The following is a 56,826-nucleotide window of genomic DNA, read 5'->3' as shown; positions in this document are numbered from 1 at the left end:
TCGATTTGCGCAGTGGTTTTTCTTCCATGAGCTCATCTGAAGCGGAGGAAAAAATCAACGGGATTCTCTCCGATGAGTTGGAGAAAGAGAAGGATGAAGACTCCTCGGATCCCTCCAAAGGAAAAGAAGAAGAGGATCCGGAGGCGGGAGAGGATGGGAAGAAAGGGGAAGACGAAAGCCCGACGGATTCTCCCGAAGTGGGTGACCCCCCAGCTGATCGACCCTCCCCCGGTCCGGGAACTTCTCCAGATGACGGAGGGCAGGAAGGTGTAAATCATGAGAAAACGGTGAAGCTACATCGTTACTTCACTGCCCTGGAGATTGTGAACCAGGCGAAGAAGTATTCATCTAAGCTTACCCTTCGGCGGGGGGACAAAGAGTACAATGGAAAGGATTGGGGCCGGATGGTCCTCATCCGTCGTTTACCTGGAACAGAAATCACAGTGACAGCTGAGGGACCGGATGCGGGGGAAGCCGTCCAGGGAATGGCCCGATTTTTGGGAGGAAATTAAAGGCAGGGTGAGAAAAAGCTTTTCCTGGCTGCGGCGGGGGAAACACCTGAAGATAAAAACGCGTTTTAATGATGGTGACGTGAAGACAGGCGGATCTGAGCCTGTCTTTTTTGATGGTCCAGCGCAGTGAAGAGAGCCGTTGATTTTTCCGATAGGTGACTGTGTTATAATAAGGAGCAATTCCTATGAAGACGGACGGTAAACGTAGGTGATTCCAGCCCAAACACCGGTCATCGGTCCGGGGCGGGGAAAGGTGGAACGGGTATGATCGACCGAAGGACCTGGGCTGGTCCCACTCTTTTTCAGAGTGAAAAAGAGGTGTGGCCCGACGGAAAAAAAGTCCTGATCGTATCGGAGAATTTTGGTTCAGGACATACGAAAGCCGCAGAAGCCTTGGCCAAAGGGATTCGGCGGTCAACCCCGGGAGTGGAGGTCAGGGTGGTGGAACTGGGATGTGAGTTGCGCCCTCGAATCAGCAAGGTAATGCTCTATTCCTATCTGTCCATGCTAAAGCAAGCACCATCCCTTTGGAAAATCATTTATGGACGCCACCATTCCCGTGCTTTCCCGAAATGGACGCAGTGGCTCCTGTATCAGACCCTGTATCCCCGCTTGTCCGATTATATTCGAAAAGAGCGGCCGGATTTAGTGATCTCGACACACCCCTTTTCCACTTCGGGAATCGCCCGGCTGAAAAGGAAAGGCGATCCGGTCACCCTTTGCACCCTGATCACGGATTTTTCCGCACACGGTTCGTGGGTTCAAGGGGAAGTGGACCGTTACCTGGTGCCGCATGTCGGGGTGAAGGAGCAACTGGCTCAGATGGGGGTGGAACCGGGAAAGATTTTTGCAACGGGGATTCCGACGGATTCCCGGTTTTGGGTGGAGCAGACCCAGGAAGCAACCCGAGACCAGCTGGGGCTCAGCCAGTTGCCCACCCTTCTGATTCTAGGAGGCGGTATGGGGATCGGGCAGACCGATCGACTGGTTAAGGTGGCGGCGAAGTGGAAAGACTTCATGCAGATTCTGGTTTGTACCGGTCACAATCGCCGGTTGAAAGAAAGTCTGGAGAGGGACCCCGAACTTCAACATCCCCAAATCCGGATCGAGGGGTTTACCGATCAGATGCCCGAATTGATGGAGGCTGCCGATCTGATCGTGTCCAAGCCGGGAGGCATGACTTGCTCGGAAACCATCGCCAAGGGAAAGCCGTTGCTCATCTATGGCTCCATTCCGGGACATGAAGAAAGAAATGCCCGGTTTATGGAAGAGCAGGGATTGGCGGAAGTGGTGGCGAATGATGAGGAACTAAACATCTGGTTCGAAAAGTTGTTGTCGGGTGACCCTTGTTTTGATCAACTCCGGGAGCGAATGTTGGAATGGAGGCAAAACATCGATCCCTCCCACAGTATTGAAGCCGTGCTCAATCTTATGGCTCCCTAATGTCATACCCCCGAGTTTCTTATTTTTTCTATATCTTGTTCTTTTCCCAGTGGATGGATATAATGCTGAGGGTAATGCAATTTTGGGATAAAGGGAGTCTTTTTGTGGATATGGGCTCGCATAAAGAGAGAAATTTAAATGAACGCTGGATGCAACTGCTACTGATCACTATTATTATATCACCGGTTTTTCCAGCTGTCGTGTTGTTGTTGCTGGGGGTTGTCATCCTTTTCACATACAAAGGGAATTGGAATGTCTTCGGATGGCCGGAGCGGATTTTTCTCGGATTTATGGTTTGGTCTACGATCAGTTGGTTTTTCAATCCGTATCTCCTGTTGGGCTGGCTCCCCGCCGGATTGATTCCGGTTTTGTTGTTCGGTCTGTATTATCTTCTTTCCCTTTGGATCAAAGAAGGTCTGAATTGGGACTGGCGCCAATTTCAGAAGCATTATCTCCAGTTTTGGCTTTTTGGGTTGTATGCGGTGGTTGTGACTATTCTCCAACGTGTGGATTGGATCCCAACTGAAAAATCCACCCTGTTTTATCTATTGGGTTTTTATCCGATGCAACAAGCCGAATCGGTCCGCAGCATTGGCACCGCATCCAATTCCAACTTGGCTGCGGCCATGCTGATCTGCCTGGCTTTGCTCAGCATCTATGCTTCTTCGGTGCTGGTGGGGCGCTGGCGAAAGATCGGTGCCTTTGCAACCTTTGTGGTGATTTGTTTGGCTATTTGGTGTACGGGTTCCCGGGGAGCCTGGGTGGGCCTGGTAATCGGGCTTCTGATCCAGGTATGGATGACTGGTCACCGGAAACGTACCGTCCTCCTGTTCCTTGGATTGATGACCATCGGGTTGGTGATCTATACCAATCAAACGCTGATTCCGAGGGAGGAGACTCTGTTTGCAACAGCAGAGGTCCGTTTTTTTGTCTGGCAGAACTCCTTTCGCTTATTTGCGGAAAATTGGTTGACAGGGGTTCTCCCGTTACACTTCAGTTATCTGTTTGACCAGCTGACGGGTCGGTATTTGTTCCATGCTCACAATGTTTTTCTGGGAATGGCCACGGATTTTGGAGTGGTCGGACTGTTGTTATTCCTCAGCTTAATCGTGGTCACCACCAGTCGGGCACGCCGCTGGCGAAAATCCGCCAAAACCAAAGAGGAGAAACGGTTGGCAGGGGTGTTGATCTCGATCATTTTTGCTCTGCTGGGTCATGGGATGTACGATTATCCGATCTTGGTTCCTCAGATTGGTTTGATCTTCATGATCGCCGTGATTGTGATTCACGATCAATATGAAAAATGTTGTCTTGGAAGACCTGCCGCTCAGGTGGGAAGGGACGGAGGACCTCGATGGCGAAAGGGAAACCTGGATAATATAGATTCTTGAGACCGAGGTGGAAGCTTTGAATCCCTTTTTCGCTCAATTGTTTCGTCTCCGTCTGATCCAACGCTGGAATCTGATGCGCACTGTGATGCCAGAAAATGTGGCGGAACACAGTTATCATGTGGCGGTATTGACCCATGCCTTATGCACGATCGCCACAGAAATCCACGGAAAAAAAGTCCCGGTGGAACGGGCGGTCACCCTCGCTCTCTTTCACGATGTTACCGAGGTGATCACCGGGGACATTCCCGGTCCCGTAAAACATCACAATCCCCGGATTCTCAAAGGATTTCGGGAGTTGGAATCCTTGGCGGCGGATCGTCTCTTCGATATGGTGCCAGCGGAGCTGAAGGATCATTACCGACCCTTGATCCACGGTGAGGAACCTGAATTAATCCGCTGGGTGAAAGGGGCCGATCTCCTGGATGGCTATCTGAAGTGCCTGACAGAGATTTCCGCTGGAAACCGGGAGTTCGTCGTGGCCCGGGATGAGCTGAAGGAGCGGATGGACAAGCTGCAAATGCCGGAAATCGACTACTTCCTGGAACACTTCGCCCCCGGATTCACTAAAACCCTGGATGAGTTATCGGAAGAGTAGATGGGAAAACGGACCTGCGGGGTCCGTTTTTTAAAAGAGTAGCGAAAGGAGGTGTCGCCTCGCAGGGAACGGGGTTGAGTGGTAAGGTCGGGCGGGTCGGGCGGCTGAGGCCTTTACGGTCTGGGTAAGATTGTAGCTGTCTCTCTCACGTTCCAAAAGTAGCACCCCATTGTTCAGAATGTTGATATATTTTATAGTGGTCGATGGGGCAGGTCAAGGGGAGGATCCACCGAATCCTTAAATCGTGTCAGGCGTGTTGATTCGGCCTATTTTAGGCAGGAAATCAGGTCGGGATGGTGGGAGGGTGAAAAGCCTTTGCACCCATAGGGCACAAGTCTCGCCAGGGTCGCTTTCCGCTCCCGGGTCTCGCTATGCGCTCTTTACAAGAGATCCTAGCCGTCCCATCCTCCCCGCCCCCTTTGCGATGGGGGCAATAGAGGGAAAGGATTGTTTTGTTCCCATCTTCCACTTTAGGGTTCATCAACAGCCCTGAAATCGTGTTGTATAGGGAGATTTAATATGGAGGCTGTTTTATTTGGATGAAAGGGCGTGGATCGATTGAATCCGATGATCTGGTTTGGAAATGTGAGTAAAACCTATGGAAAGTCAGGGAGAGCGGCGGTGGAGAACTTGCAATTGACGGTGGAGCGGGGAGAGATTTTCGGTTTTCTCGGTCCCAATGGGGCGGGGAAAACTACCACGATCAAGATGGTTACCGGGATTCTGGAGCCGGATGCAGGAGAAATCGAGGTAGACGGGATCTCCATCATCGACCACCCGGTGCAAGCGAAAAAAAGAATCGGATATGTTCCAGATAGTGCCGATCCTTATCCGAGGCTGACCGGTTTGGAATACTTAACCTTCATGGCGGACATCCACCAAGTGGGGGCAGACATCCGCAAAAATCGGATTCCGGAGTGGGTGGAACGGTTAGGTATGGAATCGGCGATCGGAAATCTGATCGATAGCTATTCGCGGGGGATGAAGCAGAAGATCAGTCTGATCGCCTCCATGATTCATCAACCACCGGTTTGGATTCTGGATGAACCGATGGTCGGTTTGGACCCTCGGTCATCTGCGATTTTAAAAGAAGAGATGCGCAGGCACAGCGACAGGGGCAACACCGTCTTTTTCTCCACTCATGTGTTGGAAGTGGCGGAGCGTTTATGCGATCGACTGGCCATACTCCAAGAGGGTCGGCTGGTAGCCACGGGAGAACTGGAACAATTGCGCCAGGGAACCGGTGGCAATGTGACAGATGAGCAAACCTTAGAAAACCTGTTTCTGGAGCTGACAGCAGAATGAGAGTATGGCGTGCGCTGATTCGGGTCTCTTTGAGAAGCCATTTTGGAATCTCTGTGATCAAAGATCGGTATCTGGTACGGAGGGAACGGTTGTGGGAACTTCTGCTAGTGCTATTTTTTCTTTTGTGTCTCCTCCCTTTGGGGTCATTGCTTTTCTTTTTTTACACGGGACTCTATGGGGGATTGAAATGGGTGGGGCAGACGAATGCATTTCCGATTTTACTAGCGGCGGCGGGTCTGGTGGGGGTTTTCATTTTGGGCTTCTTCCAGATTATCGGTACACTCTACTTCGCCAAGGATCGAGAGGACCCGTTCTCGCTCCCGGTCACCCCTGCCCAAGTGTTCAGTGCGCGGATGGTTAGTATCTGGATCGAAATGGTACTCCTCCTGATGCTGATTTTCCTTCCGGGATTTCTTATCTACGGAGGGGTGGAAGGGCTGGGTTTTCCCTATTATGCCTCACTGGTTTTGATGATGGTGCTCCTGCCCTTGTTGCCTTTAAGTCTGGCGGCCATGCTTGTGATGGGATGGATGCGGGTGATCCATCTTCACCGTTCCCGTAGCTATCTGCGTGAGATCAGCGCAGTTTTGGTGATTTTGATCTTACTGGGATTTCAGGTATGGATTCGGGGCGGCTGGATGGAACGGGTCGGGGATGCTAAGGCGCTGGGCTCTTGGTTGACTGACAGTCAGTTGATAGAGACCACCAGCTATTGGATCCCTCCGGCGGTTTGGGTGGCTGATCTTCTCCGTTTTCCCATCATCGGAGGTGGGGGAGTTGCGTGGGTGCTATTCTTGGGAGTCAGCTTGCTAGCAACAGTCGGTACGGTAAAATTAGCCGATGCGCTCTATTACAAAGGATTGGTCGGTGATACGGGAGGAAGGGGAGGGAAGACTCCTGTGGACTGGAGGGAGACTCTCAGGAAAGAGAATTCCCCGCTGGGAGCGATGTTTCGAAAAGAGTGGCGGATTCTGGTCCGGACCCCTGCTTTCTTGTTGCAGGCGATCCTAGGGGTTTTGATCTTCCCCTTGATGGTATTTGTTCCGATGTGGGTGGGAGGAGATGGGCAAGACGTAGCGGATCTTCAATCCTTGCCTTTCCTGGAGGAACTTCTAATCTGGGGCGGTGTAGGGACGATCGCTTTTCTCACTGGTGTGAATGGGGTGGCCGTCTCCGGCATCTCCCGGGAGGGGAAACAATTCGCCTACTCCAAAAGCCTTCCCATTTTCCCAGGTCGGCAGGTATGGGCCAAGTGGCTGTTGGCGATGGTCTTCACTCTGTTTGTGACCGGAGGGGTGGTGGCGATACAGATGCTGATGGGAGGAGGGGCATGGGTTCTTTTATGGACTCTTCTCCTCGGCCTCGCAGCAGGGGCCGGAATGGCTGGAGTGGGCATCGCCATCAATCTGATGCTTCCCCGATTGGATTGGAATACCCCTCAAGAAGCCGTTCGTGGCGGCTCCAATGGGCTGTTGTTGATGTTGATCCAAATCGTCGCGTCAGGTCTGGTAGCTCTGATCGTGTTTTTGATGAAATGGATTCATATACCTGGTGGGTTGATTTACGGGACGATACTTCTTTTGTTCCTGGCTGGGTATTATGTTTTGTATCGAGGGATTAACCAGCTGGCGGAGGAGCGATACCGGAGAATCGAATTGTAAAAAAAGGGCCTGCAGGTCCTTTTTTTTATTGCGAGGGGAGTATAACCCATTGCCGGATCGGTGAAGATGGATATTGACTCTAGTAAAGGAAATCTATCATTTATATGAGGTGATGATCGATGAATGTAAACCGGTGGATCGTAGCCGCTCTCAGTCTGGCAGGAGTGGGAGTGTTGGCGGCGGGAGGCAACCATGGGGGAGCCTGGTCGGATCGAGCGGAGGCAGAGGCGAGTTACACTACGGTGTCCGTGGCCCAAGGAGACACCGTGTACAGGATCGCCCGGCAACATGGGTCTGACGTTTCAACCATCGCCAAGCTGAACGAACTGAAAGACCCTTCCCTGATCCGTGTGGGACAAAAATTGAAGATCCCCCGTCAAGGGGAAGCGGTGCAAGAACAGAAGAAAGATGAAGCGGTTCCGGCCATGGCCAGAGGAAAATCCCTCGGTGAATTCACATTGACCGCCTATACTTCTGGTCCGGAATCGACGGGGAAGTCCCCGGATCATCCCGCCTTTGGTGTCACGTCCAGTGGAGCCCGCGTGGCGGAGGGGGTTACCGTCGCTGTGGATCCCCAGGTGATCCCGATCGGTTCCAAAGTATATATCGAAGGGATCGGCTATCGTGTCGCCCAGGATACAGGGGGCGCCATCAAAGGGAAGCGGATCGATGTATATATGAATCAAGTGAACCAAGCCCGTCAGTTCGGTGTGAAAAAAGGAGTTCAGGTGGAGCTGGTGGAATGATCGGGTCCACGCAAAAGGCCATGGGGGTGCCGTGGTCTTTTGCGTGTAAGCATGGAAAACCCTATTATGACTTACTCAATTCCATCCTTAGATGGATTAGATACGCCTTTGGTATCGTTATGCACTTTTTTAAAAAAATGGGGTCTGTTTTGGACAGGATTTCCGGAGAAAATGATATAATCGAAAGAAGTGAGATGAGAGGGCTGTTTGGACACACAATCCTCTCCTTTTCTTCTTCACATCGTAACTGAATGACCAGACAAGACATGTCCAAGTCCGAAAAGGGGGTCCGTCCATGCTTGTCTTACAACTGGAGCCTGTGCATCCTTATTCCTTTTCAGCGACCACCCGCCGCTTGGACCATTTTGAAAAGACAGCCTACCTGTTCCGGGAGGGGTTCTACTACCGCACTCTTCATCTGAAAGAGCGACCGGTGGTGGTGGGAATCGGGTGGGATGGTGGACAGATACTCGTTGAGGTGGAGGAGGAGCTCTCTGAGGGGGAAATCCAATGTCTGAAGGGGATGATCCGGCGGATGTTTTCCCTGGATGTGGACTTGGCTCCCTTTTATGAACAGATGAAGAAGGAACCCCGCCTGGCTCCCATCGTGGAATCACGAAGAGGTCTTCATTTTGTTCTGGATCCCACCTTGTATGAATGTCTGATCAAAACGATCATCAGTCAACAACTGAATCTCTCCTTTGCGGCTACACTGATTCAGCGATTGATCGAAGGGACAGGAGACAAAGTTCCCTTTCGAGGGGAAACTTTGCCTGTCTTCCCCACCCCTCCCCAAGTGGCCCGCCTGGAATACGAGGACCTGCAGCGTCTGCAATTTAATCGCCGGAAGGCGGAGTATGTCATCGATATTTCAAGGAAAATTGTTGATGGTACCCTGGATTTAGAAGGGATGAGAACGCTCCCCGATCAGCTTGTGACCGATCAACTGGTCTCTTTGCGGGGGGTGGGGCGCTGGACGGCTGAATGCCTCTTGCTGTTTGGTTTGGGTCGTCCCGATTTGTTGCCGGCTGCGGATATCGGGCTTCGAAATGCTCTGAGAAAAGCTTATGGGCTACAGTGGCAGCCGACAGAGGCCGATGTCCGGCAATGGGGGGAGAATTGGACACCTTGGCGGAGTTATGCCACATTTTATCTGTGGGATACTTTGATCTAGAATATGTGATGAAAGAAAACCATGTTCCATAGGGGCAAGACCAGGCGTGTTGATTAGCCATATCTTAGGTAGGGAATAAGGTCAAGATGGTGGGACGGTGAAGAGCCTTTGTGCTCTTTGCAAGAGATCGTAGCTGTCCCACCATCCCCGTCCCCTCAAGCCATATTTTACGATGAGGGCGAAAGGGTCGTTTCCTTCCCATCATCCATTTTAGGGTTCATCAACAGCCCTGGGGCAAGGCATTATAATTGGATTACAATCACATGTTATTCCTGTAAAATAGATTAAAAATGACAGCCAAACGGATCCCGAAGGATGAAAAGAAAAATCCCTGGGGATGGCTCTATATACAAAGGAGTGTGGATTCTCATATGGCCAAAAAGAGAAAACAAAAAGTGGTCCGTCAAGTGGACCACATGGCAACCATGGGCAGGGATTTGAAACGAGTGGTTTTGTGGGTGGGAATTTCCGTGGGAGTGACCGCTGTGATTGTAGCGGTCGTCAGAATGACCAGCTGATAAGGAATGGATTCCGCCTTCACGTTTCCCGGTTCCCTTTGTCAGGGAAAATCGTTGAGGTCTCCGAGGAGATTTTCATAATTTGGTGCGGGTAGGCGAACTCGATGGACTTGAGGTTGAAGGCCCGAATGATCGATTTCCGCATTTCCCGTTCCGTCGACCAGTACTCTTCCGGTGTCACTACGGCGGTGATGGTGTACTCGACTCCATCATTTTCGATGTTGGTGATGCCAAAGATGCTAAAAGGTTCGATTACATAGGGAGCTAACCGACGACCCAGGTCTTCGTTCACTTCATCCAGAGTCTTTTGAACCAACTCCTGATCGGCTTCGTAGGGGACGGTTACAGCTACCAGGGGACGCATCTGATCGCGATTGTAATTGGTCACCCGGTTGATCTCCCCGTTGGAGAAAAAGTGCAAACGCTGATTGAACTCCCGGATCTTGGTGACCCGCAGGCCGATCTCCTCAACGGTGCCCATGACATCTCCATTGATCTGGACATAATCGCCGACCTCCATCTGCCCTTCAAAAATAATAAAGAAGCCGCTGATCACGTCTTTCACCAGGTTTTGCGCACCAAACCCCACCGCCAATCCGACGATTCCTGCTCCGGCCAGAACCGAAGTTACAGGAATATCCAATTTTTCGAGGATGGCGATGATGGCGATAAAATAGATGACATAGCGGGCAGTGGATTTAATCAGGCGTCCGAGCGTGGCTCCGCGTTTTTCCTGAAACCGGCTCAGATTGAGAAGACGATCAATCACCTGTGCGAGATAGCGGAGAGCGAGCCAGGTGAGAAAGAGGATCAATGCGATCTGTGCCGCCGGGATTAGGACGTGTTCCACCAGGGGAGTCCACAGTTCGCGGGCGGGATCCTCGGCAATATTGTTGAATTTATCTTGGATTCCTTCCATCTTGATACCTGATAAGGGATTCATGGCTTCACCTTCATTGTGCAGCGATCCGGAATCAGTGGGGGGATCGCCAAGGATTCATTTCTGCACTATTATAGCACTGGAAGGGATAGACTGAAATCCTGTTGGAACCATCCATTTCCCGGGAAACTGGGTGTGAGCTTTCCTATCTGTGCAAAATATATTTCTTAATTCGCTCCGCTTTTTTTGATACACTAATCAAAGGAGTATTTTGCCATGGTAGGGAAAGACGGGTTATTCATCCAGTTGCGGCGGACCCGCTCTAAACCATCGATGGTCATGGTCTGATTTAAAGGGAAAGTTTTTCACTGACGCGGAGGGGCGTAGATGGAAAACCATGGACAAAAATGGGATGAAGAGGTCCCGACTTGGAAGTGGATGCCTGGCTTCAGGCGGAGTCGATGGAAGTGGTGGGGTCTGTCTGCCCTGTTATTGTTGTTCCTCTGTGGGGGGGTGATCTGGTTTATCTGGGTCACAGGGCAGGACGCGAGCTCGCCTGGCGTATTATATGAGGCGGATTTTCTGGAGATCACTCCTTATCTGTTTCAAAATGACCGTTTTTATTTTTGGGGAAAGACAAAAAATTCAAGCGGATATTATATTTTTAATGCGAAGAAAAACCAGCTAAAAAAGGTGAATTGGACCGACCGCTACGGAGATAGCAAGGCGGTTCATCACTTGGGTGACGGAAGCAAGATTCAGATCCTAGATAACAAAAAAGACCGGCAGCTGTTTTTGGAACGAGGCGACCAGATGGTGAAAGTGTCCGATTCTCTGCCTCTCGTAAAAGAACCGGTCTTCATCTCCCCGAAGGGCAATGCCTTTGTCTATTGTGAAAAATCCGGGTCCAAGTGGGTCCTCCGGTTGTACAGCTTGCAATCGGGGGAGGATGAAGTCCTGGTGAAAGGGGTAAAAGAGACGACGGTTTCCGGGGAGGATTGGGGTAGCTGGTCTGCAGATGGTCGCTATCTGCTCGTGGGAAATGAAGTCTATCGGGGCAGCGACGGGAAGCGGGTCTATACTTTGGCCGGTGGTTATACGGGAGTTTGGTCCCCCAAGGGAGCCCGGCTCGTCTATGTGGTCCCTCCCCAAAATAGAAAAAACAGCGAGAACAAATCTGAAGAACGCCCGTCTCTCCTGGGAAAAAGAGTAGCCGTGCTCCACCCGGATCGTGGGAAGACAGAGACTCTCCACCGGACTGTGAAAGGAAGTTGGATCGTCGGACATCCTGTCTGGGATCCTACAGGCCGATATCTAGCTTTTCCCACAGGAAAATCCCAAGATGGGGAGACCTTCTTTGAAGCGGTTCATGTAATCGATGGGAAAATGTTTCATTATGTTGAAAGCGAAGAAAATCTCCTGTCCACCCGATTGAAGCATCTGACTTTGAGTCCGGGTGGTGACTATCTGTGCTATGCAGTCAACGGAATTTTAAAATTGGTTGACTTGAGGACCCTGGAATCCAAGGTATATGATGTGTATAACCAAGTACAGAACGACCCGGACTATGTCCGTTTCGATCCTGGGGGCGTCTGGCTGGCTCAAAACCATAAAATCCTGTTTGTAAAGGATAACATGGAGGAACGAGCAGTGTATCAAACCCACCAGAAAGTGCTTGGTTTTTATCTGTCCGAGAAAAGGGATAAACTGCTGGTCCGTGAAGAGTCGGAGAAAGGGCAAGTCCTGAAGTTGATCGATCTTCACAATCTGCCGGATTCCCAGGATCAAGACAGCTGAGAATGAAACAGGGAGGGCATTCCATGGGTGGAAAGGATCACCAGCCAATCCAAGCCCCTGAAGAGGAGTGGATCCAGGCGGTCCGAAAAAAACTGTTGGATTGGTATGATCGAAACCAAAGGGATCTTCCCTGGAGAGAGAGTAAGGACCCGTACCGGGTCTGGGTATCGGAGATCATGTTGCAGCAAACCCGGGTGGATACTGTCATCCCGTACTATGAACGCTTCATGTCCTTATTTCCCACACCGGGAGCGTTGGCTGCAGCAAAAGAGGACGATGTGATCAAGGCCTGGGAGGGATTGGGCTATTACTCCCGGGCACGCAACCTTCACACTGCCGTCAAAGAGGTGGTGGAGACATATGATGGAGTCGTGCCTGATGATCCCGCAACTGTCTCTCGATTAAAGGGAGTGGGTCCCTACACCACAGGGGCGATTTTGAGTATTGCCTATAACCGTCCGATTCCGGCGGTGGACGGGAATGTCTTCCGGGTGCTCTCCCGTTGGTTCGCCTTGTGGGATGATGTGACCCGGACTTCTGCGCGCCGTAAGTTTGAAGAGCTGGACCGATTGTTGATTCCGCAAGACCGTCCGGGGGATTTCAATCAAGCGCTGATGGAATTGGGGGCTCTCATCTGCACACCAGTTTCCCCGGCTTGTGCGGATTGCCCTGTGCAAGAGGAGTGTCAGGCCTATCGCGATGGAATCCAGGCGGAATTGCCAGTGAAAACCAAAAGCAAGCCACCTGTTCCTGTGCGAATGACCTTTGGTTGGATTAGGAAGGGCCCCCAGGTTTTACTCCAACGGCGGCCGTCAGAGGGGTTGCTAGGGAGGATGTGGGGGCTTCCCACTGTGGAAACACTGCCGGAAGAGCTGGTTCCAGGTGGAACCCTGCGGGACCACTGGGCCGGCCATGGGCTGAAATTAGAGCTGGGGCCGGTGGTGGGGGAATTGGATCACGTGTTCAGTCATCGGCGCTGGTTAATCACGCTGGTGCAGGGGCTGTGTCTGGCGGAAGAGAACCTGCCTGCAGATTGTGCTTGGGTGGAAGAAAAAGAACTTGAACACTATGCTTTGCCTAATGTATATCGGAAGGCGGTTCGAATGGCGTTGGACCCACCTCAGAGCAGTCATGGGTTTCAGCAAGGTCGTCTTTTTTAACCGTTCTCTTTTTTAGGGGCACAATTCACAAGAATACGGAATATGTAAATCATTGACACAGTCTGTTTCCAATATCAAAAAATAGGAACTACCGGACAGGATGGGAACATCCGGTCTGAAGGAGAGGGAAGCAGTTGGAAGAGAATAATAAGCTTTCGCAGGGGAATGAGCAGGGGAACAAAGAACAGCCGCAATTCGAGGTTAATGAAGCAGGGAAAGAAACAGATCACGAGCAGCAGTCCTTTACCGGACCGGAACCCGCTGCAGCAGCAGAGACGGCCCCAGTGGAGAAAAACTCTGCAGAGACGTCGAGTGCTGGCTGGCTGAGTAAACTGGGAGAAAAAGTGATCGGTTCAGTCTCCAAAATACCGGGGTTGCAGCGCCCACTGAAGAAGCTGGGGCCGGCGGGAACGGCTCTGGGAACGATTACGACAGGGGTTTTGGTGGTGGGGTTGGGTACCCTGCTGTTGACAGGGGGAGTCACTGAGCATACCAGCGCAAAAGTAAAACCAGCCCCACTCAAATGGATCCTCACTTATGAGGACCAAAGCTGGGAAGCCGATCTGAGGAAAATGGGTTTTGACGGTAAGGATCCCAAGACATTGGACCCTGAGAAATGGGAAAAATGGTTTGCCCAAGTGGAAAAAGATGTGGAAAAACCAGCCGTCGATGCCCAGATGGAACGGTTGAATTCACCGATTGAACCGGAGAAAGAGGGAAGGGAGATCCAAAAAGAGAAAGTGGAGGAGTGGATCGCCAACCTTCCCGAAGGGATCAATAAGCCTCGGAAACTGCCGGTAGAGACTCTAGAACCAAAGGTGACTGCCGCGCAGCTGGAGCAGGTGGACCAAAAGCGGATCGGGAGGTACACCACGCGTTATAACCCTGGTGAGATCAACCGGACCACCAATGTTCGTCTGTCTAGCCAAGCGATCAACAACCTGGTGTTAAATCCCGGGGAGGAGTTCTCTTTTAACGAAACCGTGGGACAACGGACGGCACAGCGGGGCTACAAAAATGCCACGGTTATCGTCAACGGTGAATTTACTGACGGGATGGGGGGAGGGATTTGTCAAACCTCTTCCACCCTGTACAACAGTGTGGATCATGCCGGATTGAAAGTGACCGCCCGCTTTTCTCACAGTAAGGAAGTCACCTATGTTCCCCAAGGGCGAGATGCCACAGTGGCCTGGTACGGCCCGGATTTCAAGTTCCAGAACAGCCTGTCCAAACCGATCATGATCAAGTCCACTGCCAATGGAGGTTACCTGACAGTGGAAATCTTCACATCTCCGTAAAACATAAAATATGACAGGGCTGTTGATGAACCAGAAAATGGGCAGCGGAAGGGAGTCGTGTGCTGTCAAAGCGACCTTTGCACCATAGGTACTACAATTTGAAGTTAAGGATGCGTCACAGGCACTACAATCTCGATGGGCTGAAGCCCTGGAATAAAGGTAGCCATCCTACCCAGTGGAGAATCTGGAGGGAGGGCGTTTAGGGGCAACCTCTTCCCTGTGTTGCTTCCGTAAGGCTTTGCCCCTGCCCGATGGTCAGATTTGGAGCGGCCAGATTTCACTTCCTTGCCGGATGGCAACGGTCGCGTGGTAGAACATGATCTCCCCACCCAAAATATGGCTAATCAACACGCCTGAAAATTTGAATCGTTTTTCACCCCCTCTTCCGCCCTCGGCTGGAAGAGGGGCTTTTTCAGAGGCGACTTTCATACATTTGGAGTCAGGCATGTTGATTCTCCATATTCTAGGGAGGAAAACAGGTCGGGATGGTGGGACGGTGAAGAGCCTTTGCGCTTTTTGCAAGAGATCGTAGCCCTCCCACCATCCACTTTATGGTTCATCAACAGCCCTGATTTGGAGTAAATGATCTTCGTTGGCGTTCCCCGGTGACGGTGGTGGCTCCATGTCAAATGGTTTAGGAACCGAAGTTCGCGGAAAAACTAGTTACCAAGAGAAGCATAGTGAAAGAGTCATCCTACCTACAGGACACAAATTTTGTCTAGGGTGGTGCAGGGAGAGTGGGAGTTCACATGAAGTGATTTTGACTCGTAGAACAATGGAACGTCATGTGAAAACCCATCCTGACCGCCCAAGATCGATGTAAATCACAACACTCTAATCAGCGCCCGTTAGAATTGGATTGATAGATGTGGGCATAAAGATGGAGATGAGAAATCCCAGAGGAGAGGGTGGGAATAGATGAAGAGGCCGGGGTGGACAATCAAAGGAGGGATTGCTTGGTCCCTTTGGCTGACGCGGGGAGCAGCGGTGGTTATTTTGTCTTCAGTGATATTGACCCTTCTTTACCTTGTGCAATTGGATCCGGATTCACTGGGTAAACGAATGCTGTATATCAGCGACAATGAGACAGCGATCCTTTGGTCTTGGGGGATGAATCTGTTGACGGCAGTGGTCTTGATTGGGGTGTTTGTCATCTTGACCCGGGTTTTGGCTACGGAATACCGTCCCATTCTGCAGATGGCTCTGATGATTTGGGTGATTGGTGCCGCTTCGTGGATGCTACATGACTTCATTCAAATCACCTTTATGCCCGAACTTTCTCGCATGTTTCTGGCGCTTCCTACGGAATCCTTGGCGAGATATATCATGGACTGGGAACATCTCTTGACTCAGCTGTTCGGCATATTTAGTTGTTCTTGTTTTGCAGTGAGTGGATATATGTATACAGCGGTCATGTATCGCACAGAGCAATTCACCAGCCGATTTGCAGGGTATTCCTTCAGTGTCTGGAGTTTCCTGCTGATTTCTGCAATCGTTCTCCGCTGGGAAGAACGATTGGCACTCTGGTTGATCGCAGGTGCCTTGTTTATGATGGTGATCTGGACTTGGTTATTGGCAGGGGAAATCTCTCGGATTAAGCGGCAGGATGCAGATCAGATCGCTATTTCCAAAGCTTGAACTCATGATTTTAAGGAATAGCGAATGAAGCAAAAAACGGGAGAAACGGGATTTAACGAAGGAGAGTAAGCGTTTTCTTCACAGAAAGATCACAATTGCACTGGTGGTCTGCTGTTTAGTACACTTATCTAACCATCATCACAGGAGGATTTATCTATGAACCTACGTTCTTTTCAACTTTCCGATATCCATGCGGTAACTTCCATCTGGCAGTTGACGGCTTCTCGTCAACGGGAACAAGAGACATTGAAAGTCTTGTCCAGACAGTTGGCCTGTGACCGGGATCTGGTGGTGGTGGCTGAATCAGGGGGACGGGTGGTCGGTGCGATCGTGGGGACAATGGAAAAAGACACCGGCTTTTTCTACTGTCTGGCTGTCCATCCCGAGTACCAAGGGTACGGAGTGGGACGTCAGCTGGCAGAGCTCTTGGAGAAACGATTTTACAGCAAAGGGGTTCGTCAGATCCAGGTGATGGTAGATGAAGGAACAGAAAAGTTGTTCCCTTTTTACCGTCATCTCGGCTACCAGGGAACCCGTCAGTCTTCAATTTTGGAGAAGAAATGGCTGTATAACCTGCAGAATGTGTTGAATTCTGCAAACTGAATCGGCACAGGTTGCGACAAGGACCCAACGACGGTTGATTTGCTGACGCCCAGTTGATTGACTGGTGCAATTTTTTAAAAATTAATCTAAATATTTATACCATTCCATATCACTTCAGGGGCGGGGGCATGGGAGACAATAGCTTGAGATTGAAAGAATTTAGTGGTACGGCGCCATCGGGGAAAAATCCCTCTCCGGCTGGAGGGGGATTTTACTGATCAGCTGAAAAACGTCCTAATTCCTGGGATCTTTTGCAGGCTTGTTGCACAGCCAGAATCAACGCATCCTGAAACTGATGGTGAGCGAGTGTCTCCAGTCCGGCCATTGTGGTGCCGCCGGGTGAAGTCACCTTTTTGCGAAGCTCAGCGGGTTCTTCTCCGGTTTCTTGTAGCATTTTGGCGGCCCCCAGCAGGGTTTGCAGGGTGAGGCGGCGAGAGACGGTGGGGGTGAGACCCATGGTAACCCCAGCTTTCTCCAGTGCCTCTACCAGATAGTAGATATAGGCGGGGCCACTTCCGGAAAGGCCGGTGACAGCATCCATATCTTCCTCTTTCACCACGACGGTGATTCCGATGGAGGAAAAAAAGCGGGCGGCTTGTGCTAGGTCGTCTTCGTCGGCGTGAAGTCCAGGGCAGAGAGCTGTGGCGGACAAGCCCACAGTTCCTGAAGTATTGGGCATCGCGCGAATGACAGCTGTTCCTGGGGCGAGACGCTTTTCGATAAATGATGTGGAGAGACCGGCGACTACGGAGATCACTCGCTGCCCTGGGTGGATATATGGGCCCCATTGCTCCAGCGCTGCGGCGGCATCTTTCGGCTTGATTGCCAGAATGATGAGATCTGCTTTGGACACAGCGGTGTTACGGTTAGGGGGAAGACTGATCCCGTACCGTTGGTTGAGTTGTTGGATCCGTTCATGGTTGCCACGGTTGATGGTGGTGATGCTCTCCCCTGTCGTTCCTTGGCTTAACAGGCCGGACAGGAGTGCTTCCGTCATGGAGCCAGCACCGATGAAACAATAGGTTGGCTGATCGGTCATTCTCAATCCTCCTTTGGCTTTCGATGAAAATAAAAACAACCCTCCCCGTCCCAAGGACGAAAGAGGGTTTCTTCCGCGGTACCACCTTTGTTGACACGATTGTGCCCGACTTATGGAAGACATTAGAGGGTCTTCCTCATCGATAACGGAGAGGTCCGTCGCGGCTCATCGCCGCCCGCTTCCGGGGTGGGCTGGGAGTGGATGTTGCCGGCAATCCTTTCAGCCGATGGGGATTGCTCTCTGAACGGACATCCGGTCTCCCTGGTCCCTTCATCGCGTTTTTCTTCAGCTGGTGATTTTTACTCATTATGACGGGGTTGTGAGGAGATGTCAAGATTTCCAGCTTAGGAAAAAAGATTTGCATTTGCGGTTCATCAGATCAATTCTGATTTTTATGTTTTATAATCCGTTATTTTTGGAAATACAAGAAGATGGGAAGGAGATTTAAGTGATGCAAACCATTCGGGCTGGGGATATCCTCCGGATTGAAAGCAGAAAGCACGGGGGTCTGTTCCATCGTTCCTGGAAACGATCGGTGGTGTTGGACCCGGGAGAGCCCCTCTTGCTGGCCAATCGCAATGTGGAGGTGACCGAGTCCGATGGGCGTAAGTGGCTTTCAAAAGAATTGGCACTCTGCCAGTTTCATAGAAACCACTGGTTCAATACGATAATAAGGATTGATCCCACCGGCTCCCACCATTTCTATTGCAATATCGCTTCACCTTACAGCCTGGAAAGACAAGGGTTGGTCTACACAGACTATGATTTGGATCTATGGGTGGAGCCGGATCGGACCACTCGTTGGTTAGATCGTGACGAATATGAAATCAATCGGCGACGCCTCGGCTATTCCCGTGAGGTGACCCATCATGTGGAAGCCGCAGTTGCTGAACTGGAACATCTCGTCGCAACAGGCAGTGAACCTTTTACGTCCGGGTTTGTGCAAAAAGGTGTTCATCTATTTCTTTCCTATGAAAAACAACTGATGGGGTGAAGTGATGCAAGATGAAGGGTGGTAGGCCCCGGTTTGGTTCTTGGTTGCGAACGGTCCTGTTGGCCGTCTCAGCAGCGTTGGTGATCAACCAGTTTGGGCTGGCACTGTCCGTGGTCAACGGAACCTCCATGATGCCCACTTTGGAAGATGGGGATCGGCTCTTGATCAACAAACTTCACTTTATGTTCTCCCAACCGCAACGTAATGACGTGGTGACTTTCAAGGATCCTTCCCGGAAGGGAAAATATCTGGTCAAGCGTGTGGTGGGAGTCCCTGGAGATCGGATTGAGATCAAGGGAGGGGATCTGTATCGCAATGGAAAAAAGGTGCATGAACCCTATATCGACACAGACATCGAAGATGGGGACTTTGGGCCAGTGACAGTCAAAAAAGGAAGTCTCTTTGTCATGGGAGACAACCGTCATCGCTATGCGAGCAGAGACAGTCGCTATCCCGGAGTGGGACAGGTTTCAGAGGAACTCCTGGAAGGAAAGGTGGAATGGATTCTCTGGCGACCATCATTGGAAAAATTTCTTTGATGGAAAGAGTGGTAGTAATTTCAAATCATAACAAGAGTCAAAAACTGTTCACAAAACACGGATGTCAATTGCCAGGGAACATTGCATAATAGGAGAAGTGCCGAGATTTGTCCACCTTCTCACATAATTTACAATTCAGTGTGGCTCGGTATATCCCCGTTCACCATTCTTAACCTTGAAAATTCCGGTACAATTTGTGAATAAAAACACACAGAAAAAACAAATGACCCATGGGGGGAACAGGAAATGGATTTGTTGAACAAAACGCGTCGGATCTCGAAAATTCTTCAAAAAAATGTAGGCCATCACTTGGTGGACTTTGATCAGGTGGCAGAAGCGCTCTGCGATGTGATCGGTGCCAACCTGTATGTGGTCAGCCCCGAGGGGGAAATCCTCGGTCTGGCAGTCAATCATGAGATCGAGAACGAGCGGATGCAGAAGTATCTCAAAGATCGTCAATTTCCGGATGAATATGCCAACATGTTGATGGATGTAGACAAAACCTCTCCCAATGTGAGCGTAGAAGACCCGTTGACGGCTTATCCAGTAGAAATGAAGGACATGTTTAAACACGGGTATACCACCTTGGTGCCTGTCGTGGGCGGTGGAGACCATCTGGGAACACTAGTACTGTCTCGGATCAATGAAAAGTTTGTAGACGATGATCTGGTGCTCGCCGAGTACGGTGCAACGGTGGTTGGGATGGAGATTCTCCGTGAACGGGCTGGCAAAATCGAAGATGAAGCACGCAGCCGGGCAGTGGTTCAGTTGGCGATCAACTCCCTTTCTTTTAGCGAGTTAGAAGCTGCAGAACATATTTTCAATGAGCTGGAGGGTTCGGAAGGCTTGCTGGTGGCCAGTAAAATTGCGGATCGCGTGGGGATTACTCGGTCGGTGATCGTCAACGCCCTTCGCAAATTGGAAAGCGCCGGTGTGGTCGAATCCCGTTCCTTGGGGATGAAAGGAACCTATATCAAGATTTTGAACAATAAATTACTCCCAGCTCTTGAAAAAGCACGGGGCTGAATGAGCAAAAAAGCCGCCGATCCAGGCGGCTTTTTGTTGTTGTCGAGAAAAAACCTGAACAGATGGAAGAAGCATCTTTCGACACTCGCCAGAGTTGGGTTTGGATCCGAATTCGACAGCACCATGAAAGGGGAAATCTCAGCATATTCACCATACTTTTTGGAGTTGCACTCTCTGTTATAATGAGATGAATCGATCTGAGAGTGGGAGTTGAGTTTTCATTGGGGAGTGTTCGGAGATACATTCAATTTGTTCGCCCTTACCGTAAGCAGATTGTGGCAACCATGGTGGTGGGCGTGCTGAAATTCGGCATTCCTCTGTTGTTGCCTCTAATTCTGAAATACGTGGTAGATGACATTTTAATGACAAATGCACCTGTGGAAGAAAAACTGAACCATCTTCTGTGGATTCTCGGGGGTGCTTTGTTTGTTTTTACGGTGCTGAGGTGGCCGATAGAGTATTACCGTCAGTATTTTGCCCAGTGGTCGGCAAGCCGGGTCCTGTTCGATATCCGCAACCGGCTGTTTGAACATATCCAGAAATTGTCGCTTCGCTACTATAACAACCGGAAAGTGGGGCAAATCATCTCCCGAGTGATCAACGATGTGGAGCAGACGAAGGAATTCGTCGTCACGGGGATGATGAACATTTGGCTCGATTTGATCACCTTGCTGATCGCAGTGGGGATTATGTTGTGGATGGATCCCTGGATGACTCTGGTCTCTTTGTCCGTCTTCCCTCTCTATGGTGTGGCGGTCAAATACTTTTACCAGGGGTTGAGAAGCCTCACGCGGGAACGTTCCCAAGCCTTGGCGGAGATGCAGGGCCATCTTCACGAACGAATTCAGGGGATTTCCGTAATTCGAGCCTTCAATCTGGAAAAACACGAGCAAGGACAGTTTGATCAACAAAACCAGCACTATCTAGGCAAAGCGCTAGCCCATTCCCGTTGGAACGCCCATACTTTTGCCGTTGTCAATACGATCACGGACGTTGCCCCGATTCTGGTCATCGGCTTTGCAGCTTATCAGGTTTTGCAGGGGAACTTGACCATCGGAGCTATGACCGCCTTCTATGGTTATTTACAACTGGTTTATGCGCCGATCCGGCGTCTGGTCAATGCCTCCACGATTTTAACCCAATCTCTTGCCTCTATGGACCGGGTCTTTGAGTTCCTGGATGAACCCTATGACATCCAGGACTCGCCTCATGCCCGTTCCGTCCCTCAGGCACGGGGGGAGATCACCTTCCGGGATGTTCATTTTTCCTATCAGGATAGTGGGGAGGAAGTGTTGAAAGGCATCGATTTGAAGATTGCTCCGGGACAGACGATCGCCCTGGTCGGCATGAGTGGGGGCGGAAAATCTTCTATGGTCTCGCTGATTCCTCGCTTTTATGACATTCAGCAGGGAAGCGTGTCAGTGGACGGACTAGACGTACGTGACTGGCAGCTCTCCGATTTGCGGAGAAGAATCGGGATGGTGCTTCAGGATAATATCCTGTTCAGCGGCAGTGTGCTGGAGAATATCCGGATGGGAAAGACAGATGCCTCTTTTGAGGAAGTGGTAGCAGCGGCCAAAGCGGCCAACGCCCATGAGTTCATCACAAATCTTGTTAAGGGATATGACACAGAGATCGGGGAACGAGGAGTCAAGCTCTCCGGGGGTCAAAAACAGCGTTTGGCCATTGCAAGGGTGTTTTTGAAGGATCCAGCCATCTTGATTTTGGATGAAGCAACCTCTGCTCTCGACCTGGAGTCAGAGCGTTTGATTCAGGAGTCCTTGGGGAGACTGGCGAAGAATCGTACGACCTTGATCGTAGCTCACCGTTTGTCTACGATCACTCATGCCGACAAGATTTGCTTGATGGAAGAGGGGCAGATTGCAGAGTCGGGAACCCACCGGGAATTGATGGAGAAAGGTGGGAAATATGCTCATCTGTTTAATGTTCAATATCTGGATCGATCAGATGTGCCAGTCAGCGGGGGCACATCCTGAAACCTGGGGAGGGGAGAGAGTTGAGTACCTTGATCTCGATCAAAACGGAATCGGATGTGATTCCCATCCGTAGCAAGGTTCGAGAATTTGCCGGAGGGTTGGGGTTTGATGAGCTGGACCAGAGTCGTATCGTTCAGTCGGTATCGGAACTGGCGCTTAATGTGTTGCATCATGCGGGGGAAGGTACGGTTTTGATCGAGTCCCTGGACGGAGGAGGGCAGCAGGGTATTCGCATGGTGGTCCAGGATTTTGGGCCTGGGATGGAAGAAACGGAATCCATCCTCAGAATGACGGAAACCCCGTCGATGATGGAGGGACATGGACTTCGCCAAGTGAAAGAATTGATGGATGAATTTGTGCTTCGGGCAGTAGATGGAAAAGGAACCTGCGTTCAGGTGAGCAAGTGGCTCACCGATGCCGCAAGACAGACAGAGGGATAGTTCGAAAGTAGGAGTGTCAAGAGAGAGGCCGAGCCTGTTGGATCCAATGGCGGTTCTGGCCTCCAGCTTGACAATCTTGTACTTAATGTATACATATTTTGAACCTTTGCTGGTCTTACTTGACGTTGTTCTTTTGGCTCATCTACAATGAACATGATCATACTGCCGCCCATTGTATGCTGTGCTTCATTATGGGACTTTTTGGTCGCTTGAGGACATTAGAAGAATAATAGGAAAAGCCTTCATCGGGAAAGGGCTTTCAGACACCTTCTCGGGCGGAAGGATCCACGCTGGTTTCCCTTTGTGAGACAATGTGACCTGAGGTGAGGGGGGTTCCAGCGCAGTTTTTTGTCACCCTTCTCTTGTCCTGCGTCGTTCCAGGAGCAAGAGAGCGGTACGGCAGTAGTAGCAAAATACAGTGGGCCCGATCCATAGAAAGGAGGGGTACCGTGGAACGACCCATGATTCAACAGACCTCAAGTGGCCTGTTGGCTGATACGGAGATGGCCAAAGTCACTTGGAGAGATTATTGGGAATTGACCAAGCCAGGGATCAATGCTTCCAATCTGATGGCTGTGTTCGCAGGGTTTTGGCTGGCCGGTTATGGTTCTTTAAATTTCGGTCTTCTGTTGGCTACTTTGTTGGGAGCAGCCCTTGTGACTGCAGGAAGTTGTGCGATCAATAATTACATTGACCGGGATATCGATCCACTGATGGCCCGGACGCGCAATCGTGCTGTGGCTGCCGGAAGAATCCAGCCGCAGTCTGCACTCTGGATCGGAATCCTGTTGACGTTGGCGGGTGTTGCTCTTCTAGGCTCTCTGGTTAACCCGCTTTCGGCGATCCTGGCTGCGATAGGCTTTTTGGCCTACGTTTTTATATATTCCATCTGGACAAAGCGGACAACGATTTGGAACACCGTGATCGGGAGTATTGCTGGGGCTGTCCCGCCCATGATTGGGTGGGCGGCGGTGCAAGGAACATTGGATCTCACTGCCTGGGTGCTGTTTTTGTTCATGTTTATCTGGCAACCACCCCATTTCTACGCCTTGGCGCTAATGAAAACCGAAGATTATCGAGGGGCAGGGATTCCGATGTGGCCGGTGGTGAAAGGTCCAGCCGATACTCGACGGCAAACGGTGTTGTTTGTGATTTTGATGCTTCCTGCATCACTCTTGCTGTTCGGGACGGGAGTGGTGAGCTGGCTGTATCTTGGTGTGGCCATCCTTCTCGGCGGGGCATGGATCTACCAGGCAATGATCGGCTGGTCTTCCCTCGACGACGAAGATTGGGCCCGAAAGATGTTCTTCTTCTCGATTCTTTACCTGACGGTGATGCAAGTAGTGATGGTGATCGACCCGATCTTGTTCAGGTGAGGCGACATTGCGGGGATCGTTTGTCCAACAGTCGCCGAGCTCTTGTTAGAACGGCGGCGCTGTTTTGATATAAAGAGTGAGCGGTCTGATCGATTTGATGAGAGAAAGCGGGGTTAAACGGATATGAGTCAGGGGAAACGTTTGGTGCTTCTTTTGTCCTTGTTAGCAATCTTCGCCTTGGTGATGACCGGGTGCGAAGAGCCGTCGAAATCCGTCTTCAATCCCAAGGGCAGTGCTGGTGAGCAGAACCTTGACCTGATCATGGTGAGTGTGTACATCATGGCCTTTGTCTGTGTGGTTGTCATGGCCATCTATTTTTATGTGTTGATCAGGTATCGACAGAAGCCGGGTGACAACAGCATCCCCAAGCAAGTGGAAGGTAGCATGAAACTGGAGATGTTGTGGATTATCGTTCCGATCATCTTGCTGGTGATCTTGGCGGTCCCCACGTTGACCAGTACCTTCACACTGGCGGAGAAACCTACCAAGGACGAAGATGCTGTGCGGGTGAAGGTAACAGCACATCAATATTGGTGGGAGTTCGACTATCCGGAATTGGGAATCAAGACATCACAGGAGATGCATATCCCGGTGGGCAAACGAGTTTACCTGGAACTGACCTCCGATGATGTGGTTCACTCCTTCTGGGTACCGGAACTGGGAGGAAAGCAGGATACGGTTCCCGGTCGTACCAACCATATGTGGATGGACGCCAAAGAGCCGGGTACCTATGCAGGACGCTGTGCTGAGCTTTGCGGCGCCAGCCATGCTCTGATGAACTTTGAGGTGGTCGCCGATCAGCCAGATGACTTTGACAAGTGGGTGGCCAAGCGGCAAAAACCCTCCTCCGAACCGAAAACAGCTGAGCAAAAAGCGGGTAAAAAGGTATTCAGCCAAAACTGTATGAGTTGCCATGCTATTGAGGGCACTGAGCTGAAAACCAGTGGAGGCAAAGGCCCCGACCTGACAGGATTGGGTGAAAGGCAGAAAATCGCGGGACTGTTGGATAACAACGATAAAAATCTGGATAAATGGTTGAAACATCCCGACGAGATCAAACCAGGCACCTATATGCCGTCCTTTGACTTCCTGAGCAAAAAAGACATGAAAAACCTAAAGGTCTATTTGGAGAGCCTGGAGTGATCAGGCGCAACGTGCAATAGGTGGAGGTTTTTTGCACGGTAGTATTGACTGGAGGAGGGAATTCCTTTGGCTACGATTGTTGTCTTAGTCGTGTTGGCCCTTTTATTGGGCGCCATTTTGACCGGTGGATACAACAAAGAGTTGAACAACCGTCTTCGTTCTCACTGGCTTTGGGATTGGATCACGACAACAGACCATAAGAAAATAGCCGTCCTGTACATGTTGGGTGGTACTTTCTTTTTTGTCATCGCAGGGGTCCAAGCGTTGCTGATGAGAACCCAGTTGTTGTTTCCCAACAACGATTTTATGGTAGGGCGGGAATTTAACGAACATCTGAGCATGCACGGTACGAATATGATTTTCTTCGTTGCCATGCCACTCCTGTTCGCGCTGATGAATGCGATCATTCCATTGCAGATTGGGGCGCGGGACGTCGCTTTCCCCTTTCTCAACGCATTAGGTTTTTGGCTCTTTTTCGCCGGTGCGTTGCTGATGAACTTGAGCATGTTGTTTGGTAATTCCCCTGATTCGGGATGGACCAACTACGTTCCCATCGCTTCCAATACCTATAGTGCGGGAACGGGTATTGATTACTATGCGCTGGGGATCCAGATCTCCGGTTTTGGGACCTTGATGGGTGGTCTTAACTTTATTGCTACGATCATCAATATGAGAGCTCCAGGGATGTCCCTTTTGCGGATGCCACTTTTCACCTGGACCTCCTTTGTCTCTTCCGCTTTGATTCTGTTTGGGTTTCCGCCGCTGACTGCAGGACTGTTTCTGATAATATTTGAACGTCTGTTTGGTGCCGGGTTCTTTGATGTAGCCGTCGGTGGAAATCCTGTCATCTGGCAACACTTGTTCTGGATTTTCGGTCACCCGGAAGTTTACATCGTGGTTCTGCCAGCGTTTGGTATTATGTCCGAAGTGATCTCCACCTTCGCTAAGAAGCGTCTCTTCGGTTACAACTCGATGGTGTTTGCCTCGTTGCTGATCGGTTTCCTCGGCTTCATGGTGTGGGCTCACCATATGTTCACCGTTGGCATGGGGCCTGTTGCCAACTCCATCTTTGCGATTGCGACGATGGCGATTGCCGTTCCAACTGGGATTAAAGTTTTCAACTGGCTGTTTACCATGTGGGGAGGAAAAATACGCTTTACCACGGCGATGCTGTTTGCCGTCGGTTTTATCCCCACTTTCGTCATAGGTGGTGTCACCGGGGTGATGCTTGCCTCACCGCCGGGAGACTATCAATACCATGACAGCTATTTTGTGGTGGCCCACTTCCACTACACTCTGATCGGTGGTGTGGTGTTGGGGCTTTTCGCAGGAGCTTATTACTGGTGGCCCAAGATGTTCGGCTATAAGCTGAATGAAACGATAGGTAAGTGGTCCTTCTGGGTGTTCTTTATCGGGTTCCACTTAACCTTCTTTATCCAGCACTTCCTCGGGTTCTTCGGAATGCCGCGTCGGGTGTTCACTTATCAAGCCGAAGACGGTGTGGCCCTGATCAACCAGATCAGTACCGTGGGCGCCTACATGCAGGCACTGGGTGTAGCGATCATCGTCTTCAATGTGATCTATAGCTACATGCACCGGACACCTGCCGGGAATGATCCTTGGGATGGCCGTACTCTGGAATGGACGATCCCCTCTCCGGCTCCGGTATACAACTTTGCCCAGTTGCCGAAAGTTCGTTCCGTGGATGCCTTCTGGCACGAGAAAATGCTGGGGAACAAACAAATGGAGCCGGCGGAACCGCTGGGTCCGATCCACATGCCGAACAACAACCATCTGCCATTCCTGATGTCTCTCGGCATGTTTGTATCCGGTTTGGGCTTTATCTTCCGCTCTTGGGAAGTGGGAGCCTTGGGTCTGGCCTTTTTCTTCCTGGTCATGTTCCTCCGCTCCTTCGAAAAGGATCATGGCTATCACATTGAACCAGACGAGATTCAACGAGTTGAGAAAGGGGCGAATGCGTGATGAGTACAGCCCAGGTTGAGCAAACAAACGCTACGACGGGTCTGTCCCCCCATCCGGAGCGGGAGACCATGGAAGGGCGGAACAAAATCACCGGTTTCTGGCTCTTCCTCGGTGCCGAGACTGTCATGTTCGCCTGTTTCTTCGGAGTCTATCTCGCGCTGCGGAATTCCTCCATGGATGGTCCGACCACCCAGGAACTCTATCATATCCCGATGGTGGCCGTGTCGACGCTGATTCTGTTGTTCAGCAGTCTGACCAGTGTCCTCGGTGTGGTGGGGATGCAACAGCATAATTACAAAAAGACTATGCTCTGGTTCGGGATCACCGTCCTGCTGGGAGCGTCTTTCCTCGGATTCGAGATCTATGAGTTTGTCGTGTATGTGGGTGAAGGGCACACCTTTACCAGTAGTGCCTTCGGGTCGGCCTTCTACACCTTGCTGGGAACCCATGGAGCCCACGTGTTGTTTGGGGTCTGTTGGATCACGGGTCTCTTGGCTCAAGCTCGGAAACAGGGTTTAACCCAAGTAATGGCCCCCAAATTCTTTGTGGCCAGTCTCTACTGGCACTTTATCGACGTGGTGTGGGTGTTTATCTTCACCGTTGTCTACCTCATGGGGAAGGTGGGTTAAATCATGGAAGCCAAGGCACAACAAAGCCAACCTCAGGCTGAGAAGCAGGTTGGTGGGATGAAATATGTTGTCTCTTTCGGGTTGATGCTTGTATTGACAGGTCTTGCCTTCGCCGCTGTGATTATGAACATCGTACCCCAGCAATGGATCATCCCGATAATTCTGGGTTTGGCGACAGTCCAGGTGTTTATGCAACTCTTTTCCTTTATGCATCTGGACTTTAAAAAGGAAGCGACGATTGTCACATTCATGTTCTCCGGGATCTTTTTTGGTCTGGTTTGTGCAGTGGGAGTGGCCTTCCTCTCCTGAAAAAGAAACATCCCCCGTCATTAGACGGGGGATGTTTTCATAGAAGGGACTGTCCTGTTTTGTGGATTCGTCTCAGAAAATTTGGGTGAGTCGGATCGACTCAGCACGCCTGAGATCAGGCGTGCTGTTTTTTTATTTCCAGGGAAATGGAAAGTGTGATTCAGGCGGGAACCCACTTCCTTTCCTAAGCATATGATGCGTTATCCTGCGAAGCTGATCCATCGGCGGGGGTTCATCCAACTGAGATGAATCCCCCACTTTATCGCATCGGGGAGGGAACCAAGATTTATGCAAAGGCTGATCGTCCTTGCTTTAATCGGATTTGTTGCCCAATTGATTGATGGTGCGCTCGGCATGGCGTACGGTGTTTCTTCTACGTCACTTTTGTTGGCTTATGGGATTGCACCGGCAATTGCCTCCGCTTCCGTTCATATGGCGGAGCTGGTGACCACTGCCGCCTCCGGACTCTCCCATTGGAAGTTTGGCAATATCGATAAGTCGGTTGTGAAAAAATTGATCATCCCCGGTTCCATCGGTGCCTTTTTGGGTGCTTGTTTTCTCAGCTATTTGCCGGGGGAATCGGTCAAACCATTTATTGCTGCATTTTTGTTTTTGTTAGGTTTTTTTGTTATATTTCGCTTTTTGTTTGGAAACCAACGTCCTCGGCGGGTGGTTAGAAACAAAAAGGCGAAATGGATGGCCCCCCTGGGTTTGATTGCGGGGTTTGCTGATTCCACTGGTGGAGGTGGTTGGGGTCCTTTGACCACCCCCGTCCTGATATCCCGAAATGAGATCGAGCCGCGAAAGGTGATCGGGTCGGTGGATGCCAGTGAATTTGCGGTCGCCCTTTTTGCCTCTTTAGGGTTTCTCATCTCTCTCGGTTGGAATGAAGTGAACTGGCTATGGGTGGGAATGCTGATGGCGGGAGGAGTTGTGGCGGCACCGATCGCCGCTTGGTTTGTCCGGGTGGTTCCCTCTTATCTGTTGGGAGTGCTGGTGGGAGGTCTGATCATCACGACTAACGCTCATACCCTGATGAACTCCTCTACATTTTTTGCGAAGTGGAATCAGACGGCGGTCTACATCTGTTTAGTCGTGTTCTGGGTGATTTGTCTAGGCATGGCCTTACGGAAGGGAAGGAAAAATCAATAATTTGAAGAGAGAACCTTTCATCTCCTAACCCCCATCCGGGGTTTTTTTCTTTTTGCTCCACTTTTTACATATTCAATCCACATTATTGGAAGGTTAAGCGTGAGTGGAATATCACCCGATGTTCTATCAGGGATGTTATTGGGAAAGGATGGAGATCATGGATCAACCCTTCGCAACCACTCCACGCAAGTCCAGTCCGGCAAACCGGCTTCCCTTCTCTGAAAGGGTCCTTTCTTCTGGAAAGGATATTCTATCTCTGACCAAACCGGGAATCAATCTTTCCAACCTGTTTGCCTGTCTGGCAGGGTATTGGCTTGCTTCCGGTGGGGTTCCGGAATGGAGGAGTTTGAGTTGGGCACTGCTGGGGACTGCCTTGGTGGTGGGAGGCAGTTGTGCCTTAAATAACGGAATAGACCGGGATTTCGATCGCAAAATGGAACGAACCAAGCACCGGCCGGTACCTTCTGGAAGGATCGACTGGAGAGCGGCGGTTCTATTGGGGTTGATCCTGACCGGGGCGGGGGTGTGGTTGTTGTTCTTGGGAGTGAATCCCCTGGCAGCCGGGTTGGCGGCGGCGGGATCTTTTCTGTATGTGGTTATATACACCCTGTGGTTGAAACGATCCTCCGCCTCCAACACCGTGATTGGCGGTCTGTCCGGGGCGATTCCTCCCTTAATCGGGTGGGCGGCCGCAGGCCAAGGGCTGACTTGGACGGCATGGATTCTGTTTTTCATTCTGTTTCTATGGCAACCCCCCCATTTTTTTGCTTTAGCCCTGTTGAAAACAGATGATTACCGAAGAGCGGGGATCCCCATGCTTCCGGTGGTGAAGGGGGAACGGAGCACCCGCAGACAGATGTTGTTCTTTGTCTGTCTTCTGCTCCCGGTATCCCTTTTACTGGTGGGGACAGGGGCTGTAAGTTGGGGTTATTCAGTGGCTGCCTGGGTTTTGGGAGTTAGCTACTTGATTTTGGCCTTGCTGAGGTTCAAGGAAGACGGAGAGAAACGTTGGGCTCGATGGATGTTTCGCTACTCGTTGATCTACCTTACCTTGATTCTGACGGCAATTGCGATTTTTGCCGATCCTTTCCCCCAATGATCGACGGGTTTTTCGATTTTTTACTACGTGGTGATGAATGGGGAGTGAATCCGAATGAAACGACGTTTACCGGTCTGGTGGCTGTTGATGATTCCTGGTCTGTTAGCCGGATGTGTCAGCCGCAATAATATGTCGGCACTCGATCCCCAAGGTCCGGTTGGGAAAACACAGCTGAATTTGGTTTATCTTAGCACCGGGATTATGACTTTTGTCGTGATTGTGGTGGCTGTAATTTTCATTTACGTGGTGATCCGGTATCGGGAGCGACCGGGAGATGAGAAAAAGGGAATCCCAGAACAGGTGTCGGGCAGCAAAAAGTTGGAGATCTTGTGGACGGCGATTCCAGTGTTGCTGTTGATCATTCTGGCGGTCCCCACGATTTCCACCACCTTTACTCTCAACAGGAAGCCAGCTCCAGAGGAGTCCATCCGAGTGAATGTGACTGGCTATCAGTATTGGTGGGGATTTGAGTATCCGGATCACAAGGTTTCCACAGCGAATGAGGTACATATCCCTGCTGGCAAAAAAGTGGAGTTTGTGATGAAGTCTCATGATGTGGTCCATGCCTTCTGGGTTCCCAGCTTGGGGGGGAAGCAGGATTTGAATCCAGGCAGACAGGACCGGATTGTCCTTCAGGCAGACAAACCGGGAGTTTATGAAGGCAAGTGCGCTGAGTTGTGTGGATCGTCACACGCCTTGATGAACTTTAGAGTGATCGCACACAAGCCGGATGATTTTGATCGGTGGATCGCTTCGCAGAGGAAACCCGACTCCACACCCAAAACGGTTCAAGCCAGAGAAGGGAGACGCCTGTTCAATCAGAATTGCATCGGTTGTCATGCTGTGCGGGGAGGCGGATTCAAGGTGGAGGGAAGGACGGGTCCCGAACTGACCGCTTTCAGCGAGCGGACCCGGATTGCCGGTATTCTGCCGAACAATGAGAAGAACCTGAAGGACTGGTTGAGAAATCCCCAAGGGTTCAAACCGGGGAACCGGATGCCGGCCTTTGACCATCTGACGGAAAAGCAATTGGATGCACTATCCGTTTATCTGGAAAGCCTGAAATAAACCAATACAGTAGATCGAAGGAGGGAGTTCCTTGGCCACCCTGATCATCATACTCATTTTGGTTTTGTTCCTCGGGGCTATTCTGACCGGAGGGTACAACAAAAGATTTCTGGAACGGATGCAACAAAGCGATCTGTGGAGTTGGATCACCACAGTGGACCACAAGCGGATCGGGATTCTCTATCTGATTTCTGGCGGCTTCTTTTTCGCCGTGGCGGGGCTGGAGGCGCTTCTGATCCGGATTCAGTTGATGGTCCCCAACAATGCGTTCATTGTGGGGGACACATATAACCAATTGACGACCATGCATGGTACAACCATGCTCTTTCTGGTGGCTCTGCCCATTCTGTTTGCGTTGATGAACTTTATTGTTCCACTGCAGATCGGGGCCCGGGATGTTGCTTTCCCCTTTCTCAACTCCCTGGGTTACTGGCTGTATGTATCCGGTGGGCTGCTTCTCAATCTGAGCTGGATTTTCGGAGGGGCACCTGATGCCGGATGGACCAACTATGCCACCTTGGCCCTGAATGATTACAGTCCGGGCCCCGGGGTCAACTATTATGTGCTCGGTCTGCAAATCTCCGGGATCGGGACATTGATCAGCGCCATCAACTTTATCACCACAATCGTCAATATGCGGGCTCCAGGGATGTCCTATCTGCGCCTGCCGTTGTTCACCTGGACCACATTTGTGACGTCGGCGATCATCATGTTTGCTTTTCCCCCGTTGACGGCGGGATTGTTCATGATGATGTTTGACCGGATCTTCGGCGCCACTTTCTTCTCAACGGCGGGTGGGGGAAATGTCACCGTCTGGCAACACATCTTCTGGATCTTTGGTCACCCTGAGGTTTATCTCTTGATCCTTCCGGCTTTCGGAGTTTTTTCCGAGGTGATCCCCACCTTCTCCAAAAAGCGTTTGTTCGGTTACAACTCCATGGTGTTTGCCACGGTTCTGATCGGCTTCCTGGGCTTTATGGTCTGGGTGCACCACATGTTTACTGTGGGTTTGGGCCCGGTGGCCAACTCCATCTTTGCCATCTCCACCATGGCCATCGCCGTTCCCACAGGGATCAAGATATTCAACTGGCTGTTCACGATGTGGGGTGGGCGAATCCGATTCACCACAGCGATGCTCTATGCCGCCGGATTTATTGTCACCTTTGTCATGGGAGGAGTGACCGGGGTGATGCTGGCAACGGTTCCGGCTGACCTGCAATTTCATGACACTTACTTTGTGGTGGCCCACTTTCACTATGTCATCATCGGGGGAACTGTGATGGGAATGCTGGCCGGATTCTACTACTGGTGGCCCAAGATGTTCGGCAGGGTTCTCAACGAAAAACTGGGAAAATGGAGCTTCTGGTTCTTCTATCTGGGTATACACCTGGCCTTTTTCCCGCAGCATTTCCTGGGGTTGAACGGCATGCCCCGCAGAGTGTTTACCTTTGAAGCGAACAAAGGATTTGAAACGGGCAATCTGGCGAGTACGATCGGGACATTCCTGATGACGATCGGAGTCTTGATTCTACTTTACAACGTGGTTTGGACCCTTCGAAAGGGGAAGCAAGCCGATGCAGATCCCTGGGACGGACGTACCCTGGAGTGGGCGGTTTCCTCTCCGCCCCCGGTCTATAACTTTGCTCAGACTCCCCGGGTGAGGGGGTTGGATGCCTGGTGGCTGGAAAAGGTTCATGGGGACGGCAAGCTGAAGCCGGCGGAACCGCTGGGTCTGATCCACATGCCCTCTCCCTCCCATCTGCCTTTTATCATGGCTGTGGGATTCTTCATCTCCGGGTTCGGGTTCGTGTTTCACAGTTGGCAGGTCGGCGCTTTGGGATTGGTGGTCGTGTTCATTATGATGTATGTCCGTTCCTTTCAGGAGGATCACGGATATCACCTTCAGCCTGATGAATTGAAAGGACAGGGAGTGGACAGCTGATGAAGATTGAAGAGAAGACTGCTTCGGTGGCGGGAGGGATTCCCGCCGAGCCGGAAAAAGCCACATTGGAAGGTAAAAATAAAATCGTGGGATTCTGGTTGTTTCTGGCGGCGGAATCGACCCTGTTTGCGACGGAAATGGGAGCTTATGTTGCCTTGAAGGGATCTCACATGAACGGTCCCGCCTCCCATGAGTTGTTTCAATTGCCGATGGTGGCCATTTCCACCCTGATCCTGTTGGTCAGCAGTTTAACCAGTGTGTTGGGGATCATGAGCATGCATGCCCATGACTCCAAAAAAATGCTGTTCTGGTTTCGGGTGACGATTTTGTTGGGGGCAGCCTTTCTCGTTCTGGAATCCTACGAATTTATGGAGTATGTCCATGCGGGACACATCTTGAGCGGGAGTGCTTTTGCCTCTTCCTTTTACCTGTTGTTGGGAACCCACGGGGCTCACGTGTTGTTCGGTGTTCTGTGGATTTTGGGATTGGTGATTCAGGGAGCCAAAAAAGGAATTACGGTGCACACAGCTCCGAAGTTTTATCTGGCCAGCCTGTACTGGCACTTTATCGATGTGGTCTGGATCTTTATCTTCACGGTGGTTTACCTGATGGGAATGGTTACCTGAAAAAAGGTGGAAGGGGGAAGAGTGATGGATGCTCTGATCGGGGCGATTCTGACTCGGGAATTGTGGAATGTGGGGCTCAACCTGACAATGGTTGCGCTCGGCGGTTGGTATCTGGCGGCAACAGGCCCCCAAAGAAAACCTCAGATCGGTTGGGAGCCGGTTTCCCCGGGAAGAAAAATGCTGTTTCTCACAGGATTGATTCTCTTTTACCTCGCACTGGGCAGCCCGATGGAGGCGATTGGGCACGAATTGTTCAGTGTTCATATGTTACAACAGTCGATTCTCTATTTGATCGTGCCCCCTCTGATGATCCGGGGAATCCCGGACTGGATGTGGCGCCATTGGCTTCAAAGCTTTCCCTTCAAAAAATGGTCGGTATGGGGTCGTCGCCCTGTGGTTGCGTTGCTTCTTTTCAACGGACTGTTTTCCGTCTACCATCTCCCGCGGGTGTTCGATTTTTTGATGGGGGATGAGCTGTATCAGTTGCTATCACACATCGTCCTGATCTTGACGGCAGGCTTGATGTGGTGGCCTGTGCTCACCCCGTTGGCAGAGGAACGGGTGTTGCAACCCCTGAAGAAGTTGGCATATCTCGCCGCTGCAGGGATGCTCCTAACCCCGGCCTGTGCCTTGATTATCTTTTCCGATGGGTTGCTGTTTGCTTCCTATGAGGGAACCCGGCTTTTTCCCATTCTTTCCCCCCACAATGATCAACAGTTGGGCGGAGTGGTGATGAAAATCATCCAGGAGATCGCTTATGGGACTGGCATGGGGCATGTCTTTCTGCAGTGGGTTCGTCAGGAGGGAAAAAAGAATGTGTACGGGGTACCTGATGAATCGGTGGCTATGCCATCGGTGGAATTCAATGGTGGAAACTTGGGGCGGGAAGATCTGAAGTGAGATGGCATCGGAATGTAGGTAAACCTGATCTCCCCGCCGGGTCTGATCTAGAACATGGGAGGGGTTGTTATATCCGATGGCGAAACAGGATTAAGAAAATCATAAGAATGGATCCCCTGTTTCCTTCAGCATTTCCCCCTATGATGTCTTCTGAAGGGAGCTGATTGAATGAATTATTTTGCCGACCGTGGAAAATTCCTACTCCGTTTTTTTCGGTCTCCACTTCGGATTGGGAGTGTCACTCCTAGTTCCAGACAATTGGTACAGGCGATGTTGGAGCCGATACCATGGAATGAGGTTCGGATCGCGGTGGAATTGGGTGCAGGGACCGGTGTGGTTACTCGGGAGCTGAAGCGATGGTTGCCATCGGATGCAATGGCGTTCATTTTTGAGAAGGATCCAGTACTTCAGATCGCGTTGCGCCAGGATTATCCCGAATTTCACCATGTTGCGGAAGCGGAGATTCTGAGGGGTGCGATGAAGAACCGGGGAGTGGCCGGGGCCGATGTGATCTTTTCTTCACTGCCCTTCGCCAATTTTTCGGAGGATGCCAGAGTCTCCATTTTGGATCAAGTGCGGGATGGATTGACACAGAACGGGGTATTTACGGCGTATCAGTATACCCCGCAAATGAAAAAACTCTTGGGTGAACGGTTTCGAGATGTAAGGGTCTGCTTTGTTCCTTGGAATCTTCCGCCTGCCTTTATCTATATCTGCCGGGAACCGATCCGATGAGGAGGGCTGTGGGATGGAAGTAGAGGAGTGGGTACACTGGATTTCGGAAGTCGGTTATATGGCACTGTTTTTTTGCTTGTGGTTGGGGATTATCGGTATGCCTGTTCCCGATGAAACCGTGGTGATGACAGGGGGGCTTGTCTCTTCCATGGGACTTTTGGCGCCTGTTCCCTCTTTCCTCGTCACTTATATGGGAGTGGTCTCCGGGCTCAGTCTGGGATATGTGGTGGGCCGATGGGCTTCTCCCCTCCTGCACCGTCTCGTGAGAAAGGGGAAGAGAAAGCAGCTGTTAAAACGGTCAGAAGAAATCATCAGAAAATATGGAGGAGTGGGACTCAGCTTCAGTTATTTTATACCGGGTGTGCGCCATGTAGCCCCCTATCTGGCCGGATGTGGCCGGATGCCCTTCCGATTGTATGCACTTTATTCCTACGGGACAGGCCTGGTATGGACCGGGGTCTTTTTCTTTTTGGGGAGAGTCGCGGGCCAAGCAGGAAATCTCGTTTCTCTGTCGGATTTAAATGGATTTCTGGTGGGGGGAGCTGCGCTATTGATCGTGGGATTGTGGATGATTTGGAGAATCGGGTCTCTCCGTATGCGGCGGCTCCCAGAGGAGAGCGATTGGATGTGAAAACGGCTGAAGGATGGATAAAGGGGGAGGAATTTGGTTGGTGGCACAAGAAATCTTTCGCTGGACCATGACAGTGATCGTACCGGTGTTTGCATGTTTGAAAGTGGGTTTGTATATCGGGTACATCGATGATAAAAAAGAGAGGAATGAAAGATTAAAACCCGAACCATCTTCGAAGCGGAGATTTATGGACTGGACGGCTTGATTCCGGGAAAGGGGGAGGATCATGAATCGGGCGACAACTGTTCTCATTGTGGATGATGACCGGGAGCTTCGGGAGATGATTCAGCTTTACCTCAGAAACGAAGGGTACGAAATCCTGCAAGCATCCGATGGAAAACAGGCCTTGGAGCTGGTGGAGAGGCATTCCGTCGATTTGGTCGTCCTGGACCGGATGATGCCTGATATGGATGGGCTACAAGTCTGCATCCATCTGAGGGAGCGACATCAGATGCCTGTCATCATGCTGACGGCGAAGGTGGAGGACCTGGATAAAATCGAGGGCCTCTCTGTGGGTGCGGATGATTATGTGACCAAACCTTTCAATCCACTGGAATTGGTGGCCCGGATTAAAGCCCAACTGCGTCGTTCCAGATTGTTTCAGCCGATGTCCCCAAAGGAGGAGAGTGTGTTCCAGCTACAGCATCTAACGATTGATCCAGCGCGTCGTCTGGTGCGCAAGGAAGGACGGGAGGTGCACTTGACCCCCAGGGAATTTGACATCCTTCTCCTGCTGGCTCGCCGTCCGGGGGTGGTTTTTCCCTCTGAAGAGCTATATGAACAAGTTTGGGGGGAGCCTATGCTGGTCTCCGCCAACACGGTGATGGTTCATATCCGTAAAATCCGGGAAAAGGTGGAATGGGATCCCCGTAACCCCTCTGTGATAAAAACGGTGTGGGGGGTTGGATATAAGGCGGAGGCGGGGATGCCAGATCGACATGGTTAAGTGGGTCCGACGGTGGGTGGTTGCCCTTTCCAGATGGGTCACATCCAGTCTGCGTGCGCAGATGGCGGGGTTTGTCTTTCTCGCGCTACTGGTCGCAATTCTTCTGCCTCAGTCCCTATGGTTGTACGGGAAATTGACAGGATTCGGAGTCACCCATGAGACCAAATACTACTACCCTTCTGCCGAAGAGGTGAGGGAGGAGCTTCAACAGTTGACAGTGAAGTTAACACGGAGTCAGGAGGTCCCTCTGGATCAGTTGGAGGGGGAGGAAGAGCGTCTCAATGAACTGATATCGGATTCGTCCTTATCCTATGCCCTAACAGACGGAGAGGGACGGGTACTCATGGGTGCCGGAAATCTATCGGAACACAGGATGGATCTTCATCGGTTTTTGAGACAGGTGGAGACTCAGGATGAAGAACCTGGGGACCGACCAGAGTCGCGAGAGATCGCTGCGGTTTATCCCTTTACACATCTCGGGGAAGAATATTACCTTTTCGGCGTGAAGAGGGTGAAAGGGAGACCGATCACCTATGAGATCGGCAATCCCGTTTTGAGCTTGGTGATCGGTATTCTCGGTTTTTTGTTGACCTTTGTTTGGTTGACTCGGGGCAAGCTGGGGCAGATCCGAGCTCTGGCCCAGGGGATGGATCGGATCGCCGAAGGGGATTTTTCCTTGCGTTTGAAGGAAAGAGGGCAGGATGAACTGGCTTCTCTCACTTCTAATATCAATCAGATGGCTGCTCGTCTGGAAACCGCCCGAGAGCGGGAACGGGCATGGGAGCAAAATCGGATGGAACTGATCACCAATATCTCCCACGACTTGCGAAGTCCGCTCACCTCTATGATCGGCTATTTGCAGGTGATGCGGGACAACCCTGATGCAGAGCGGGAGGAACTTCTCCGCTATGGCGGAATTGCCCTCAGTAAAGCCCAGGGGTTGCAACGGTTGATTGACGACCTGTTTGAGTATGCCAAACTGACCCATCCTGACACACAGATGCAGAGAGAGCGGATCTCCCTCACCCGCCTGTTGGAACAACTGGTGGAAGAGGCTTCTGTGTCGGCGGAAGCAAAGGGGATTCAACTAAAAACTGAACTGCCCGATGATCCCCTGATGTTGACCGGAGATCCCTCCTTGTTGGTTCGTCTGTTCGGAAATTTGCTTGATAACGCCCTCCGTCACGGAGCTGGAGGTCCGATCCAGGTACACGCCATCCGGGAAGGGGATTGGGCTAAAATCAGGGTCGCTAATCCGGTGGATGATCTGGATCCCGCCTTGCTGGAGCGCCTCTTTGACACTTTTGTCATGGGAGATGCATCCAGGGGGAAAGGAGGATCCGGCCTGGGCCTCGCCATTGCCCACAGCGCAACCGAACTCCACGGCGGAGAGATCCATGTCGAGGGGGTGGAGGGAGAGATTCAATTCCACATCCGCTTGCCCTTGGCTAGGCAGGGAGGCTGACTAGGGAGGGGACGGATGGCATCCCCTGCGTTTTTTAGCCCAGTTGGCGAGACTTGTGCCCGATGGGTGCAAAGGATCTCTCCGCCAGTCACACAGGCCCCCTTTTCTTTTCCCATGGGATACTGATGGACTGGACAGGCTTTAGAAGTGTTGTGATTTACATCGGTCTTGGAGGGTGGGGATGGGGTTTCACTAATCCTTCAGTTGTTCTGGCGAGCCAAAGTCATCCCCACCCTCCTGTTCGGGTTTATCCATAGCTCTGCATCACACCTTTATTCATCTCCCGGATCCGCTCTGACAGCACAGACCCACGGACCGGTCGCCCTTCCCATTGGATCAAGGGATCGATCCAGCGGAGTTTCCCTCGATGATGGCGTGGGTAGTTTTTCGCCACGGTCACCCTGGGATGAATCGAGTTCAACAGGGTTTGGACCTCTTCGTTCCCGTGGGAGCGAAGTTTTTGCAGTATGGTTTCATCGTCAGTGAACAGGTCAGCCAGGGTTAGGCTGCCTTCATCAAGCGCCTTTCTCAATGTAGTGGCCAATTGCTTGTAGGCATAGACATTTAAAGGATGCTGGAAAAAGTCGATCACTTCCCGGTAATACAGCTCTGTGAACCATTCTCCGGCTTTCACTGAAGATAGGCAGATCTTTTCCTCACTAACGATCAGCTGATCGAGAAACCATGAGATGGATTGTGGGTCCATATGATCGTAGTGATACCGATCTCTCAGGGTGTAGTCGATCCGGTCGGCACACAGATCGGGAATAGATTGTTCCAGCAGGGACCAGCGGGAGCGATCCAGGATGGAGTCCAGGTGAAGGTTGTGCTTTGCAAGAATGGCGGGAATCTCCGACTGGCGGATCAGGGTCTCTAAAAATCGGTCGTGGAAATCCTCCTCAGGAGAGGCGACGACGATGTCGACTACATGGGAAAAAGCGGTATGAGAGACATCGTGGAGCAAACCGGCGACCTGCTCTTCCAGTGAACCACCTAAATGCCGGATCAACAGCATCACTCCCACTGAGTGTTCAAACCGGGTGACGTTCCAGGCGGAGTGGACCAGATGGGCCGCCCCGCCTTGATGGATTTTTTGCAAGCGTTGAACTGGTGGGGAGTGAATCAACTCTCCCAGCACTTCTTCCACTTTCCACCGGCCGTAGACTGGATCCTCGATGATCATGGATGTTTTTCCCCCTTGAAAAGGAGTTAACCGGTCTCTTCGGTAAAACCGAGATGTCGATTGATGGTCAGCATAGGGACATTGGTCTCGTGAACCCGAGTGGTGACCCTGCGAACTCCGTGATTTAGGCAAGCGAGGATGGACCGACGTTTCAGTTCCGTGGCGATGCCTTGCCCGCGACCCGATTGTTTCACCACAGTCAGACCGGCGCGTGCGGTTTTGTCTCCCTTGAGAGTGAGACTGCACAATCCGACCCATTCTTCCTCCGAGGCGGCGAGAAACTGGGTGGCGGCGTGATCCCGATAGGAACGGGAATAAATCCTTTCACAAAATTCATCATAGCTCTCAAAACCGCCCTGGTGTCCAGGATCGTCCAGAACTCCTTCTCGGACCAGGGGGTACAGACGCTGACGGCAAGCTTCGTCATCAGGAACTTCCACGAGTCTGAAAAAACGGACTCCTGGCAAAGTGCGGGGGGATGAAAGACGGTTGTTCAACTCTGGAGGCAAGGGGTCCAAGGTCAAGGTTAAATGAAGAAAGCTCAATTAAAGTCCCTCCCGTAGGAAACTATTTCTGTTTTCGCTAATGACCGTCGGTTATCCTTCTGCTTCAACCAGTGGCGGATGCCTTTTCCAGCATGGTGTTCGTCTGTGAAGCGCGGGATGACATGGAGGTGGGCGTGGGGAATGCTTTGACCTCCGGTCTCTCTGCAATTCCAACCCACATTGTATCCGTCAGGTTGGTACTGTTCATCGATGAGTCGTTTTGCATCCTAAAAAGAGACCTCCTTATCAAGAATGGAGTTGGATGATGATCGGAAATAATCTGGTAACCTTCTTCAGGGAGCAAATAATTGCATCAGGAAATCTACCTCTTCATCGTCCATATCAGGGTCATTACGCATGATTTGTTCCATTTCCGTTCCCATACTGCGACGTACTTTGATAGGAACCCCATGCTTTTGTGCTAATCTGTCGATTTGACGAAGGGCTTCAAGCTGTCGTTTTCCAGAAGGTTTGTTGTTTAACAGAGATTTCCCCAAATCGTATTTCCGGTTTCCCGAGCGTAGGATATAATGGGGTCCCACATTGGGGCCCTTGGAGTTTTTTCCATAGTAATTATAGTCCAGGATGATTTCGGTTTCCGCCCATGGGTATACCTCCCGACTCCATCCCCAGTAAGGGTTGTGATAAAATCCCCGGTCATCGGCAGCCTCGTAATAATTCAAGGTGAAGGGCGAGAAGAGGAGGCTGGGTATCAAAACGAGCGGTATACCGAAGGTGATCACAAACCCCAGTAAGGATCCGGGGAATTCGATGTCCAATTTGATGGAGAAAAAGGTTTTTAACAAACCCACCAACCAAACTGTGAACATCACGGAAATTGCAGAGATATGAAAATAGGAAAAACCGGTGGGGGCCCAAACCAGATCCTGGTCATTGGAAGTGAGCATTTTTTGAAATTGGATGATGACGTCGTTCAACCATTCCAAGCCCAGTGCTATAGCTGAAAAATACAGAACCACCTGGATGAGAATAATCAATATGCGGACCGGCCTGCTCAATGCCCTTTTTTCTTGTTCTCTCTCTATTTTTAAGTGAATGATGGTTCTCCCTCCATGGAAATGATATTTCCATTAAATCAGAAGTGATGCAACAGTCAAATATGTACTTCGCATCGTATAAACAAAAAAGCCACCTCATCACGGGGTGGCTTGGGGTTCAATTGTATACGGTCAGGATTCTTGGTCTGACTGATTCACCATATGGGCGGCGGTGGTGTAGAGGCGGCTCCACATTTCTTTTCGGACCTGGCCTTGGATCTCTGCCTCATCCAAGGCTTCTGCCATACAACGGAGCCAAGCCTCCGCTCGCTGAGGGGAGATGGGGAAGGGGAGGTGGCGAGCCCGTAGCCGGGGATGTCCGTACAGTTGGCTGTACAGAGGAGGGCCCCCGAAGAACTGAGTGAGGAACCGTCTCTGCTTTTCCATCACCGGTCGGATCTCGTCTCCCTTCGGAAAGATCGGGGCCAGCAGGGGATCTTGCTGTACCCGGGGATAAAAGGATTCTACGATCCGGGCGATGGTTTCCTCCCCGCCGATCCGCTCATATATTGTCAAAGGTGCTCGGTCCATCGGTTTACCTCCCAGTTGCCACATTTTTAAAAGCTTTTTCCGCTACCTGAAGCGTATATTCCAGGTCCTCGTCGGAGTGGGTGATGGTGAGGAACCAAGCTTCATACTTAGAAGGAGCGAGATAAACCCCTCCCCGGAGCATCTCCTGGAAGAAGCGGGCAAACCGATTCCCGTCTGCTTCTTGGGCACCGTCGTAGTCGGTGACGGGCTGATCGGTGAAGTACAGGGTGAGTGCGCCACCTTTTCGATTGATCTGTACAGGGATTCCCGCCTGTTGAGCACGGGAGTGTAAACCTTCTTCCAGAATCGATCCTTTCCGGTCCAGTTCCTCATAGATTCCCGGTTGGGAGAGAGCTTCCAGACAGGCAATTCCCGCGGCGATGGAGAGAGGGTTGCCCGCCATTGTGCCGGCTTGGTAGGTGGGTCCCAACGGAGCTACTTTCTCCATGAGTTCCCGCCGTCCGCCGTACGCGCCGATAGGCAGTCCGCCTCCAATAATTTTGCCCAGGGCGGTCAAATCAGGTGTTACGTCATACAAGCTTTGAACGCCGCCGTATTGGAAGCGGAAAGCGGTGATCACTTCATCATAGATCACGAGGGCGCCGGCGTGGTGGGCTTGTTCTCGGACGGATTCAAGGAAACCCGGAGCCGGCTCCACGATGCCGAAGTTGCCTACCAGGGGCTCCATCAGGACTGCGGCCACCTGATCCCCCCACTGGGAGAGAGCCTCTTCCAGCCCATCGGGATTGTTAAAGGGAACTGTGATCACTTCTTTTGCGATGCTCTGCGGAATGCCAGCGCTGTCCGGTGTTCCCAATGTGGACGGGCCGGATCCGGCTGCCACCAGCACCAGATCAGAATGTCCGTGGTAACAGCCAGCAAATTTGATGATTTTATCCCTGCCGGTAATTGCTCGGGCTAAACGGATGGTGCTCATCACTGCTTCCGTCCCGCTGTTTACGAAACGAATCTGCTCACAGGAAGGAATGGCTTTTCGCAACATCTGAGCCAACTGGATTTCTTTTTCCGTCGGGGTACCGTAGAGAACTCCTGTCTCGGCAGTTCTTTGGATGGCTTCGGTCACCTGGGGATGGGCGTGTCCCAGGATGATGGGACCGAAGGCGGCCAGATAATCGATGTAGCGGTGACCGTCTTCATCCCAGAAATAAGGCCCTTGTGCTTTTTTCATAAACACCGGATGATCCATCCCGACTGCACCGAAGGACCGCGACGGACTGTTTACACCCCCGACGATCACGTCCAGGGCCTGTTTATGTAAGTTTTTAGATTGTAGATAGGACAATTGGATGCCTCCCTTATCGATTCCCGTTCCATTTCCATTGTACAAGTCCTGGGAAGTAAGGGGCAAGAGGGTTGGATTTGAGGGGAGTGAGAAGAATCCACTACATCGATTCCACTGGAAACAAAAGACGTGATATGTCATCCTGTTAGAAGAATCGATAAAGGAAGAGGGGGAGAGCCATGATCCATATCGTCAACGGTGATGAGTTTGGGGAACGCCTCCGCGAATGCCCGGGGTTGCACGGAGAAGTCTTCGTTTGGCGGGAGTTGTATGACCTGGGCCCCTTCTCTCCGGATTGGAATGAACAGGAGATGGCGGCCCGGCGAGCACTGTTTTTGGAAGAGATTTTGGGAATGCCGGTGGATCAGATGGAAATGTTATTGCGCTATCAAGAGCAACGTCTAAACCGGCTACCTCTTGATTCCCAGGTGGTTCTCTGGTGTGCTCCCCATCGGCATGACCAGATGTTGATGACCTATCTTCTGTCTCGGCTCTCAGGGCGGGGTTTATCGCGTGCAGAGTGGGTAGAATTGCCGGGAGTTCAACCACTCTTCGATTTAAGCGATCTGGATTTGGTTCAACGCTTTGAAAACCGTCGGCCATTGGAGCCAGATCATCTGGAGCAGGCTACATTGGCTTGGCAGTCCTATATCTCCCCCGACCCTCGTGATATCGAAAGATGGCTACAGACGACTCCCTCTTCTCTCCCCGACCTTCGGAGCGTATTTAAGTGTCATCTCGAATATTTTCCTTCCCTATCAAATGGTTTGAATGTAGTGGAGGAGCTGATTTTGCAACAGATCAGTGAACAGCCCTTGGAATTTCGGGATCTGTTTCGGGAGATATGCTCTCTCCGGCCGGCGGATGGCCTTAGTGAGCTCCATTTGGCCGTCCTATTGAATGAACTGGGTGATCTCTCTTCCCCGTTGATTGAAGGGGAGACAGTGATCGTCTTGACACCCTTGGGAGAAAAGGTATTGAAGGGGGAGGAAAATCGTTTGCAGGTCTGTGGAATCGATCGATGGCTGGGTGGAGTCCACTTGCAAGGAGATTCCTGCTGGTGCAGAACGGCCGGGGGAGAGTTGGTCAGGAGGGAGTAATCCCTCCTCTCTCCTCCCTCGTTGTTTCCCCCTTCTGAGGGAAGAGTGGCGATTGTGTCGGAGACCGTCGAAATCGAAAGAGGTTCGTCGGAATCGGCTGTACGATTGAGGGCTGCTATGTTATTCTGAAAATGGCGCTTTGTAGCTTTTAGTCTATAAATATTTTTGTGCAGTTCGGAAATAGATGAGTGGGGGAGAGGAAGTTGGCTTTTTTTTCTATCGGGGATCACTACCGCGGTACATATCAAATTGAATATGTGGAACCGTTTTTTGAAGGTGAGTTGGCCGTTGCCTCTTCGGAAGGGGAACGTTTTTTTCTTCAGCTGACCCGTCTTCAGAAACCGGCCCCGCCCCGGGCCATTCAGCAGTACCTTTCCCTGAAGGATCATCCGCTGATTGTACCCTATCTCCAGGTGTATTCAGAGGAACGTTCCCTGGTGATGATCCGTCCTTATGTTCCCTTTACGGAACGCTTGCATGAACGGATCGCCCGTGGAGGGCTGGATGAAGATCAGATCCTGGATTGGGTGAGTCGCCTGTTCCCAGTGGAAGAGGTTTTAAAAGAGAAACCCCTACGGATGTATACCGTACTGCATCCCGCCAATATCGGTTTGACAGAATCGGGCCAGGTTCAAGTACTCTACTGTGGAGTCGAGGGGAGAACCCTTCCCGACCCCAGGGTGGATTGGGGCAACCTTCTCTATATGCTGTTTTCAGGCAATATGCTGGATCAACCGATTAAAAAGCTCCCGCCGGATCACGGGTTTTCAAAGCCATTGGAAAAGCTGATCCAAAGATCTTTTCATAGACAGGCGGGTTCTGTGGCATCCAATTTAGAGACCTATCTGAAAAAACGGGATGCCAAGGGGTTCTTCGACTTTTTAAAAACGAAGACCAGTCCGAAGGAAGATTCCTCCGAAGAGACTTCGTCTTCGGTTGAATCCCCGTCGGATTCGGCAGTTTCCGAAGACCCTTTCCCTCCAGAGGGACCTTCATCCGATATCCTACGCCGCAGGTTGGAAGAAACCCGCCGTGCAAAGGAAGAGGCGGAGCGCCGGGCGCAAGAGGAAGCGGCCCGCCAGGAACAGGAGCGCTTGGAACGAGAGCAACGGGAGCGGGAAGAGGCAGAGCGCCGAGCCCAAGAAGAAGCGGCCCGCCAGGAACAGGAGCGCTTGGAACGAGAGCGCCGAGAGCGGGAAGAAGCGGAACGCCGAGAGCGGGAAGAAGCGGCCCGCCAGGAACAGGAGCGCTTAGAGCAAGAACGCCAAGAGCGGAAAGAGGCGGAACGCCGGGCCCAGGAAGAAGCGGCTCGTCAGGAACAGGAGCGCTTAGAACAAGAGCGCCGAGAGCGGGAAGAGGCAGAGCGCCGGGCCCAGGAAGAAGCGGCCCGCCAGGAACAGGAGCGCTTAGAACAAGAGCGCCGAGAGCGGGAAGAGGCGGAGCGCCGAGCCCAGGAAGAAGCGGCTCGTCAGGAACAGGAGCGCTTAGAACAAGAGCGCCGAGAGCGGGAAGAGGCGGAGCGCCGGGCCCAGGAAGAAGCGGCTCGCCAGGAACAGGAGCGCTTAGAACAAGAGCGCCGAGAGCGGGAAGAGGCGGAGCGCCGGGCGCAGGAAGAAGCCGCTCGCCAGGAGCAGGGAGCTGAGGGGCATGAGAAGCAGTTGGAAAGAGCCCGAGCGGAAAGGCTGCATCATGACCGGCTCGCTGCTCAATTTGAAGAATATGTTCGCCAGGTGTTCAATCGGCAATCCTCGGGAAATGACTAAGGCAGAGGGACCATTATGCCGGAGGTGTTTCCATGTCCAATGAATACCGGATTCAGAAGGATTCGATGGGGGAAGTGCGGATCCCCGCGGATCGTTACTACGGAGCCCAGACCCAACGGGCTGTGGAAAATTTCCCGATCAGCGGTTGGCGACTTCCCCGCAGTTTTATTCGTGCTCAAGGATTGATCAAAGCGGCTGCAGCATATGCCAACCAGGTGTGTGGTGAGTTGGATGAGAAAAAAGCGACAGCCATTATCGAAGCTGCGGATGAAGTGATCGCTGGCCGTTGGGACGACCACTTTGTGGTGGATGTATACCAAGCCGGAGCGGGAACGTCCCAGAATATGAATGCCAATGAAGTGATCGCCAACCGAGCGGTTGAAATCCTTGGAGGCCAGGTAGGGGATACTTCATCGGTTCATCCCAATGACGATGTCAACCGGGGCCAATCCACGAATGACACCATCCATACTGCCATCTATATCGCCGCAGCGGAAGAGTTGGTTCATGGTTTGTTCCCCTCTGCAGACCGCCTGATTCAAAGCTTGCGGAACAAGAAAGATCAATACGGACATATCGTTAAATCGGGACGTACCCATTTGCAGGATGCCGTCCCCCTCCGAGTGGGGCAGGAACTGTCCGGGTACATCGGTTCTCTGGAACAGGCTGTAGAGGGGATTAAAGAGAGTTTGGACCTCTTGTATCAGTTGGGTCTCGGCGGAAATGCCGTCGGTACTGGGATCAACACCCCTGCGGGTTATGCCGAAAAAGCGGTGGCAGAGATTGCCCGCAGGACTGGACTTCCTTTTCGACAGGCAGAATCCCGCTTCGCCTTTATGCAAAATACAGGTGGAGCTCTCAAAACAAGTGCAGCATTAAAGGTGTTAGCTGTTCACTTGGATAAATTGGCCAGCGACTTACGACTGCTCGGCTCGGGGCCGCGGACGGGATTGGCAGAATTCCGCTTGCCACCAGTCCAACCGGGATCTTCCATCATGCCGGGCAAGGTGAATCCTGTCATGGCTGAGATGATGAATATGATCACGGTGCAAGTGATCGGAAATGATGCAGCGATCACTGCCGCAGGTCAACACGCTCAGTTGGAGCTGAATGTGATGATGCCAGTCATCGCCCATAATCTGCTCCACTCGATTCAGATTCTCACTCAGGGAATGGAAGCGTTGCGTCGCCGTTGTATCGATGGGTTGGAGGTTGACCCGGATCGTTGCGGGGAGTGGATGGAGAAATCCCTCGCCCTAGCGACGGTTCTCAACCCGGTGATCGGGTATGACCGGGCGGCGGGGGTGGCGAAAAAGGCTAACCAGGAAGGAAAAACCGTTCGCCAAGTCATCTTGGAGGAGAAGATTCTGTCTGAGGAAGAAGCAGAACGGATTCTGAACCCGAACAATCTGATTCCCGGAGACGGTTAAGTCTTCGGGTCTCCCATTTTTTAAAGGGGGGATGAAAGGAGATGGAAACTATTTTTAACAAAGCTTTGGCCAGTCTCGGAGTGGGTGCTGCCCGGGTGGATACCCGGCTAGATTCTCCACAGTATCAGCCGGGAGATCTCGTTCGAGGGGAGGTGGTGGTCCGGGGGGGAGAAATCGGGCAAAAGGTGGACGACATCTATATGTACTTGTTGATCCATTATCTGAAGAACGATAAAAGTGTTCCCCATATTTTGGAGGAGTTCCATCTGAGCGAAAGCTTTGAAATTGAAGCTAAGGAGTACAAAATCATCCCGTTTCAGTTTCGGATACCTCTAAAAACCCCGATGTCCTGTGGCCGCTTCCCCATCTATCTGAAAACGGGTTTGGATATCAAGATGGCGAAGGATCCGACGGATCTGGATCGGATTGAGGTGTTCCCCCATCCGACGGTGGAGCGAGTGCTCGGTGAAATGGAGAGCTCCGGTTTTATCATGTATCGCGTGTTCAATGAGTATCTGCCTGATTCCAAACTACTTCCCTTCATTCAAATCTTTCAGTTCCGACCGGCAGAAAGATATCATGGATATTTGGATGAGTTAAATCTTTTCTTTGATGTGGATGAAGGCGAAGTTCGGATGGAAGTGGAAATCAGCCGGGGGACGAGGACATTAAACACATCCTTTAGTTGGTTATTGGATGATCCGGATGGGACCCTGACCTCTGATCAAGAGGATCCAGACCAACCCTCCTCCAGCCCGGTTGCTACCATCCAGTCCCTGCTGACATCCTGAGGGAAGGAGGACATCCATGTCATTTTTTAATAAAGCTTTGGCAAGTATCGGGATCGGTAATGCCAAGGTAGATACACGCCTCAAAGAATCCCGTTACCGGCAGGGAGACCTGGTCGAAGGGGAAATTTTTATCCAGGGCGGTCAAGTAGAGCAAGAGATTGATGAAATTTATCTATATTTGGTTGTTTTGTATTTTCAGGAAGGAACTCAAAAAGAGTATGTTATGGAAGAACATCGGTTGACGGAAGTATTTAAGATCGCCCCCCGGGAAACCAAAGTGATCCCCTTTGAATTTATGCTTCCATTTGATACCCCGGTCACTACGGGAGGATGCCCGGTATATCTTAAAACCGGATTGGACATCTCCATGGCAGTGAATCCCGATGATACAGACGGGATCGAAGTGTTGCCCAATGCCCTGGTGGAGAAAGTCCTTCAGTTGGTGGAGCGAGTCGGATTTCAATTGGTTCACATCGATTTTGAATTCGATTATTTTTTCTCACGTCATCCTTTCATACAAAGATTTCAGTTTAAACCCACGGGGGATTTGCGAGGAACTCTCGATAAATTGGAACTGATGTTCTATATCGGGGCGGACTATTTAGAGATAATTTTCCAGGTGGATCGTCGGGCCACTGATTTGATGACCTCTTTGGAAGAGGCTCTGGAACTGGATAAAAAGACGTTTCGTATGACAGTGACAGGCGAGGATATCCAGGGAGGAGATGAGGAAGTGGAGAAAAAGTTGTCAGATCTGATCCATGAGTATGCAGGTTGATTCACCCATTCGGGGCGGCATGAAGCCGCCTTTCGTATTTTAGGGGGATTCCCGCGGGACTAGAAACGTTGTAAAAAAGTCGTCCGAGGGAGGGTTGATTTTCACATTTCGGCCGCTTGTGAGCTTCAGCCATCCATGTGAAAATCCTCGCCCCTTTTTGATGTCTGACTCCATCTCATTGTTGGGAGGACGGACCTGTCTCTGAATCGGAGGGAGAATCTTCGGGGGGAGGGACTTGGACGGAGGAGCTCTCTTCATCTACTGTGGGGATGGTGGGGGATGAAGGAGTTGGCTCTCCAAGATCAAACTGGGCCTTTCCTTCTCGCTGCAATTTTTCGATCAGCTCATTCACATTCTCTCCTTCCCCCTGGGTGGTTAATCCGACGTTGAGGGTTCCGCTCAGGGTTTGTACATTCAGCTCCTGTATTTTGTACACCAAGTTTTCGATTGCGACGGGTTGAATGGTGTCTATTTGTTTTTTTAACTCTTCATTCTCTTTACGGAGGGTTTCCATTTCCTGCTCTAGCTGATTGATCCGATCCCATAAATAAGCATACATATCCCAGGGCACCTCCGTTTCCAACTTTGCTTTGGTCCGGGTGCTCAGACTCCTTTTTCCACGACCCATTGACTGTTTAATCAACAGCCCTTTGCTTCAGTATATGGCTGATTTACCTTTGATCATGCCCGGGACTGATTTCAGTATCAGCGTAAGTGCTTTTTGAATAGACTGGAGTTGAGAAAAACTGTTGCCGGGGAGGAGGGGAAATATGGATCCCCACCAGAATTTTATGAAATGGGGAGAAATGGCCCGTAAATTTTTGGGGAACGATTTTTGGGGTGATATGATGGAAACTATGCCATCATCGGGTCCCAAGGCGGATGTTTTTCATGGAAAGGATGAAGTGTTAGTCTTGGTCGATCTTCCCGGAGTGGAGGATATCAATCAGATTCAGTTACGAGTGGAAGATGATGCTCTCCTGATCAAGGGCAGGTTGAATCCCCGGCATACCCACTATCAAGCCAATCTTCAGGAACGGTTTTATGGTGATTTTGAACGCAGAATCAAGTTGGGGACCTCCGTTGTGCGGAAAAACAGCAGTGCACGATACCGGAAAGGGGTATTGGAAGTGCGGTTATTACGAGCCGGTATGGATACGGATTTTCACACCATTCGCATCCGTGATTGAACCGGAAACAGGCACAAGGCCCTTTTCCGGTTCATACCATGGGATAGACCCAGCGGGGAGGATGGATCATGGGAACCATCAACAACATCTTTAATCTGAAAATCCACAGTGTATCCAGCGCCGGGTCTGTCAACTTTGGGAACACCGTCAATATTGGAGCCGAGAGCAATTCTAAGTCTCTGGGAGGTTCTTCACCTATTGGTGATTTTGCTCGCAATATCGATTTTGAAACTAACCAAGCCATCGATCCTGATATCATCGACCAGGTCTAAGGCAGGTGTATTGGGATGGATATTTGTATAAAAACCTACAGTCTCCATGTCACCACGGTGACGAATCGTGGCTCTGTCAATATCGGGAACACGATGAATATCCAATATTCCGATCGAAACCGGCGCAGTCTGTCTCCGCCGCCCCCGGAGGCAATCCCTCCTGAACAAGGGCCCACAGGTCCTCCGGTCACTCCACCAGAGATTCCCCCACAGCGGGAGATTCCAGGTCAAAACCCCATTCCACCGATCCCCCCCCCGATCGAACCGGGAGTGAGGGAACAAAAAGATGCAGGAGACACTTCAGAGGGAGGTTTTTACTCGATTCCGACACCTGCCCACTCACCCTTGTGCATCCCATCCATTCCACGGTGGGTAAGAAGGCTCTGACGGGAATCGGTGGGGAGCTGGGCGCTGGACTGTGGGAGGCGAGGATCTCATCCAACCATCGGAGGAGTTGTTTTTACGAAAGAGGCGAGATCACAGCCTGGCGGGGAGTGGTACCTTTCGTTGACGGGATACTTCTACGGCGATCTGTTACAATAAAGATAAATGATGAATGGAGGTGCCCATATGGTAAGAGAAGGGGAGCAGGCACCTGAGTTCAGCCTGCCAGCATCTAATGGCACAGAGGTTTCCCTCTCAGATTACAGGGGAAAGAAACATGTGGTTCTTTACTTTTACCCCAAGGACCTTACTCCCGGTTGTACCACCGAATCTTGCGATTTTCGCGATCGGGAGAAGGATTTCTCTGATTTGGATACCGTGATTTTGGGATTGAGTCTGGACGATCTGCAATCCCACGAAAAATTTATTCAGAAACATCATCTCCCCTTTCTTCTTCTCAGTGATTCAACTGCCGACGTATCCAAGGCATATGGGGTGTACAAAGAGAAGAATGTATTTGGCAAAAAGAAATGGGGAATTGAACGTTCTACCTTCATCATCGATAAAGAAGGACAAATCGCCAAAGCTTGGCGCAAAGTGAAAGTGGACGGGCATGTGGAGGAAGCTTTAAACTGGGTTCGAGAGCACTTGGATTGATCGCTGACCTCCCACTTGGCTTGGCAGGGGTGAAGGAATCGCTTCTTCACCCCTTTTTGGATGGAGAAGGAGGATGCGTTTTGTTACAGGATCATATGTACCAATGGCCAGACTATTATGACTGGACCTCAGAGGGGCTGGACGGGGATGTCACCTATTATGTCGATCTGGCGATGAAGGCAAAAGGGCCGGTGATGGAACTGGGCTGTGGGACTGGACGTTGCTCCTTGGGGATGGCACAGCATGGAGTGGAAGTCGTTGGAGTGGACAAGCAGCCCGAGATGTTGGCTGTGGCTGAAAAAAAAGCGACAGAGATGGGTTTGTCCAACCGATGTCAGTGGATATGTGAAGATATGAGCACACTGAACCTGAAACGCCGTTTTAAATTGGTGGTGATCCCATACCGTTCTTTCCTCCATCTTCTTCACGTTCGGGATCAGGTGGCGGCCCTGCAGGTGATCCGTCATCATTTAGAGGATGGGGGTTGCCTTGCTTTCAATGTGTTTGTGCCTGAGATCCCCCAACTGGTGGAGGAGGAGGGAAGGTTGGTTCACCGAGGGGTGTTTAGTGTTCCAGGGACGTATCAGACCGTGGAGGTATATGATTACACGGAGTTTGACCATTTTCGTCAGCAGGCGGATGTGATTCGTTACTATGAACGGTATGAGAAGGATGGCAGACTGCTGGAACGATTGCGCACCCGTTTTTCCATGCGCTATGTGTTTCCAACGGAACTTTTTCATCTGCTCCGTCTAACCGGTTTTGAGGTGGTCGGATGTTACGGAGACTTCCGGAGAGAGCCCTTCGGTCCCGAAAGCACTGAATTAGTGATTGAAGCAACTAAGATGGTACATGATTGAGGAGGAGATGGGGATGATCCACGTGGCGTCCTCGGCGCGAATCAGTGAGAAACATCAAAATCGGCTGCGCCAGGAATTTTCCGATGTTCAATTTTCCTTTTTTGAAGAGATACAGGGTGTGTTGCAGGTCGCTTCCGATGCAGAGATTTTAATCACTTATGGGGATGACTTGGATGAGGAGAAAGTGAATGATTTTCCCGAACTCCGTTGGATTCATGTGATCAGTGCTGGTGTGGAGCTTCTGCCCTTTGCGGCATTGAAAAATAGGTCGATCCAAGTGACTAATGCCCGCGGGATTCATGAAATTCCCATGGGGGAACACGCTGTGGCTGTCATCTTGCAGTGGACAAGAAGACTTCATCAGTATCTGGATCGACAAAGACAAGGGGAATGGGATTCATCTCTGCATGTCGAAGAATTGTCGGGAAAAACCGTCTCCATTCTCGGGACAGGAGCGATTGGCCGCGGGATTGCCGCACGATTGAAAGCCTTCGGGGTGAGAGTGCTGGGGATGAACACAGACGGGAGACCTCATCCCCTCTTTGATGAAATCGTGGCTCCCCATGATCTGGAAAGGTTGCTGAAAGTTTCCGACTTTGTTGTGGTTACACTCCCTCTCACCTCTCATACCCAGGGGTTGATCGGAGCGCGGGAACTCGCTTGGATGAAACCGACTGCCTGTCTGATCAATATGGGCCGTGGAGCGGTGGTGGATGAGGCGGCGTTGCTGAATGCGCTGGCTGAAGAGTCCATTGGAGGGGCCATTTTGGATGTGTTTGAAAAGGAGCCGCTGCCCAAGGACCATCCTTTTTGGTCTCAGAAAAATGTATTGATCACTCCTCATGTTTCGGGTCGGTCGCCTCTTTATATGAGTCGGGCGTTGGACCTTTTCAGTCACAATATGAAGGTGTACACTTCTGGAAAAGGAGAGGTTATAAATCTTCTGGATCCGGAGCGGGAATACTGAGGAGGCAGGCGGATGATTAGAAAACCTAAACGGGTGCAGACACGAAAAATATTGGACACTCTTGCCAGAATGTATCCCGATGCCCACTGTGAACTTCATTTTAGAAATCCATTTGAGCTCTTGATCGCCACCATCCTCTCAGCGCAGTCCACGGATCGTCAAGTGAACATCGTGACGAAAAAACTCTTTGCCAAATATCCTTTACCAGAGGATTTTCTCTCTTTGACTGAGGAAGAATTGGCAGAGGAGATTCGTGGGTTGGGGTTGTTCCGCAACAAAAGTCGGAACATCTTGCTGACCTGCCGCATCCTCGTGAACACCCACAGCGGAAAGGTGCCACAAAGACGGCAGGATTTAGAGGCGTTGCCTGGAGTGGGGCGCAAAACAGCCAATGTCGTGCTGAGTAACGCTTTTGGTGTTCCGGCCCTTGCCGTGGACACCCATGTACTTCGGGTTTCCAATCGATTGGCTCTGGCTGATAGTCAACAACCCTTAGAAACGGAAAAACAACTGACGCGAAAAGTGCCCCGCAAGGAGTGGACGGATACCCATCATCGGTTGATCTGGCACGGACGCAGGGTTTGCACGGCCCGTAAACCCAAGTGTGAAGAATGTGATTTGCTTCCCTTTTGCTGGTACGGTAAAAACCGTCACGATATGGAGCCGTTGACAAAGTAAACAAAAAGGGAGTAGACTATTTATATCTATTCTAATCAAAGAATGACTTCTTGCCCTTTCGATGGCGGAACACAACGGGGTGATGGCGATGGAAAATAGCCGTGTCAATCAAGCGATTGAAGTGCTGAAATCGACAGGTGTGCGAGTGACGCCGCAGCGGTATGCCATTCTGGAATACTTGCTTACATCCTTGGGCCATCCCACCGCCGATGAGATCTACAGGGCATTGGAGGACAAATTCCCCAATATGAGTGTTGCGACGGTATACAACAACCTGCGCGTATTCAAAGAAGCGGGCATGGTTCGGGAGTTGACCTACGGTGATGCTTCCAGCCGTTTTGATGCCAACATGACAGAGCATTATCATATCATCTGCCGGGAATGTGGAAAGATCGTGGATTTTGAATATCCTCCTTTGTTTCAGGTGGAGAAGGAAGCCGAAGAAAAAACCGGCTTCCGGGTAGAGACCCATCGGATGGAACTTTACGGCGTCTGCAACTCTTGCCAAAAAGAAAAAGCGATTTAAAAAACCTGCCCGGGACCCAAGGGCAGGTTTTTTTGTCCGTGTATTCGGATGATGGAAAAGTCCATCGCTTGGATTTTCAGATGAGCAGAGGATTTGCAAGTCAAATTTACTGACTGTCCGGGCCTGGGGATTGCGACGACGAGGTCGCCTCGGTTGCCAAACTCCTGTCCATCGTCAAATGGGCCCCACAATGCATGCACCGGTCCATCTTTCCAAGAACTTTGGTGGTGCGCTCGCATTCCGGACACTCAACTTGCAGTGCCTGGGTCGATAAGATTCCCACCCAAAAATAGATGACCACACTGGAAGCCACCCCGAACAATCCGAGGACAAAGAATACCATCATGGCCGCAGGCCATATAAAACCGAGGTACATAATTCCCATGCCCATAAAAATCATCAGGAGGGCGATGGTGCGAAATCTGTTGATCTTACTGGCAAACAGCAATGAGACTCCCTCCTTTGATCCAATCTGGGATTGAAGTCGTCTCCCTTTTCTTTCATGTTCATCAACAGTATACCACGGAACCTAAGGCAGAAAAATGAAGCTTTCCCGAAAAAACCACCGGAAATAGAGGGAAGCAGGAATTCTTCCGAGGCTGTCGAAAACTTCTAGAAACACTGTGAAAAAAATGCCCTCAGGAGATGGGGGACCGATGGAAAAGTTCGTGGATCGTTAGAAATCTTGTTAAAAAAACGTTCAAGAGATGCAAACAAGGTTTTTAGAGCTTGATAAGGTGAAATTCCTTTGCGATCCGACGGGCCTAAAAGAACGATGTTTCCTGGGAAAACCTGTGGACCCGCACCGGGAATGGGGGGAGAAGATGATTCAGGCCAAGGTCATTTATCCGAAATTGAGAAACCAGTTGCAAGAGAATCCCCATGTGGTAGGGGCGATCATCTTTCCTGCAGGTATGGATTCCTCCGTTCCAGAACCGGTGGACCTGATTCTGTTGGTTTTTCATGAGAAGGGGGAGAGGGGGTCCGTACTCTCTTATATGATGGAGATCTGGAAAGTGAAGGAGCTCCGGATTCCGCTCCAGGAATTGATGGCCGAAGTGCTTGCGGGGGAACGGCAAGAGGTGATCGACTGTTTGTTGAAAGGGGAGGTGTTGTACGATCCGGAAAACCGAATTATAGAACTACATAAACAATTTCTTTCATTTCCCAAGGAATTGCAAAGCAAAAAAATGTGCTTGGAGTATTCCGCATTATTAAGACATCATTTGGAGAGCAAACTTTTATTGAAGGAGGGACATCTGCTGGATGCCCATCTCTCTATTCAACGGAGTCTCCTCCATTGGGCGCGGTTGACGGCCATTGAATCCGGTGAATATCCTCGTTTCCGGCTGTGGCCACAGGTGAAACGGATCAACCCGGCTGTTTATAAATTATACAGGGAGCTGGCGACAGGGGAAGAACCTTTGGAACAGCGGATGAGACTTGTGCTGCTGGCCGAGGAATATGCAGTTCTAACCAAGCCGGAGCAGTATTGCGAGTATCTGCTGGAGTTGCTTGCTTCTGAAGGCGGCAACTGGAGCTTAGGTGAAATCCATCGTCGATTGGAGCAAGATCAGCTCTTCCTCGATGTGACTCAAGTGATAGAGGAGCTGGTGCGCCGTTCATGGGTAGAAGAGGTGGCGACAGCTGGTGAAACTCATGCTGAACAAACTTATCGTCTAATCCACAAGGATCGTCAACAAAATGAAATTGAATTCAGGTGAAAAAAAGGGTTGACGAATGAAGAAGTCCATGTTAAATTAGTACTTGTCGCCGCGAGATCAGCTTGACCGAGCCGATCCGAGGCAGACGAAAGAAAAACAAAAAAAGCTGTTGACAAGAACAACTGAGCATGATAAGATAGATCTTGTCGCCGCGAAAGAGGCAAGCGCCTCGGAAACAGCGAGATCGAGCGTTCCTTGAAAACTGAAGAGCGAATGAACGACCCTGTCATAATGAGCAATCAACTCTTTATTGAAGAGTTTGATCCTGGCTCAGGACGAACGCTGGCGGCGTGCCTAATACATGCAAGTCGAGCGAACCGATGAAG

The 56,826-nt window shown here is 51.1% G+C and carries 61 protein-coding genes and 1 rRNA gene (1 of these 62 only partly in view); 50 read left to right on the top strand and 12 right to left on the bottom strand.

Annotated features, from left to right (window positions below; all coding sequences use genetic code 11):
* From JOD24_RS11945 to JOD24_RS11905, 9 genes are all read left to right on the top strand, one after another.
* Positions 1 to 512 carry the 3' end of an HPr family phosphocarrier protein gene (locus JOD24_RS11945; RefSeq protein WP_380166723.1) on the top strand. 514 nt of this gene lie to the left of the window's left edge, so the window shows 512 of its 1,026 coding nt (coding positions 515–1,026); its start codon lies off the left edge, out of view; the stop codon is at positions 510 to 512.
* A gap of 264 nt (positions 513 to 776) precedes the next feature.
* Entirely contained in the window at positions 777 to 1,955 is a 1,179-nt protein-coding gene (locus JOD24_RS11940) for an MGDG synthase family glycosyltransferase (protein ID WP_380166725.1), read from the top strand.
* A 110-nt stretch (positions 1,956 to 2,065) separates the two neighbouring features.
* Positions 2,066 to 3,346: an O-antigen ligase family protein gene (locus JOD24_RS11935; protein ID WP_380166827.1), complete on the top strand. Its 1,281-nt coding sequence runs from the start codon at positions 2,066 to 2,068 to the stop codon at positions 3,344 to 3,346.
* 7 nt (positions 3,347 to 3,353) lie between these two features.
* Positions 3,354 to 3,941 carry a 5'-deoxynucleotidase gene (gene yfbR, locus JOD24_RS11930; RefSeq protein WP_429246975.1) on the top strand — a complete coding sequence of 196 codons (588 nt, stop codon included), beginning with the start codon at positions 3,354 to 3,356 and terminating at the stop codon, positions 3,939 to 3,941.
* Between the two features lie 567 nt (positions 3,942 to 4,508).
* The gene (locus tag JOD24_RS11925) at positions 4,509 to 5,246 is read left to right on the top strand and encodes an ABC transporter ATP-binding protein (RefSeq protein ID WP_380166829.1); all 738 of its coding nucleotides are present in this window, start codon (positions 4,509 to 4,511) and stop codon (positions 5,244 to 5,246) included.
* The gene (locus tag JOD24_RS11920) at positions 5,243 to 6,907 is read left to right on the top strand and encodes a putative ABC transporter permease subunit (protein WP_380166729.1); all 1,665 of its coding nucleotides are present in this window, start codon (positions 5,243 to 5,245) and stop codon (positions 6,905 to 6,907) included. The genes JOD24_RS11925 and JOD24_RS11920 overlap by 4 nt, the downstream gene beginning before the upstream one ends.
* Before the next feature lie 119 nt (positions 6,908 to 7,026).
* Positions 7,027 to 7,653, top strand: coding sequence for a 3D domain-containing protein (locus JOD24_RS11915; RefSeq protein ID WP_380166731.1), 627 nt, complete (start codon positions 7,027 to 7,029; stop codon positions 7,651 to 7,653).
* A 295-nt stretch (positions 7,654 to 7,948) separates the two neighbouring features.
* On the top strand, positions 7,949 to 8,827 hold the full coding sequence (locus JOD24_RS11910; RefSeq protein WP_429246974.1) for a DNA-3-methyladenine glycosylase family protein: 879 nt from the start codon (positions 7,949 to 7,951) through the stop codon (positions 8,825 to 8,827).
* Positions 8,828 to 9,198: 371 nt separating this feature from the next.
* Positions 9,199 to 9,345 carry a hypothetical protein gene (locus tag JOD24_RS11905; protein WP_380166735.1) on the top strand — a complete coding sequence of 49 codons (147 nt, stop codon included), beginning with the start codon at positions 9,199 to 9,201 and terminating at the stop codon, positions 9,343 to 9,345.
* A 19-nt stretch (positions 9,346 to 9,364) separates the two neighbouring features.
* On the opposite strand, the gene JOD24_RS11900 is transcribed toward JOD24_RS11905, so the two are convergent.
* A complete protein-coding gene (locus JOD24_RS11900; protein WP_380166737.1) occupies positions 9,365 to 10,288 on the bottom strand; it encodes a mechanosensitive ion channel family protein in 924 nt (307 codons plus the stop codon).
* A gap of 324 nt (positions 10,289 to 10,612) precedes the next feature.
* On the opposite strand from JOD24_RS11900, the gene JOD24_RS11895 reads away from it, so the two are divergent.
* The 3 genes from JOD24_RS11895 (at position 10,613) to JOD24_RS11885 (ending at position 14,480) form a co-directional block, all read left to right on the top strand.
* Entirely contained in the window at positions 10,613 to 12,022 is a 1,410-nt protein-coding gene (locus tag JOD24_RS11895; protein ID WP_380166739.1) for a TolB family protein, read from the top strand.
* Between the two features lie 23 nt (positions 12,023 to 12,045).
* A complete protein-coding gene (gene mutY, locus JOD24_RS11890; protein ID WP_380166741.1) occupies positions 12,046 to 13,182 on the top strand; it encodes an A/G-specific adenine glycosylase in 1,137 nt (378 codons plus the stop codon).
* 134 nt (positions 13,183 to 13,316) lie between these two features.
* On the top strand, positions 13,317 to 14,480 hold the full coding sequence (locus JOD24_RS11885; RefSeq protein WP_380166743.1) for a VanW family protein: 1,164 nt from the start codon (positions 13,317 to 13,319) through the stop codon (positions 14,478 to 14,480).
* Between the two features lie 255 nt (positions 14,481 to 14,735).
* On the opposite strand, the gene JOD24_RS11880 is transcribed toward JOD24_RS11885, so the two are convergent.
* Positions 14,736 to 15,002, bottom strand: a complete 267-nt coding sequence (locus JOD24_RS11880) for a hypothetical protein (protein WP_429246973.1) — start codon at positions 15,000 to 15,002, stop codon at positions 14,736 to 14,738.
* A gap of 396 nt (positions 15,003 to 15,398) precedes the next feature.
* On the opposite strand from JOD24_RS11880, the gene JOD24_RS11875 reads away from it, so the two are divergent.
* Together JOD24_RS11875 and JOD24_RS11870 are read left to right on the top strand one after the other, a co-directional pair.
* Positions 15,399 to 16,118, top strand: coding sequence for a hypothetical protein (locus JOD24_RS11875; protein ID WP_429246972.1), 720 nt, complete (start codon positions 15,399 to 15,401; stop codon positions 16,116 to 16,118).
* Between the two features lie 156 nt (positions 16,119 to 16,274).
* Positions 16,275 to 16,721 (top strand): GNAT family N-acetyltransferase, encoded by a 447-nt coding sequence (locus JOD24_RS11870; RefSeq protein ID WP_380166747.1) that lies wholly within the window; start codon positions 16,275 to 16,277, stop codon positions 16,719 to 16,721.
* Between the two features lie 211 nt (positions 16,722 to 16,932).
* Here JOD24_RS11870 and proC read toward each other — a convergent pair whose 3' ends face one another.
* Complete coding sequence (gene proC, locus JOD24_RS11865) at positions 16,933 to 17,760, bottom strand: pyrroline-5-carboxylate reductase (RefSeq protein WP_380166749.1); 828 nt, start codon at positions 17,758 to 17,760, stop codon at positions 16,933 to 16,935.
* Between the two features lie 136 nt (positions 17,761 to 17,896).
* On the bottom strand, positions 17,897 to 18,034 hold the full coding sequence (locus JOD24_RS11860; protein WP_380166751.1) for a hypothetical protein: 138 nt from the start codon (positions 18,032 to 18,034) through the stop codon (positions 17,897 to 17,899).
* Between the two features lie 177 nt (positions 18,035 to 18,211).
* On the opposite strand from JOD24_RS11860, the gene JOD24_RS11855 reads away from it, so the two are divergent.
* From JOD24_RS11855 to JOD24_RS11755, 21 genes are all read left to right on the top strand, one after another.
* Complete coding sequence (locus JOD24_RS11855) at positions 18,212 to 18,754, top strand: DUF402 domain-containing protein (RefSeq protein WP_380166753.1); 543 nt, start codon at positions 18,212 to 18,214, stop codon at positions 18,752 to 18,754.
* An 11-nt stretch (positions 18,755 to 18,765) separates the two neighbouring features.
* Entirely contained in the window at positions 18,766 to 19,293 is a 528-nt protein-coding gene (lepB, locus tag JOD24_RS11850; RefSeq protein ID WP_380166755.1) for a signal peptidase I, read from the top strand.
* 246 nt (positions 19,294 to 19,539) lie between these two features.
* The gene (gene codY / locus JOD24_RS11845; RefSeq protein WP_380166757.1) at positions 19,540 to 20,319 is read left to right on the top strand and encodes a GTP-sensing pleiotropic transcriptional regulator CodY; all 780 of its coding nucleotides are present in this window, start codon (positions 19,540 to 19,542) and stop codon (positions 20,317 to 20,319) included.
* A 221-nt stretch (positions 20,320 to 20,540) separates the two neighbouring features.
* Entirely contained in the window at positions 20,541 to 22,316 is a 1,776-nt protein-coding gene (locus tag JOD24_RS11840) for an ABC transporter ATP-binding protein (protein WP_380166759.1), read from the top strand.
* 20 nt (positions 22,317 to 22,336) lie between these two features.
* Entirely contained in the window at positions 22,337 to 22,756 is a 420-nt protein-coding gene (locus JOD24_RS11835; protein WP_380166761.1) for an ATP-binding protein, read from the top strand.
* Positions 22,757 to 23,205: 449 nt separating this feature from the next.
* Entirely contained in the window at positions 23,206 to 24,132 is a 927-nt protein-coding gene (gene cyoE / locus JOD24_RS11830) for a heme o synthase (RefSeq protein WP_380166763.1), read from the top strand.
* A gap of 144 nt (positions 24,133 to 24,276) precedes the next feature.
* Entirely contained in the window at positions 24,277 to 25,275 is a 999-nt protein-coding gene (gene coxB, locus JOD24_RS11825; RefSeq protein WP_429246971.1) for a cytochrome c oxidase subunit II, read from the top strand.
* Positions 25,276 to 25,392: 117 nt separating this feature from the next.
* On the top strand, positions 25,393 to 27,258 hold the full coding sequence (gene ctaD / locus JOD24_RS11820; protein ID WP_429246982.1) for a cytochrome c oxidase subunit I: 1,866 nt from the start codon (positions 25,393 to 25,395) through the stop codon (positions 27,256 to 27,258).
* Positions 27,258 to 27,887 (top strand): cytochrome (ubi)quinol oxidase subunit III, encoded by a 630-nt coding sequence (locus JOD24_RS11815; protein ID WP_380166767.1) that lies wholly within the window; start codon positions 27,258 to 27,260, stop codon positions 27,885 to 27,887. Before ctaD (JOD24_RS11820) ends, JOD24_RS11815 begins: the two co-directional genes overlap by 1 nt.
* Positions 27,888 to 27,890: 3 nt before the next feature.
* Positions 27,891 to 28,196, top strand: a complete 306-nt coding sequence (locus JOD24_RS11810; protein ID WP_380166769.1) for a cytochrome C oxidase subunit IV family protein — start codon at positions 27,891 to 27,893, stop codon at positions 28,194 to 28,196.
* 288 nt (positions 28,197 to 28,484) lie between these two features.
* Complete coding sequence (locus JOD24_RS11805; RefSeq protein ID WP_429246970.1) at positions 28,485 to 29,348, top strand: sulfite exporter TauE/SafE family protein; 864 nt, start codon at positions 28,485 to 28,487, stop codon at positions 29,346 to 29,348.
* Positions 29,349 to 29,505: 157 nt separating this feature from the next.
* Positions 29,506 to 30,447, top strand: coding sequence for a heme o synthase (cyoE, locus tag JOD24_RS11800; protein ID WP_380166773.1), 942 nt, complete (start codon positions 29,506 to 29,508; stop codon positions 30,445 to 30,447).
* 54 nt (positions 30,448 to 30,501) lie between these two features.
* Positions 30,502 to 31,515, top strand: a complete 1,014-nt coding sequence (gene coxB, locus JOD24_RS11795; protein ID WP_429246969.1) for a cytochrome c oxidase subunit II — start codon at positions 30,502 to 30,504, stop codon at positions 31,513 to 31,515.
* A gap of 118 nt (positions 31,516 to 31,633) precedes the next feature.
* Positions 31,634 to 33,457, top strand: coding sequence for a cytochrome c oxidase subunit I (gene ctaD, locus JOD24_RS11790; protein WP_429246981.1), 1,824 nt, complete (start codon positions 31,634 to 31,636; stop codon positions 33,455 to 33,457).
* Positions 33,457 to 34,083, top strand: coding sequence for a cytochrome c oxidase subunit 3 (locus JOD24_RS11785; RefSeq protein ID WP_188432863.1), 627 nt, complete (start codon positions 33,457 to 33,459; stop codon positions 34,081 to 34,083). The genes ctaD (JOD24_RS11790) and JOD24_RS11785 overlap by 1 nt, the downstream gene beginning before the upstream one ends.
* 24 nt (positions 34,084 to 34,107) lie before the next feature.
* Positions 34,108 to 34,983 (top strand): cytochrome c oxidase assembly protein, encoded by an 876-nt coding sequence (locus tag JOD24_RS11780; RefSeq protein WP_429246968.1) that lies wholly within the window; start codon positions 34,108 to 34,110, stop codon positions 34,981 to 34,983.
* A 168-nt stretch (positions 34,984 to 35,151) separates the two neighbouring features.
* Positions 35,152 to 35,718: a class I SAM-dependent methyltransferase gene (locus JOD24_RS11775; RefSeq protein WP_429246967.1), complete on the top strand. Its 567-nt coding sequence runs from the start codon at positions 35,152 to 35,154 to the stop codon at positions 35,716 to 35,718.
* Between the two features lie 13 nt (positions 35,719 to 35,731).
* Positions 35,732 to 36,349 (top strand): DedA family protein, encoded by a 618-nt coding sequence (locus JOD24_RS11770; protein ID WP_429246966.1) that lies wholly within the window; start codon positions 35,732 to 35,734, stop codon positions 36,347 to 36,349.
* A gap of 37 nt (positions 36,350 to 36,386) precedes the next feature.
* Complete coding sequence (locus tag JOD24_RS11765; RefSeq protein ID WP_429246965.1) at positions 36,387 to 36,554, top strand: hypothetical protein; 168 nt, start codon at positions 36,387 to 36,389, stop codon at positions 36,552 to 36,554.
* A 21-nt stretch (positions 36,555 to 36,575) separates the two neighbouring features.
* Positions 36,576 to 37,295 (top strand): response regulator, encoded by a 720-nt coding sequence (locus JOD24_RS11760; RefSeq protein ID WP_429246964.1) that lies wholly within the window; start codon positions 36,576 to 36,578, stop codon positions 37,293 to 37,295.
* A complete protein-coding gene (locus JOD24_RS11755; protein ID WP_429246963.1) occupies positions 37,288 to 38,760 on the top strand; it encodes a sensor histidine kinase in 1,473 nt (490 codons plus the stop codon). Before JOD24_RS11760 ends, JOD24_RS11755 begins: the two co-directional genes overlap by 8 nt.
* Positions 38,761 to 39,007: 247 nt before the next feature.
* Here the strand turns inward: JOD24_RS11755 and JOD24_RS11750 are convergent, their stop codons facing one another.
* From JOD24_RS11750 to JOD24_RS11725, 6 genes are all read right to left on the bottom strand, one after another.
* Complete coding sequence (locus tag JOD24_RS11750) at positions 39,008 to 39,943, bottom strand: HD domain-containing protein (RefSeq protein WP_429246962.1); 936 nt, start codon at positions 39,941 to 39,943, stop codon at positions 39,008 to 39,010.
* 26 nt (positions 39,944 to 39,969) lie between these two features.
* Complete coding sequence (locus JOD24_RS11745; protein WP_429246961.1) at positions 39,970 to 40,488, bottom strand: GNAT family N-acetyltransferase; 519 nt, start codon at positions 40,486 to 40,488, stop codon at positions 39,970 to 39,972.
* Positions 40,485 to 40,700 (bottom strand): HIT family protein, encoded by a 216-nt coding sequence (locus JOD24_RS11740; protein ID WP_429246980.1) that lies wholly within the window; start codon positions 40,698 to 40,700, stop codon positions 40,485 to 40,487. The genes JOD24_RS11745 and JOD24_RS11740 overlap by 4 nt, the downstream gene beginning before the upstream one ends.
* A gap of 81 nt (positions 40,701 to 40,781) precedes the next feature.
* Positions 40,782 to 41,486: a hypothetical protein gene (locus JOD24_RS11735; RefSeq protein WP_429246960.1), complete on the bottom strand. Its 705-nt coding sequence runs from the start codon at positions 41,484 to 41,486 to the stop codon at positions 40,782 to 40,784.
* Between the two features lie 192 nt (positions 41,487 to 41,678).
* Positions 41,679 to 42,077 (bottom strand): globin domain-containing protein, encoded by a 399-nt coding sequence (locus tag JOD24_RS11730; RefSeq protein WP_429246959.1) that lies wholly within the window; start codon positions 42,075 to 42,077, stop codon positions 41,679 to 41,681.
* Between the two features lie 4 nt (positions 42,078 to 42,081).
* Positions 42,082 to 43,380 carry a glutamate-1-semialdehyde 2,1-aminomutase gene (locus JOD24_RS11725; RefSeq protein ID WP_429246958.1) on the bottom strand — a complete coding sequence of 433 codons (1,299 nt, stop codon included), beginning with the start codon at positions 43,378 to 43,380 and terminating at the stop codon, positions 42,082 to 42,084.
* 179 nt (positions 43,381 to 43,559) lie between these two features.
* Between JOD24_RS11725 and JOD24_RS11720 the strand changes: the two genes are divergently transcribed.
* The 5 genes from JOD24_RS11720 (at position 43,560) to JOD24_RS11700 (ending at position 49,242) form a co-directional block, all read left to right on the top strand.
* Positions 43,560 to 44,480: a DUF1835 domain-containing protein gene (locus JOD24_RS11720; RefSeq protein ID WP_380166797.1), complete on the top strand. Its 921-nt coding sequence runs from the start codon at positions 43,560 to 43,562 to the stop codon at positions 44,478 to 44,480.
* Positions 44,481 to 44,683: 203 nt separating this feature from the next.
* On the top strand, positions 44,684 to 46,243 hold the full coding sequence (locus tag JOD24_RS11715) for a serine/threonine-protein kinase (RefSeq protein ID WP_429246957.1): 1,560 nt from the start codon (positions 44,684 to 44,686) through the stop codon (positions 46,241 to 46,243).
* A 32-nt stretch (positions 46,244 to 46,275) separates the two neighbouring features.
* The gene (locus JOD24_RS11710; protein WP_429246956.1) at positions 46,276 to 47,673 is read left to right on the top strand and encodes a class II fumarate hydratase; all 1,398 of its coding nucleotides are present in this window, start codon (positions 46,276 to 46,278) and stop codon (positions 47,671 to 47,673) included.
* A gap of 41 nt (positions 47,674 to 47,714) precedes the next feature.
* Positions 47,715 to 48,464, top strand: coding sequence for a sporulation protein (locus tag JOD24_RS11705; RefSeq protein ID WP_429246955.1), 750 nt, complete (start codon positions 47,715 to 47,717; stop codon positions 48,462 to 48,464).
* Positions 48,465 to 48,480: 16 nt separating this feature from the next.
* A complete protein-coding gene (locus tag JOD24_RS11700) occupies positions 48,481 to 49,242 on the top strand; it encodes a sporulation protein (protein ID WP_429246954.1) in 762 nt (253 codons plus the stop codon).
* Between the two features lie 175 nt (positions 49,243 to 49,417).
* Here the strand turns inward: JOD24_RS11700 and gerPC are convergent, their stop codons facing one another.
* A complete protein-coding gene (gene gerPC / locus JOD24_RS11695) occupies positions 49,418 to 49,801 on the bottom strand; it encodes a spore germination protein GerPC (RefSeq protein ID WP_380166807.1) in 384 nt (127 codons plus the stop codon).
* A 211-nt stretch (positions 49,802 to 50,012) separates the two neighbouring features.
* Here gerPC and JOD24_RS11690 point away from each other — a divergent pair, with 211 nt between their 5' ends.
* The 8 genes from JOD24_RS11690 to perR all read left to right on the top strand — a co-directional run bounded on the left by JOD24_RS11690 (position 50,013) and on the right by perR (position 54,776).
* Entirely contained in the window at positions 50,013 to 50,432 is a 420-nt protein-coding gene (locus tag JOD24_RS11690; RefSeq protein ID WP_380166809.1) for an Hsp20/alpha crystallin family protein, read from the top strand.
* A 68-nt stretch (positions 50,433 to 50,500) separates the two neighbouring features.
* A complete protein-coding gene (locus tag JOD24_RS11685) occupies positions 50,501 to 50,704 on the top strand; it encodes a spore germination protein (protein WP_009710044.1) in 204 nt (67 codons plus the stop codon).
* Positions 50,705 to 50,719: 15 nt separating this feature from the next.
* Complete coding sequence (locus tag JOD24_RS11680) at positions 50,720 to 51,091, top strand: hypothetical protein (RefSeq protein ID WP_429246953.1); 372 nt, start codon at positions 50,720 to 50,722, stop codon at positions 51,089 to 51,091.
* 183 nt (positions 51,092 to 51,274) lie between these two features.
* On the top strand, positions 51,275 to 51,745 hold the full coding sequence (gene bcp / locus JOD24_RS11675; RefSeq protein WP_380166813.1) for a thioredoxin-dependent thiol peroxidase: 471 nt from the start codon (positions 51,275 to 51,277) through the stop codon (positions 51,743 to 51,745).
* Positions 51,746 to 51,825: 80 nt separating this feature from the next.
* A complete protein-coding gene (locus JOD24_RS11670) occupies positions 51,826 to 52,605 on the top strand; it encodes a class I SAM-dependent methyltransferase (protein WP_380166815.1) in 780 nt (259 codons plus the stop codon).
* A gap of 13 nt (positions 52,606 to 52,618) precedes the next feature.
* On the top strand, positions 52,619 to 53,572 hold the full coding sequence (locus JOD24_RS11665; RefSeq protein WP_429246952.1) for a D-2-hydroxyacid dehydrogenase: 954 nt from the start codon (positions 52,619 to 52,621) through the stop codon (positions 53,570 to 53,572).
* Positions 53,573 to 53,584: 12 nt separating this feature from the next.
* Positions 53,585 to 54,250, top strand: a complete 666-nt coding sequence (gene nth, locus JOD24_RS11660; protein ID WP_429246951.1) for an endonuclease III — start codon at positions 53,585 to 53,587, stop codon at positions 54,248 to 54,250.
* Positions 54,251 to 54,338: 88 nt separating this feature from the next.
* Positions 54,339 to 54,776, top strand: coding sequence for a peroxide-responsive transcriptional repressor PerR (perR, locus tag JOD24_RS11655; RefSeq protein ID WP_380166821.1), 438 nt, complete (start codon positions 54,339 to 54,341; stop codon positions 54,774 to 54,776).
* 106 nt (positions 54,777 to 54,882) lie between these two features.
* Here the strand turns inward: perR and JOD24_RS11650 are convergent, their stop codons facing one another.
* The gene (locus tag JOD24_RS11650) at positions 54,883 to 55,224 is read right to left on the bottom strand and encodes a DUF2614 family zinc ribbon-containing protein (protein ID WP_380166823.1); all 342 of its coding nucleotides are present in this window, start codon (positions 55,222 to 55,224) and stop codon (positions 54,883 to 54,885) included.
* Positions 55,225 to 55,600: 376 nt separating this feature from the next.
* Between JOD24_RS11650 and JOD24_RS11645 the strand changes: the two genes are divergently transcribed.
* Complete coding sequence (locus JOD24_RS11645) at positions 55,601 to 56,500, top strand: nucleotidyltransferase-like protein (RefSeq protein WP_380166825.1); 900 nt, start codon at positions 55,601 to 55,603, stop codon at positions 56,498 to 56,500.
* 247 nt (positions 56,501 to 56,747) lie between these two features.
* Positions 56,748 to 56,826, top strand: a 16S ribosomal RNA gene (locus JOD24_RS11640); the annotation flags it as partial.

Origin of the sequence: Kroppenstedtia sanguinis (assembly GCF_050433445.1) — a bacterium.
GTDB lineage: Bacteria > Bacillota > Bacilli > Thermoactinomycetales > DSM-45169 > Kroppenstedtia > Kroppenstedtia sanguinis.
This window is presented reverse-complemented; position numbering and strand designations above follow the sequence as displayed.

What these genes read in the sequence shown, in the direction of transcription:
- JOD24_RS11905 (WP_380166735.1), top strand. Translation starts at nt 9,199, where the DNA reads ATGGCCAAAAAGAGAAAACAAAAAGTGGTCCGTCAAGTGGACCACATG.
- JOD24_RS11815 (WP_380166767.1), top strand. Translation starts at nt 27,258, where the DNA reads ATGAGTACAGCCCAGGTTGAGCAAACAAACGCTACGACGGGTCTGTCC.
- lepB (WP_380166755.1), top strand. Translation starts at nt 18,766, where the DNA reads ATGAAGGGTGGTAGGCCCCGGTTTGGTTCTTGGTTGCGAACGGTCCTG.
- JOD24_RS11705 (WP_429246955.1), top strand. Translation starts at nt 47,715, where the DNA reads ATGGAAACTATTTTTAACAAAGCTTTGGCCAGTCTCGGAGTGGGTGCT.
- JOD24_RS11925 (WP_380166829.1), top strand. Translation starts at nt 4,509, where the DNA reads ATGATCTGGTTTGGAAATGTGAGTAAAACCTATGGAAAGTCAGGGAGA.
- JOD24_RS11785 (WP_188432863.1), top strand. Translation starts at nt 33,457, where the DNA reads ATGAAGATTGAAGAGAAGACTGCTTCGGTGGCGGGAGGGATTCCCGCC.
- JOD24_RS11780 (WP_429246968.1), top strand. Translation starts at nt 34,108, where the DNA reads ATGGATGCTCTGATCGGGGCGATTCTGACTCGGGAATTGTGGAATGTG.
- ctaD (WP_429246981.1), top strand. Translation starts at nt 31,634, where the DNA reads ATGCAACAAAGCGATCTGTGGAGTTGGATCACCACAGTGGACCACAAG.
- JOD24_RS11730 (WP_429246959.1), bottom strand. Translation starts at nt 42,077, where the DNA reads ATGGACCGAGCACCTTTGACAATATATGAGCGGATCGGCGGGGAGGAA.
- JOD24_RS11810 (WP_380166769.1), top strand. Translation starts at nt 27,891, where the DNA reads ATGGAAGCCAAGGCACAACAAAGCCAACCTCAGGCTGAGAAGCAGGTT.
- JOD24_RS11700 (WP_429246954.1), top strand. Translation starts at nt 48,481, where the DNA reads ATGTCATTTTTTAATAAAGCTTTGGCAAGTATCGGGATCGGTAATGCC.
- JOD24_RS11770 (WP_429246966.1), top strand. Translation starts at nt 35,732, where the DNA reads ATGGAAGTAGAGGAGTGGGTACACTGGATTTCGGAAGTCGGTTATATG.
- JOD24_RS11855 (WP_380166753.1), top strand. Translation starts at nt 18,212, where the DNA reads ATGCAAACCATTCGGGCTGGGGATATCCTCCGGATTGAAAGCAGAAAG.
- JOD24_RS11805 (WP_429246970.1), top strand. Translation starts at nt 28,485, where the DNA reads ATGCAAAGGCTGATCGTCCTTGCTTTAATCGGATTTGTTGCCCAATTG.
- JOD24_RS11750 (WP_429246962.1), bottom strand. Translation starts at nt 39,943, where the DNA reads ATGATCATCGAGGATCCAGTCTACGGCCGGTGGAAAGTGGAAGAAGTG.
- JOD24_RS11710 (WP_429246956.1), top strand. Translation starts at nt 46,276, where the DNA reads ATGTCCAATGAATACCGGATTCAGAAGGATTCGATGGGGGAAGTGCGG.
- perR (WP_380166821.1), top strand. Translation starts at nt 54,339, where the DNA reads ATGGAAAATAGCCGTGTCAATCAAGCGATTGAAGTGCTGAAATCGACA.
- JOD24_RS11775 (WP_429246967.1), top strand. Translation starts at nt 35,152, where the DNA reads ATGAATTATTTTGCCGACCGTGGAAAATTCCTACTCCGTTTTTTTCGG.
- JOD24_RS11860 (WP_380166751.1), bottom strand. Translation starts at nt 18,034, where the DNA reads ATGAAGGGACCAGGGAGACCGGATGTCCGTTCAGAGAGCAATCCCCAT.
- JOD24_RS11645 (WP_380166825.1), top strand. Translation starts at nt 55,601, where the DNA reads ATGATTCAGGCCAAGGTCATTTATCCGAAATTGAGAAACCAGTTGCAA.
- JOD24_RS11680 (WP_429246953.1), top strand. Translation starts at nt 50,720, where the DNA reads ATGGATATTTGTATAAAAACCTACAGTCTCCATGTCACCACGGTGACG.
- JOD24_RS11935 (WP_380166827.1), top strand. Translation starts at nt 2,066, where the DNA reads ATGGGCTCGCATAAAGAGAGAAATTTAAATGAACGCTGGATGCAACTG.
- JOD24_RS11870 (WP_380166747.1), top strand. Translation starts at nt 16,275, where the DNA reads ATGAACCTACGTTCTTTTCAACTTTCCGATATCCATGCGGTAACTTCC.
- codY (WP_380166757.1), top strand. Translation starts at nt 19,540, where the DNA reads ATGGATTTGTTGAACAAAACGCGTCGGATCTCGAAAATTCTTCAAAAA.
- JOD24_RS11920 (WP_380166729.1), top strand. Translation starts at nt 5,243, where the DNA reads ATGAGAGTATGGCGTGCGCTGATTCGGGTCTCTTTGAGAAGCCATTTT.
- gerPC (WP_380166807.1), bottom strand. Translation starts at nt 49,801, where the DNA reads ATGTATGCTTATTTATGGGATCGGATCAATCAGCTAGAGCAGGAAATG.
- JOD24_RS11720 (WP_380166797.1), top strand. Translation starts at nt 43,560, where the DNA reads ATGATCCATATCGTCAACGGTGATGAGTTTGGGGAACGCCTCCGCGAA.
- JOD24_RS11875 (WP_429246972.1), top strand. Translation starts at nt 15,399, where the DNA reads ATGAAGAGGCCGGGGTGGACAATCAAAGGAGGGATTGCTTGGTCCCTT.
- JOD24_RS11900 (WP_380166737.1), bottom strand. Translation starts at nt 10,288, where the DNA reads ATGAATCCCTTATCAGGTATCAAGATGGAAGGAATCCAAGATAAATTC.
- JOD24_RS11665 (WP_429246952.1), top strand. Translation starts at nt 52,619, where the DNA reads ATGATCCACGTGGCGTCCTCGGCGCGAATCAGTGAGAAACATCAAAAT.
- JOD24_RS11690 (WP_380166809.1), top strand. Translation starts at nt 50,013, where the DNA reads ATGGATCCCCACCAGAATTTTATGAAATGGGGAGAAATGGCCCGTAAA.
- JOD24_RS11940 (WP_380166725.1), top strand. Translation starts at nt 777, where the DNA reads ATGATCGACCGAAGGACCTGGGCTGGTCCCACTCTTTTTCAGAGTGAA.
- nth (WP_429246951.1), top strand. Translation starts at nt 53,585, where the DNA reads ATGATTAGAAAACCTAAACGGGTGCAGACACGAAAAATATTGGACACT.
- JOD24_RS11895 (WP_380166739.1), top strand. Translation starts at nt 10,613, where the DNA reads ATGGAAAACCATGGACAAAAATGGGATGAAGAGGTCCCGACTTGGAAG.
- JOD24_RS11910 (WP_429246974.1), top strand. Translation starts at nt 7,949, where the DNA reads ATGCTTGTCTTACAACTGGAGCCTGTGCATCCTTATTCCTTTTCAGCG.
- JOD24_RS11760 (WP_429246964.1), top strand. Translation starts at nt 36,576, where the DNA reads ATGAATCGGGCGACAACTGTTCTCATTGTGGATGATGACCGGGAGCTT.
- JOD24_RS11915 (WP_380166731.1), top strand. Translation starts at nt 7,027, where the DNA reads ATGAATGTAAACCGGTGGATCGTAGCCGCTCTCAGTCTGGCAGGAGTG.
- cyoE (WP_380166773.1), top strand. Translation starts at nt 29,506, where the DNA reads ATGGATCAACCCTTCGCAACCACTCCACGCAAGTCCAGTCCGGCAAAC.
- mutY (WP_380166741.1), top strand. Translation starts at nt 12,046, where the DNA reads ATGGGTGGAAAGGATCACCAGCCAATCCAAGCCCCTGAAGAGGAGTGG.
- JOD24_RS11685 (WP_009710044.1), top strand. Translation starts at nt 50,501, where the DNA reads ATGGGAACCATCAACAACATCTTTAATCTGAAAATCCACAGTGTATCC.
- bcp (WP_380166813.1), top strand. Translation starts at nt 51,275, where the DNA reads ATGGTAAGAGAAGGGGAGCAGGCACCTGAGTTCAGCCTGCCAGCATCT.
- coxB (WP_429246969.1), top strand. Translation starts at nt 30,502, where the DNA reads ATGAAACGACGTTTACCGGTCTGGTGGCTGTTGATGATTCCTGGTCTG.
- JOD24_RS11755 (WP_429246963.1), top strand. Translation starts at nt 37,288, where the DNA reads ATGGTTAAGTGGGTCCGACGGTGGGTGGTTGCCCTTTCCAGATGGGTC.
- proC (WP_380166749.1), bottom strand. Translation starts at nt 17,760, where the DNA reads ATGACCGATCAGCCAACCTATTGTTTCATCGGTGCTGGCTCCATGACG.